Source organism: Acanthopleuribacter pedis, assembly GCF_017377855.1.
In the GTDB taxonomy this organism is placed as follows: domain Bacteria; phylum Acidobacteriota; class Holophagae; order Acanthopleuribacterales; family Acanthopleuribacteraceae; genus Acanthopleuribacter; species Acanthopleuribacter pedis.
In genome coordinates this window covers 115,343-173,013 of the sequence record NZ_JAFREP010000022.1, presented here as the reverse complement: position 1 = coordinate 173,013, position 57,671 = coordinate 115,343, and the positions used below count along the sequence as shown (strand labels likewise).

Here is a 57,671-nt window from a genome sequence, read left to right as displayed (position 1 = left end):
GCCGCCCACTGGTGTGGCGGTCTCGGGGCCGCGCCCTCCATTAACCTGGGTGACGTGCATGCATTAGCTGAGCCGGTGCATGGTTCGGCGCCTGATATCGCGGGGCGGGGGCGCGCCAATCCCGCCGCGGCCATGTTGAGTTTGGCCCTGTTGCTGCGCGGTCATTGGGGGATGCGCGAGGAAGCCGACTTGTTGGAAGACGCCGTGGCGTTCGCCTTGCGCAGCGTTGGGGGTGACGCCGGCACCGAGGTGATTACCACCGCGGTAATTGAGGCCCTGGGTCGGGTGACGAGCAGCGTGTAAGCCAAAATCGGCGATTCCCACCATTTATAGATAGGGAAACCGCCGATATGCCCGCATTTCTCACAAGGGTTACAGCTTTTCGCGACGAATCCTCGTGAGCAATGCGGGCTTGGTTTTTTTGATCGGCTTACCGCAGGGTGCGTTCGAACAGTTCCCAAATGCGGCGGTATTCGTCGTACCAACCGCCCGAGGTATGAAACGCGTGGGCTTCCACTGGGTAAGAGCTGAGCTCCCAGTTGTGTTTCTTGAGTTCGATCAGGCGCTGTGCCAAACGTACCGAATCCTGGTAGGGAACGTTGTTGTCTACCATGCCGTGGCAAATGAGTAAGGCGCCCTTGAGTCCTTCCGCGTGGTAGATCGGACTGCTGCGACGGTAGGCCTCGGGGTCCACTTCCGGCGTGTTCAAGATGCGGCTGGTGTACCAGTGGTTGTAATAGGACCAGTCGGTAACCGGGCGCAACGCCGCGCCGGCCTGGAAGATGTCGGGTGTGGTGAACATCGCCATCAGCGAAATGAAGCCGCCGTAGCTGCCCCCGTAGACGCCGATCTTTTGGGCATCGACACCTTTGTCTTTGGCCAAAAAGGCCGCGCCGTCGACCACGTCGTTTAAGTCGCGACCGCCCATGTGGCGGTAAATGCCCGTGCGCCAGTCTTCACCGTAACCCGAGGAGGCCGTGAAATCGGGGTCGAGGACCGTGTACCCCGCGCGTGCCAGCAGGTTATGGAACATATTTTCACGGAAATAACCGCTCCATCCCTTGTGGGCGTTTTGCAGGTAACCCGCGCCGTGGACAAAGATCACCCCCGCGCCGTTTGATTGTTTCGGGGTGAACAGGCGGGCGTGAACGGGTTTGCCGTCGCGGTTGGTGTAGGTAATGAATTCGGGTTGTTGCCATTTGATGCTTTTAAAGGCCTCGGAACGGCCGTCATACAGCGTTTTCCACTTCTTTTTCTTTTTGTGTTGGATGACCGCGGGGATGGTGGCCCGTTCGAAAAGACTGACCATCGCTTTGCCGTCGGCGCTGAGGGCGACCGTGTGACGGCCTTCGCCTTGGGTGAGCTGTTCGATGTCGCCGCCCGCCAACGGCATGCGGTAGAAATGACGTTCTCCCGGATGTTCGCGATTGGCGTGGAAGTACCAATACTTGCCCTCGGGTCCGGCAGTCGGGCTGTAGACTTCCCACGTGCCTTTCGTTAGGGCCGTCACTGCTTTGGTGCCGGGATCGTACTGGTAAAAATGTTGGTAACCCTCGTGGTCCGAAAGGAAGACCACCTTTTTTCGGTCGGGGTGCCATTGGGCACTGCCGCCAAACCAAGGTGCCGTGGGTACGTTGGTCATGAAGTTTTGAACCCAGGCAGGATTGTGATGGTGCATCACCAACTCGTGTTCGCCCGTGCCCGCGTCGATCAACAGCAGCCAGCGATCTTTCCAATCGCGGCTGAACACCGTGACCAAATAAGTGTGTCCGTCTCCGCTGAATCCAGCCGCTTCCATGTAAACGGAACGTGGCGCGTCGTGTTCGTCGCTGATTTTTTCCGCGCCGGCTTCGGTTTTTTCGTTTTGGATCGCGGCGTGGCGGTTATGTTTGATTTCCGGCAGCGATGAGACGTCGAAGTTGGTCAATTTTTGGGTTTCGTGGTTGTAAAAAACCAGTTTCCAGGTTGGTGTCGTGTGACCGGTGCGGGCGTAGCCGTTTTTGAGTACCACCGCACCGTCGCGGTTAATGAATTCCGCGTATTTGGGTGGGGTCGGCTGATCGCTCGGCGCCAGGACAACCGCGAGATGACGGTTGTCGGCGCTGATATCGATGCTGAATTGGTCGAAGATGCTGTCGCCCAGTTCCCATTTGGCGCCAAGATAGACCGGTTCGGGTTGGCCTAAGGCGCGGCGCAAGCGGGCTTGCTGTTCCTTGCGGTGTTCTTCGCCTTCGTAACCTTGGGCTACTTCTTGAATCAGTGCCCGTTCTTCCTGCTGATGCCAACCCTCCTTGGGCGTGGGTTCATCGCGAAAGCGGACCGCCGTAATTTGTCGGTCGGTTCCTTTGTTTAAATCATAGCGAAACAGTTGGTTGTCGGCGCGGTACACAAAAACGCCGTCTTCTTTAAAGGCGACGGGCCGCAGCCGTTCCTCGCGTGTAACCACCGGTTGCCAAGAACCCAGGTTGCGACGGGCATAAAGGTCGCCCGAAAGGGCGGCGACTTGCCATTCACCGCGCGTAATGGGGTTGCGTGCGAGGGCGTCCGCCATTTGGGCGTCGCTGATTGGGGTGACCCGGCCGCTCGCCAGATCCAGCGCCATCAGGCGTTGGGGCTTGGGGGCTTCCTGGCGAACCCGAAAAAAAGCGGTGGTGCCTTTGGCGTCGAGAGCCAAGTCTTGGGGGATCTCGCCGATCCATGCGGGATCCTGCATGATGGTTTTTAAATCAAGGGTGGGGGACGTGGCCCAGAGGGGGAGCAACAACAGCAAGCCGACCAAAAGTCGACAGGGGTGGGTGTTGGCGGACATCAGGGTTCCTCATAAAAAAAATAACCCGAATCAATCGCCAAACATGATGGGGCAACCTGGCCGGCCCGCGAGGCGGGTGCAAAAAGGTTCCGTCACAGGCAAGAGATCAGGTGGAGGTACCGGCGCGACACCCCATATGAAGACGAAATCGCACAAGCGGTCGTCACGGGTCGAAAATGGGCCGATAGGAACTCCGGGCGCATTCTACCACAGCTTTTAAGCGCGCCAGGCGACCGGACATGCCGCCTGGGGGGACGCAAATCGAACCAAAAATCGGTTAGTTGCTAACGTTGATCAGTTCTTTAAGCTGCTTGCCTACTTTGAAATAAGGCACCTTTTTGGGAGCGACTTCGACGCTTTCGCCCGTGCGGGGATTGCGTCCGGTACGGGGACCGCGCTCGCGAATACGGAAACTGCCAAATCCTCGCAATTCCACGCCTTCTCCGCGGTTTAGAGCGCCGACCACACATTCCAAGAAGGTGTTTACCACGACTTCGGCTTCTCTTTTACTGACGTTAATGGATTGTGAGACGGCCTCAACTAGGTCTGCTTTCGTCATTGACACGGCTATCCGGCTCCTCTTCTTTTAATGGTGCACTTGATGCATGAGTGAATTCTCTAGGTTGCTCTCATCAAAATAGTTACCAAGTTTAGAATTGTCAACACTTCAAGGGCTTGGGAGGCACTTTTTAATAAAAAAAGTGCGGTGCTGTAGCTGCTTGCACAATCTCTTATGTGCAGGCTTGTTTAACACCACAGCTTTTTAATGGGGAATTTTTGCGACTAACCACCTTATCGGCCCATGCGCGGCAAAATTAAATAAAAAGTGGTGAGATCGGACAAAAAGCCTTTGTTTCCGCACATTTGACGCGTTTGACTCATTTTTGACGTTGTTCGGCCTAGTTTTCGATTTTTATCCCTACGATTTTTGGGTCAAAAATGCGCGCTTTCTGCAGTAATTCACTTCTTTGGCTCATTAATTGTTTTTGCCACAGCCTGTCTTTCACGTGCAGCACCAGGATGTCTCCTTCGCGGTGCATGCCGTCCACATAGGTACCGACCATGGCGCCGAACATCACTTTGGGTTGGATCAGGCTTTGTTTTTTGAGACCTGGTAGCCGGTTTTGTTTCACCAGCTGTTCGGTGATCTCCCCGATGGATGTCATTTTCTTCAGTCGTCTGTAGCGCATGGGATGATCCTGGGAGGGGTGGTTGGGTGATCGGCCTTGGCCGGGGTTGGTTTCGGCGGGCCTGTTCCAGCCATCCTAGCACGGCTGTCTCTTGGAGAGACTACAAACATCCGAGGTCCGAAGACAGGGCCTGTTTACCGGTAGCGATCAGGCGTTAAGCGGCTTGAAATCAGGGTTTTGTTAGGTTGGCAAGAGGTTTGCTATTAGTGCTGCCGAGATGCCTATCTGGAGTCGTTCCTATGATCCCACGCTCACGTACCCGTTCCAACAAAACCCTTTTATTATGTTTATCCGTATGGTTTTTTACCCTTTCTCTTCCGGCGATCGATATCTCGACCCAAATTTCTTTGGTTAGTCACGAGCAAGATCACCAATTGCTGGGTTCTTTTTCCCTCAAGCTCAGCAACGATGCTTTTTCCGATGCATCGCCCAACGAACCTTTGTACGTTCGTTTTCGCACCCTTCATTCTCAGGGATGGAGCCATACCCTGGTGGACATGCGTCCCGAAACCGGTGACGCCCCGATCAATCTTGCTGTTTTTCCCGTGAACCAAAGTACCCAAATTAATCCGAACCTCAATCCCGACGCCGTGCAGTTGGTGCGCTTGATTAAAGGTGAGCGCGAGGGGTGGATTCGCATCAATCGCTCTTCTTCCACCTGGGTCGCCGCCGACGTGATCGGCGTAGCGCCTTCGCCGGATCGCCCGGTGGCTTTTTCATTGGGCCTGCGTGGTAGCCAGTCGGTTCGCAATAATGCCAACACGGTTACCCGCGGCAACGAGCGTGCGGACCTACATTATTTGGCCGATACCTCCCTGTTTGCCAACTACCGTGATACCTCCTCCTTTCGCGTTGGAACCCTGGAGCGTCTTGACTTTATTGCGGTTGATAGCCGTACCTTCGGTGTTGAGATCGGGCAAGGGGTGTTGCTGGGGGGTTCGCTAAGCGTCAGTTTTTCCGACGATGTGGTGGTGGCGCGCGGTGCCGCTTATGTTCCTTGTTTCGAATTCCACAATGTTGAGGATTCCTTCGATACCACCGTGGTGGAGCGGACCGTGAACCGGTTTGACTTGATTCGTGCCCGGACTTTTGGGTTGCAGGTTCCCGCGCTCTACCTCACCAACAGTTCTGATTTTGTTTGGGAGGAAGGCACCCGTTTGTTTGTGACCTTGCCCGAATTTAGCGGACGGGCCTATGCCGATGGGGATCCGCAATCGATCACCCGGCTCGACACAACCCGTGAGTTTGTTTGGCAAGCCACCGATCTTCAGGTTACTTCCTCCGGGTCTTCTCAGTGGCGGGTTGAAAAAATTATGTGGAACGAGAACGTGTTTGCCGGTTACGAATTGATTTTGGAATCGGGTGAATACGACGTGTTCGAGACGCTGACCTTGACCGGTATGATCATGGAGTTGGACGACGATTTTCGCAATGAGTCCATTCGGCTCGCGGCCCACGCCGTGTACACCAACCAAATCGTGACCCAGGGCGAGCTTGCTCATCTTGGTCCATTGACCCACACCTTGTTTGAATTAGCGCCGGGCGAAGACAACTTCCACCGCCAGGTGTTGAGTTACACCGCCTACGACGAGCCGGAGTGGCTGTTTGAAGGCCATGTGGTGAATCCCCATGATCAAAGCGTGGATGTCACCATGTTGTTTTACAACCGCCACGGTATCCTGTTGGGCGTTTTGCCCGCGCAACCTTTGGCGGCCCATGCCAAGAACGTGTTTGACGTGGCTTCGTTGTTCGGTGACGCCGCCGCCGATGTTTTGTCATGGGTCGAGGTGTTATCTCGCGAGCGGGTTGGTGTCGCCGCGGTGATTGAGAACACCGATGGGACGACCCTCGATGTGTATCCCGGTGTTTCTGATTCCCGCGATACCTTGTACGGCGCGCACCTGCCGGCCAACCTCGAGAGCTGGCGCACCAAGGCGGCGGTTGTCGCCAACAACCTAGCCGAGGAGAGCAGTTTCTTCTTGGAATTGCCGGGCCAAGGCGAAACCCGTTTGCCGGGCTTCTTTTTCCCCGGCGGTACCGCCATTCTCGACGACCAATACTTTGTGAACAACGAGGTGCGCAGCCCTTGGTTTCGGCTTAACGCCGTTTCGGCCGAGGGTGGCAACGGTTTGTTGTTTTTCTCGCGTTCCGATCATTTGGCCCAACTGGTGTCGACCCCGCTTGATTTACAGCCGACACGCGAATGGCGCTTCGATCATTTGGGGCAGTGGCAGAATGCCTGGTGGAACGGCTTGGTGGTGACCAATCCTGGCGAAAATTCGGTTCCCATATTGGTGAACCTGTACAACGCGGAAGGGGACAAGATTGAGGATTTCCCATTGGTGCTGGCGCCGGGCGAAAAGTCGGCGGAATTACTGGCCAACCATTTGAATGGGGTTCTGCTTGAGCCTTACCATCGCATGGACGTTATTGCCGATGAACCCATTTTGTCCTTTCTGCTGATGGGTCAGGACGGGAAGCCCGTGGCGACGCGGGTGCGTGGAAACCTCGAAGGTTCTCGAGGGAAGTTGTTGCCGATTGCCTTTGGAGCGGATCGTGCGAAACCGGGTTACACGGGTTTGGCGTTGATCAACCCCTTCGCTTTGGAAACCGAGATTGAGATTACGCCCTACACCGCTGCCGGCGAGGCGCGTCCCACGGTTTCGGTCAGCATTCCTCGATTCAGCAAGTCCATTAATTTGTTGGAGACCTTGCTTGGCGATGATCGCGAGGTGACCCACCTTCACATGAAAGGAACCCGCAGTTTCACCGCATTTGGTTTGGTGGGCTCCCGCGACAACCAACAACTGGCCACGGTTGACGTCATCAATCTCGATTGAGGCGTAGGGGATAGCGGGCTGCATCGATTGTTTTCGGTGCGGCCATGGTTTCCTGGAAAACAAGACGGTCCCTTTCCCAAAAACCCTTCTCCGCCCAGCCTCCGGCTGGGTTTTTCTTTGTGCGCCCGACGGGGCACGCCCACCTGAGCAACGTTTACGGGTGACAACGTTTACGGGTGACAGGCACGTGCAAGCGGCTTGAAATAATTTCGTTACAAGCGCTGGGTAGCTGTAAGTGTATCGGGACAACCCACCTGTTTGGTTAAGCGGCATTTTCGGGTGACCCTTTGCGGGTGACAGGCATGGTTAAGGGGCTTGAAGCATTTGCGGGTGACAGGCATGTTCAAGGGGTTTGAAGGAAACATGTTGTGAGCGTGGTGCGGCTGTAAGTGCACCGGGGCAACCCGTCTGTGTGGTTGAACGGGGACATGATGAAAACGTGGCTTTGTGAACCGGTGGTTTACCGTTTATGAGCCGTGGCCGCTTACAGTCGTTTGCTTTGGGTCGGCGCCGGCGGGGGCGTAACCCAACGCGGGATGGGCCGGATCCGCGGCCTGTCAGGGTGCCTGTCTGGAGCGGGATGGCTTTTAACGTTTTTGCTTCATCTGGACGATCACGACGGTCATGTCATCGTCGTGCGTTCGCCCGTCCGCGAACGCGTCGCAGGCCGCAAAAAATTGGGAAGCCACGCTTTCGGGATGACCGCCGCGCTTGCAAATTCGGTCCAGCGTTTCCTCCAGGCGATCTTGGCCCCACAAGCTGTTGTGGCGGTCGAAACGCTCGGGGAACCCGTCGCTGTAACTGATGAGGTAATCGCCCGGTTCTAGTGCCAGGTCTAAGGTTTGTACGGGGATTTTTTCCAAAAATCCCAGCGGGGGACCCTTCATGACCAAGGGTTTGAGCGTGCCACTTTTGGCGCAGAAGTGGTAAGGGAAGGGCATACCGGCGAAGGCGGCTTCCGTCCGGCCACTCTCTTCATCTAGCAGAATCAGCCCCAGACTCATGCCCATGGTTTTCTCCGTAAGCGAGCGTTTAAGGCCGATGTTTAATTCGAGCATGGCTTCTTTTAAGTTGTGGGTTTGCGGGGTTTGCGCCCAGACGGTGGCCCCCAGTTTGGTCATGCCGACGACCAAACCCGCCGCAAAACCGTGCCCGGTGGCGTCGCCGACGGCGATGCAGTGGCGGTTGTCCGGTAAGCGCTGAAAATCGTAATAATCGCCGCCTACCTCGGTCGCGGTGCGCATGGCGCCGACCGCGGTCAGTCGCGGCGTGTCGAGGTTGCCGCCGGGTAGCATCGACAGCTGAATTTTGCGGGCGTAATCCAGCTCCTCCGTTTTGCGCTTTAGGTCCAATTCCAGCAAAGCTTCTTGCTGCTTGCCCTCGAGGCGCTGCTTTTGCCAAATAAATGCCGAATAAATCATCGAGGCGGCGATGACAATCAGGAGCCCGTGGAACCACCAGCTTTGCCACCAAGGCGCTCGGATGGTGATGGACACGGCGGTACCTGCCTCGTTCCAAACGCCGTCGTTGTTGGAACCGATCACGCGGAACAGGTAGTGGCCGGGGCCGAGGTTTGAGTAGTTTGCCTCGCGGTTCTTTTCGGCGGGCACCCAATTTTTTTCAAGACCTTCCAAGCGGTAAAAGTATTGATTCTTGGCGGGATACGTGAAGTCCAGGGCCGAAAACTGGAAACGCAGGTAGTTTTGGTGGTAGTCGAGTTCCCAGGTTTGTTGTAAATGAGCGGCATCTACCGATTGGCCCATCACCTGGAGGTCGGTGATGACCAGCGGTGGGGCGTGCGGGTTGGTGTTGAGATGTTTGGGGTTAAAATAGTTGAAGCCGGAGGTGGTACCGAAGTAAAGGGTGTTGGCCGTGTCGTAATGAAAGCCATGGGCCAAAATGGAATTGGCGCGCAGACCGTCGCCGACGTCGTAGTTCTTGGCTGAATTCCGGCGAGGATCAAAAGAACTCAGACCTCGGTTGCTGCACAACCACAGTTGGCCGTCGGCGTCCTCGGCCACGGCGTAAAGAATGTTACCTGCCAACCCATCTTTCACGGTGAAATGCTCAAAGGTGGCCGTTTCATAATGGTAGCGGTTGAGCCCCCCGCCGCGCGTTGCCACCCATAAATTGCCCAGTGTATCCACATGGACGTCTGAGACATCGTTGTGGCTAAGGGAATCTGATTGGCCGGGGTCGTGCTGGAACCCGCGTTGTCGCTCATCCTCGGGGTTAAAACGAACCAAACCCGATCCCAAATTGGCGATCCACAGATGGGAGAATTGGTCCTCGGTAATGGCGACCAGCGCGCCACGCTCGACGGTGCTAAAGCCCCCTTCGCCCAAATGAAACATATCGAAGCGATCTATTTCTTCATCAAGTAGGTGCAGGTTCGGCCCCCGGGTTCCAACCCAGAGCCGCCCCGCGCGGTCGCGGAACAAACTGCGGACATCCTCGGAGGACAAGCCGGCGTTTTCAAAATACTGCTTGAACGTGCCCTCCCAAGGGTCGAGCAGGGCCAGCCCCCGACGGGTCCCAATCCATAGCGCGCCGTCATCCTGTCGCAACAGCGTTTGAATTCGGTTGGAAGGCAGGCCTTGTTCCCGCTCCTCATATCGCTCCATCACGGTGCCCAGCCTGCGGTCAAAGCGAATGAGACCGGATTGACTGGTGCCGATCCACAGTTCGTGTTCGTTGCGGCTCTCAATGGCGGTGACGGCGTCGTTGGGAAGGCTGTCGAATAGATTGGGGTTGTGCCAATGACCCCTAAACTTTTGAAGGTAACGGCTGTATTTGTGCAAACCGTTGTTTTTGGTACCGACCCAAAGCGCCTCGGCTCGATCCACGAGAAGCGTGGTGATATGGTTGGTGGGATTGCCGTCGGCGCGGAGTGGGAGTTTTCGAAAATAATCGCGGTCGGCATCGTAATGGAGCAAGCCTTGTCTGGCGGTACCAACCCAGGTTTGCCCTTGACGATCACTGATAAACACGGCGTCTTTGAGTTCGCCGGGTGGTAGGGAGTACGGGTTATAGGGGTCATGGCGGTAGTGGGTGAATCCGCCGGATCGTGGATCAAAGCGGTCCAGTCCCCCCGCGGCGGTTGCCAGCCACAAACCGCCGCCGCCGTCGGGAAAGATACCGTACACCAAGTTGTTGCTGAGGCTGCGCGGTTCGTCCGGGATGTGGCGGTACTGGATAAAGGTTTCGTTTTCGGTGTTAAATCGCAGCAAACCGCCGCCGTGGGTGATGATAAACAGAAAACCGTTGCGGTCCTCGTGGATGGGGGGTTGACCGCCTGTATTGGGGATTTTGTGGTAGCCGACGACCGATAAAACATCAAAAGTCGGATCGTCGAAAAACCGGGTAAACCCACCCGTTACCGGGTCGAACTTGTTGAGGCCGCCGCCATAGGTGGCGATCCACAAACGGCCGCCGCGGTCGCGGTGCAAATGGGTCACCAAGTTACTGCTTAAGCTGTTTGGTTCCCCCGGCAGGTTTTGATAAGGCGTGAAGCTGTCGGCTGTTTCGTCCCAGCGAAAAACCCCTTGGCTACGCGTGCCGACCCATACTTCACGGTGTTCTTTGGACTTGGGCCCGTCTGCCAAAAGCGTGACGACCTCAACGGCATCCCCGCTTGAGGCTGCAAGTGGGTAGTGGTAAAAGCGGTCCTCACGGCGGGCATAGCGATTGAGCATGCCACTCGCGATAACCCACAAATCGCCCTGGTGGTCCTCGGCAAGGTGGGTCACATTGTTGCCCGAGAGGGAGTGGGCATCGAAAGGTTCGTGTTTGTACGGTGTGAGTTCGTAACCGTCAAAGCGTTGCAGGCCCTCCTGGGTGGCAATCCACAAAAAGCCGAACGAATCTTGGTACAACTCTTGGATGCCGACCTGGGCCAACCCCTGTAGGTTGCCGACCTGCTCAAAATAAAAAGGTAAGCCGCGGAAGTTGGTGCGGCCCCAGGCGCCGACAGCGGCGAGCCACAAGCAAAGCGCTACCATCCACCACCGACGCGGGCTTGCGGCGTTTTTCGGGCTTTGACGGCTTGGGCCGTCGCCCTTTGAATGAGCGCTAGGGTGAAGGGTCTTCAAGAGAATTGCTTCCAGGGTGTGGGTGACGTTTTGGGGGGTAAAATCTTCAAATACTACTTTGAACCATTACGTAATGTCAAAGTGTTAGGTTTTCGTCGGCACCGCATAAAATGAAGCATTTCCATTCACGAAAAAGCGCGGAGAAGCCCGACAAGAGAAGGTCTCCGCGCAATCATCGCATATATTCTTGGCCCGCTTTTCTTACGAGGATTCGTCGCGAGAAGCTGAAAGCCCTGTGCGTACGAAGATGACGACCAAGCGCAAACGGTGCGGGACCGACCTTTCGGCGCAGCAGCGCTTCGTTGCGTATGGCTCGACTGAGTAAGGCGGCCGGCCGCCCCGTGGACGGCCGTCCCGCGGATGGCCGCCCCCTGGTAATCGCATGGGCTGCCCCGCGGCAGAAAGCATTGTGAGAAAAGAGGGTTAGGGGAGGGCGGCCGCGGGCTTTGCTGAGCCCTGCCGGTTTAGGGAGGACAGCTATTTTCACCACGACCCAGGTCAATGAGCGGGTTAACCGCGCCGCTAAAATCCGTGTCCGTGATCTGTACTTCAACGGTGCATGTTTCATCTAGTTCGCAGGCAATGCACCAGCGGCCGGAGCATGGCAGACAGATGTCGTTGTCAAAATCAAAATTGATGACGAAGATGCTGAGTGTATCGGTTCCCGTTGTTTCGACGGTCCATTCGAGGCCGCGTTGGCTGGGAAGGTTGGTGCCGATATTAATTTGTGCGCCCTCAAGGGTTCGCATGCGAATGCTGTTGTCCGCGGGCGAAAAACTAAGGTTGGCAAAGCTGTTGTGTTCATCGTGCCACGCCATTAAGGGGCCACGGAATCCTTGGGCTGCGCCAATCGCCGATTGTGTTTTGGCTTTCTTTACCGCGATATTGTACATAGGGAGGGCGATCGCGGTCAGAATACCGATAATGGCCACAACCACCATAAGTTCTACTAAACTAAAACCTTTCTTCACGTTTTTCATTTCCTGAGTTCCTGTAAATTAAAAAATGCGAGCACTTAGATGTGGGGTAGCGAGGGGTTATGTGCTTAGGGTCACAGAAAGCATGTCGCGCTTGGCCTTAACCCACCCTCACACCCTTAAGCGCAACCGGCTGAGAAATCCGTCAAAAAAAAATAAAAAAATTTGGGCCCTGCCGGGGGAATCCCCCCCAAGGAGACACTGGGTGAAAGAAAAGACGCTTGTTTTCATGGTTTTATCGATGGGTATCGCCTGGGGCGTTTTTTTTGGCGGGCGTTATTGGGCATTCCATTCTCGCCAAAACCCGATTCGCGATGCGGCTTTGGTGGGTCCTCGTGCCGCCGGTGATCGCTTGATGTTGGAACTGACTGAATTTGTTGAGCGGAAAAGTCGTGGTTTACCAAGCGCGCATCGCGAGGTATTTCGTGATGATCCTGAATCCGTTTCGGGGTACCTCGAATTTTTTGAGACATTCGAGCGGCGGTTTGGGGCGCGTCTCGCCGAGGTTACCGTGGAAGCCAGGGTGACGCGCCAGCCGGGGCTATTAGCAGAGTATGAGATGGAGGCGCCCTACGGACATTTCCTCGAAGAACTGGGGTTGGTGGTGTTGTACCTGGCTCACCAGGCAACCCTTCACGATCAGCCCGACTTGCGGGTGCGTTGTCTCAACGCTGCCGAGGATTTGATGCGGTTAACCCTTTCATGGCCGGGGTTGGATTTGCTCAGCGGCACCTGGTTTTGGCGTACCAAGTACTATGAGTTCCGGGTTTTCTATGCACGCGAGGGCGATCCCGACGGCAAGCTCCCTTCCCCCAAACAATTGCGGGCGTTGTTTGAGGGCGCGGTGTTTCTCCATTGCGCGACCCTGGAACAACGCTTGCTCGAAGAACATCACGTATGGCCGCCGCGTTTGTTTACCGACGAGCCTTCAATTGGCGAGATGTTGTTTGACCTGCGTTCTTTGTACGGCGACCTCCAATTTGATCACCCGGACCGGCCCTTTTCGGCGCGTTACCCGCTCGCACCAAAATGGCAAATTCGCACACGCCATCGGCCGGGAGATGTGCGTTACCTGGCGGTTCGTTTTGAGAATTTGGCAGCTTACATCGGGTTAGAGACGTCCTTGCTCGATGCGGCCCGGCTGTACAGGAACCTGGGTCCCGAACCCGATCCCGCAACTGTTCGTGCCGCGATTAACCGCCTTCAATTGCGCAATCCTTTTGACGGTGACCTGTACCGGGTGGACGCGCGCGGGCGTTTGGTCGTGTTGCCGCCGCGTTCTCCTTTGGTACGGGTGTTGGGCGCTCGTGGTGACCTGGCCGAGGCCTGGTACCGCTGGGTTGCCGTACCCAACGGTTGATGCTCATGGATTTGGTTATTCATCCCTTGCGCTATTGAAAAACGGCTTAGGGTTGCTTGGCTCTTGACGGGCGGCGGTCCTCGGCGATAGGTTTGTAACCAAGCAGCGCGATAAGCCAGGGTGATTTTAGCGAAACATCCAGACTAAATATGTCCGTGGGGAATGCTTGTCGGCCCAAGGCGGATTTGTTCCCCTTCCCGACTCGGATTGATTGTGTCAAGCGGTTGTGTTCTAGGTTCTTAGCCGGGATGCCTCGCGCTTTTTGAGTTGCTTGTGAAAAGCGTTTCCCTCAATGAAATGCCGTTTTGGGGTTTGGCCGACGGATGGTTACTGTGTCACCTTTTCACGATACAAGGAGGTGTGGTGATGAACAAAAAGGCGTGCCTGTTTTCTTGTTTGGGTTGTGGCGGGATTTTGAGCGTGGTGCTTGTTGCGATGGGTATCCTTACCTATCAGACATTCCAACAAATGAGCGAAGGCTTCACCAGTCCGGGAACGGTTGCATCCAGTGTCTTGGCCGATGGTGAAACCTATCCGCCGGGTTATGCGGCGGTTGTTGGTTTCGGGATTCCTTTCTCCTTTGATTTCATCATGATGGGCGAGGTGCAAACCGAAATCCAGACCGAAGATCCCTTTGAAAAGCTCGCCGTATCACTCGAAAATACCGATCCCTCGTTGACACTTCTTAAGATGAAAGGGGCTTATAACGACCCGCAACTCGAGTCGTTTCTCAAGGATGGTTCGCAATCGAGTTTCCACTACGCCCAGTTTAATGTCCTTTTCCACGCCGATGATCAGGCCCAACGGGGGTTTTTCGGACACGGTTCCGGCGAGATTCTGTACCTGTCCACGAACGGACGCGTGGTGCTTTCCGGTGAACAGGGTTCGACCTTACAGGGTGCCTATACCTTGTTTTACAGCAAGTGTAGCGACGGCCGCGCTGTGCTGGGCTTGTGGTTTGACCAACGAGCACCCGATGAAGTGGTTGAAGGTGGGCCGGTGGATCCCAATGCATTCCGCGAAATGGTCGCTTACTTCTCGTTCTGTCCCTAAATTCCTTTTGGCGTTTCCGTGGACGCCTCGCGGCGTCGCTTCCCTTTGACGATGTTGAGTTCAATGTGAATCAGTTGGTTTTCGCGTCTTAAATCCGCGTTGCCCCGTTCGAGATCCCGCAGGCGGTTGTGGTAGTTTTGGGTCAAATGATCAAAAACCTCCAGAAATTCCAGACGCTTGTCTTCCGGGACGAGTTCCAAAAGCTGTGCTTCCATTTCGGTAAGGTTGCCGAGTGCCGGGGTTCGTGCATCCATGCGTTGCACCTTGAGGGTGTGTAGTAGGCGCTTGTGTTTTTCAAGTTCTTGAAAACAGTAGTCTTGTTCGCTTTTGCTAAGGGGCTTGGTTGGCCGCTCATCGGTGCACTGTGTCAAGGCCGCTGCTACCAAAACCAGTGCCGGCAAACACATGCCGAGGAACCGTCGTAGGGCGGGCGGTTTCTCCGATGTCGAGGGGCGGGTAGAGGCAGTCATGGCGATTCCTTGGTTGGCGGCGGCAAGGTCTGTTGGGCGGGGCGAGTAACGCCGATGCATGGGTGAGCACAACACGGGTCTAGATCGGAGATCCGGTCGCAACGCGGGTTAAACGAAAGCGTTCCATCGTTTGCGTTGAAGGTGAAGGGCGGTATTTGGCCTATAGAAATGGGCGGTTACCCGACGGGCTTGGATGATCGTTTTTAGAAGATCCTCGGAAGCGGTGTCCCGTCTTAGGGGAAAAGTCCTCTAGGGAATGAACCCATGGCTTGCGTCAATTCCTGGAAGGCCGGCTCTTTCGGTTGCCGGCGAGAAGAGTCGGGTACATTCCTTGTATTGCAAGCTATTTCCGCATCGGAGAGGTTGGCTCTCGCTGGAAATACAGGGTTCGCGCACGTTTTTTCCGCGGTTGACGAAACGGGAGCCTAAGGGTTTCGCCCTCTATCTAAACCAACGAAAAAGCGGTATCAAGGGGCTCATATCTCACGCGGTTTCCTTGTGTCCCCGTGTGATTTTTCGAGAGGCGGTAAAAAACATAAAAAAAGGTGGAACTTTTTCGTTCCACCTTTGGGTGCGTTCATTAAGTGAAATTGGGATTTGACCGCAATGCGAATATGATTCTAAGTCGGGTGGGTGAAAGCCTCCCGCGGCGCATGGCATCTGACCACGCGCAAGCGGAGCGGGGCCGACCTTTCGGTGTCCCAGCGCACCGTCGTGAATTGCTCGGCGGTGTCAAGAGAGAGGCGAACCCTTGTAATCGTATGGGTTGCCCCGCTGCAGAACGCCTTGTGAGAACGGCGAACTTGGGCTAACCCTCTACCGGGGTGGAGTTGGTTTTGATGGTGGCGCCGTCGGAAAGGTCTTCCAATGCCAATACCGTCACTTCTGTTTCGTTGTCGCCCTGGGCGGATTGATTAACCCAGGTAAGAATGACAGTGACACGCCCGTTTGCGTTTTGGTGCAAGCTAACACCGGTATTGGCGGGGTAGTTGGTTAGCAGGCGGAGCCATTGGAGGTTGCCGGCGGCGTCATAGGCGGCCACAAAGCAGCCCGAACCTTCGCCTGCTTCGACGATTTTTTCGCCTTCCAAACGCAGGCCGTTCTGGTAATTACCCGCGACGACTAGGTTTTGATCGGGGGTCATGAGGGACTGGTGACGGCCCGGTGCCGCGGCCGAAAGGTTCGCCATGGCCAACAGCAGTAGGCAAGCGGTAAAACGCGTTTTACCGGCGGCTTGTGATGGTTCCTGACGGGTAGAAAATGGACGGGTTGGGTAAGTGTTTAGTAACCGGATTTTCACGTGGGATCGCTCCTCTCAAATGGGATGTATTTTGAGGGTGCGTTGAGACTTAAGCAGGAGATAAACGAGGCAATAACGGCGGTTTAAAAATAGTATTTTTGCCAACCGTATCCGACGCCGGCATGGATCACATCAGGTGTCGGCGTTCCTTGAAAACGTGGCACCGACGCAACGCAAACCGGCGTGAAGCTGGGGATTGCTTGGCGGAATAGATGGACGAACGTGGTGAACCCACGTGTGAGGAGATGGGTTGGACTGCGCGGGTGCATTCCGAGCGGTAAGCACCGTATCGAGAAATAAAAATGGGGACACCTTTTGGCTTTAAGCTTCTGAAACTTAAGGTGTTCACTTCTGGCTCACGGCGTTAGGCCGATAAGAACCACGGTTTTTATTTCTGGTCGGAAGGCAAAAGGCTTTGGCAATGATTGATTCGCGCGTGTCGGGTGATGAACGCGTGGTTCGCCGGCTTCAAGGGACCGGCGAGGTGAAAGGATGGTGCTCGAAATCCCGCTCAAGCTTCAACTGTCTCATAAGCACCATGTGCGAAAGTGATTGAAAACGGCTCAAAAAAATTTTAAAAAAATAGAGCCCCTTTTGAAACCCCTCTAACGAAAGGACCTGGATTCGACTTTCCCTCGCCGGCCGCGCGACTTTTTCCTGGTGAGCGAAGGTTTTTTGGCGGGGTGTGGCTGAATCGGGTTGGTATTTAATCGGTCGTAAAATATGATTCTTTTTTGGAATATCAATTCTTTTGGTAGATTAGCAAACAAGATTCTTGGCGTGGTTGGCGTGATCGGGGATTTTTTCTTAACTAAGGATGATTTTCATGGTGAACGATGGGATGGGCGAAATCACGCGCTGTTTGGTTCTTTTGGAACATCCCGAACCGACAGGTGCTGATCGTGACCAAGTCATGGACCGCTTGTTGGGTTTGGTCTATCAGGAGCTGCATCAAATCGCACGTTCCTTTGTTCGCGGAGATCGCGCCGCGCAGACCCTGTCGCCGACGGTTCTGGTTCACGAATTTTTTCTTCGTTTGATGAAAGGAGCCAAACCTTTTTCCAATCGCCAGGCTTTTTTTGCCTTTGCCCATATGGTTATGAAAAACATTCTCATTGATCGGCGTCGCTACGAACAGGCGGTCAAGCGGGAGGGGGTTGGTGTTCCCATCAGTGAATTTCCAGGTGGCGACATCATCGACAGGCGAACCTTGGTCGACCACACGTTTTCTGTGATGGAAGCCCTGGCTAAGCTTAAGGCCCATTCTCGCCGCGCGGCACGGGTCGCGGAGTACCGGATTCTGCTGGGTTTAAACAATGAGGAAATTGTGTCGATGTTAAAAGAAGGTTTTGAATCTGTATCCCTATCAACCGTGAAGCGTGACTGGAACTTAGCGAAAGCCTGGATTTATCGTCATCTGGATGAACGCTGACGGGTCGGTGGTTTTTTTGTCCGCCGACCGCATCGGTTTTGGGACCGCTTGTGGCCTAGGTCGCGAAAGTGAGGAGCCATGACACCGCCGACTCAAGAAATTACCCAATTGTTGCGCGACTGGCGCGACAGCGTTCCGGGCAGTGAGTCCCATCTCATGGAACTGGTGTACCCGGAATTAAAGCAAATAGCGGCCGCCTATTTGAAACAAGAGAGCCGCAATAATCTACCGACGACCTCGAGCTTGGTCCACGAGGCTTACCTGCGGCTGGTTTCTACGCGGACCGAGGACTGGCAGTCGCGGGTCCACTTTTTTGGTTTTGCCGCGCGCTGTATGCGTCAAATTCTCATTGCTTGGGCCCGTCAAAAATTGACCAAAAAACGGGGGGCCGGTCAGGATTGGGAAACCTATGATGACTTTGAACTGGTAAGTTGTAGCCGCCCACGGGCCTGGTTGCAGCTCGACGACGCGATGAACGCATTGGAAGATTACAATCAGCGGATGGGGCGAATTGCCGAACTGCGTTATTTTGGCGGCTTGACCTTGGACGAGATTGCGGAACACCTCGACGTCTCACCCGCGACCATCAAACGGGATTGGAAGTTTGCCAAAGCCTGGTTGTACCAACGGCTCAAGTGCTGATCCTTGGTGAAGCAAGTGCCTACTGGTGAAGAAATTATCGCGAGATTGTTATGGAATGGGAGCGTTTTCCGAAATAAGGATTAAAGACGGCCTTTTACCCTGACCTTCTCCCTTGTCCGAAATTTGTCTTGGAAAGCGTGGTGATGATTGGTTGCCGAAAAGGATCGTTTGGCGGTCGAACTGTCGCCGTGGCACGCGACGGACGTTAGGGAGTAACAGATTGACACATTTGCGTTGGGATCGGGGCGGTCACCGGCTTTCCCGCCAGTTGTGGACAGAAGGCGGTAACCGTGGGACCTGAGGTTCAGCGTATTTTCGCGACGGCGGTCGAGCAACCGCCGGGGCGACGCGAGGCGGTGGCACGTGCCGAATGCGGCGACAACCTGGCATTGTTCCGGGATGTCATGAGTCTGCTGACGGCTTATGAAGATCATCAGGAGGATGACTTTCTCGAGAAACCTTTCTTCGAGGTCGGCAAGCTTTTGGAAGATGTCCGCGATGAATCCCTGCGGCTCAAGGCGCGTGAAGAGGTTCCGCCGCAAATCCCCGGATATACCATTCAAAAAAGTCTGGGCAGCGGTGCCATGGGCCAGGTATTTCTCGCTACCCAGGAGCAGTTGGCGCGTCCCGTGGCCGTGAAGGTCTTGCGCCCGCGTTCCCTCGAGCATCATTACGAGGAGTTTGTTGTTCGCTTCCGCAATGAATGCAAGGTATTGGCGATGTTGCCCCACGAGAACATTGCCAAAATCTACGAGGTGGGCCGGCTAGAGGACGAGCGGCCGTTTTTTACGCTGGAATACTTAGAGGGTGCCCAAACCGTCCAGCAGTTTTGCGATCAAATTGGGGCCGACATTCATCAGCGGTTGCGGCTGTTCCTCAAAATTTGCGACGGCGTGGCTTTTGCCCATCGCAATGCGATTGTGCATCGTGACCTCAAGCCTTCCAACATCCTGATCGATCCAGAGAGCCGCCAACCCAAGATTATCGACTTTGGTATCGCCAAATCCATTCAGCCCCACGCGGCGATTGACTTTACCGAAACACCGGATTGGCGACCCATGGGCACGCCGCCGTTTATTAGTCCCGAGCAATTGCGGCGTTCCGAGGGGGTTGTGGCCGACACCCGTTCCGATGTTTACGCGCTGGGTATGCTGTTGTACGTGCTCTTGACCGATACCCGGCCCTTTTTACCGGACGAGGAGGCGGCTTTTGATTTTGATCTATGGAAGAAAATTGTGGAGGAACCGGCTTCCGCGCCTTCCCATGCTTATCTCCAATGCGATCCGGCACGGCGCCGCGCGGTAGCTGAGAGGCGGGCCGTCACACCCGTGCAGCTTGTGGCGCAACTGAAACGGGATCTCGATTGGATTGTGCTCAAAGCGGTCCGAAAGAATCCCGACGACCGCTACCAAAGCGTGTTGGCCTTGGCCGATGATATCGAACGCTATTTGACCCATCAGCCGGTTAAGGCGCGCCCCGACTCCTGGTTCTACCATGTTTCCAAGTTCGTAAGAAGGCACTGGTTGTCGGTCACGGTCGGTTGCCTGTTTGGTACGTCACTCCTTACCCTGGCGACCATTGCCTTTTTTAACAACCAAAAAGCGATTCGCGAGGCAGAGCGGGTCGAGGTTCTTTTAGAACATTTAAAGGGCGTGGTTGATCTAAGCGATCCGTTGTTTCCTGATTTGTTTCGCGATGTGACCAGGCGGAAGGTGGCCAATGAGCTGCAAACCGCGATTGAAGTAAGCCGCGATGCGGATTTGCGCATGACGTTGATGGAAATTCAAGGGACCCTGCTCTACGGATTGGGTGATTACCGGCAGGCGGGAGATCGGTATACCGGGTTGGTTCGCCTAGCCGAGCGCCGTCTTGGGCCCCGGCATGAGCGAACCTTGCGTGCCGCTTACTGGGCCGGGGTGTGCAGCATGGCCTTGGAAGAGGCCGACCGCGCCTTGATGTTCTTCGATCGCGTTTTACCTGATGTGGCCGTGCTTGCCCCCCACTTACAGATGAGATTGCGGCGGGCCAGGGTGGAGGCCCTGCGTCAGTTGGGACAGACGAAGAGTGATCGGTTAATTGAACTTTTGGAGGTGATGGAAGCGGATGTGGGGGTTTTGGTGGAACCGCGCTCTTTCGAGGCATCGCAGATCGCCGTGACCAAGGGTCACGTCCATCGCGATGTTTCTCAGTTCAAGCTTGCTGAAACGGCTTATCACCGCGCCTTGAATTTGCGTTTGAACGACGGTCGGGTCAGTGACCCGATTCGAGGCATAACCTATAACTACCTGGCCGTGAACGCGCGGATGGCGGGTCGCTTGGACGACGCCCTGGAATATGCGCTCCATGGGCGCGGTTTACTCGAGGGCGCATTAAGAAGAGATCATCCCTACTTGCTCCAGTTGTACAACAACCTCGGTAATATTTATTCGGATTTGGGCCGCCTCGCCGAAGCCGAACCCCTGCTTCGCAAAGCGCTTTTGTTACGGTCCGATGCGGACGTGACGGTGCGGCCGTTCCAGACCAATATGCTCAACAATCTCGCCGATCTCTACTTGGGTTGGGGGTGTGCGGAAGATGCTGAGGCGGTCAAACTGTTCGAACTGACCGTGCGTGGTGAGGGGCGAGGTACGCGCGATCTCAACCACTGGGCTTCGCTGTTAACCTTGGCCGAGATTTACCAAGCGCAAGGGCGTCACGGCGAGGCCGCGATGTTTTTGGAAACCGTGCTCACCGAATGGCCGCTTGAAAGCCATGTGCCGTACTATGCCGTGGGCATGAGTCTGCTGGCCCGCTCGGAAGCGGAGCAAGGGCGTTACGAGCATGGGTTTGCGCTTTTTCGGCAAGCGCGGTTGTTGTCGTCCAATGGGGAAAAATGGTTCCCCGGCTACTTCTGTGAAGCAGCCGTCGTCTTGGCGGAGGGCGAGCTGGAAGAAGCCGAGCGTGCCGAGCTGCGTGCTTTTCTGGCAGAAACCTGTCCCTGAGCTCGAGCAGTTACCTTTCGCTGTCCTTCATGTCCAACGTATTGCCGTTGCTTCTGTATTGGCCGACGAGGCTTTCAATGTGGGCTAAGCCGAACGTAATCTTTTTAAAAAAGGAAGCCGCGTGCTGGACCAGGTGGAAATGGGGATGTTGCGACCACAAGCGGCGCAGTCGTCCGTCTAGCTCGACCGCTTCCGCGAGGCTCTCGGTGCGGGTGGGATTGCCGCCTTCAATGGAGATATCACCGGCGGCCGCCGTTTCGAAGAAGATGACCGCATCGTAGCGGGCCAGTTCCTGAGCGAGGGTGGTGCCGACCGCCGCGAAAAAGTCGTCCGCGCCGCCCGGCCAATAGGCCGCGCCGTCGATGGTACCGCGATCACATAACAAAATGCGTTCCGGGAATTCGGCGCTCTGGATGTCCTCCAAGTTACGTTGCACGTGAAAAATGGCTTTTTGAATGGAACGCGTCGCGAGGTCATGGTCGCTGCGTGGGAATCCGCCGGAAAACAAAAGGGTTGCCGCCTCGGGGACGATGACGACGCGTTCGCCGATTTCGCGGCGAAACAAATCCGCGGCCGTGGTTTTTCCCCCACCGGGTCCGCCGGTGAGTACGATGCGCAAGGGGGCTTTGGCCGATGTTTGTGGTTGCGTCACGAGACCTCCAGAGGACCATAGGGGAACAAAGCCGGCGGCAAAGGCCTGTCCCAACTTTGTGCCGCGTATCTAGTGTTGTTTTTGTAATCGTTTCAAAAGGCGACGGCCGCTGCGCCAGTCAGGCTTTACCTTGAGGCCCGCTTCCATCGCTTTGATCGCCGCCGGAATATTGCCGGTCACCACGAAGGCCTCGGCCAATGCTTTGTAGGAGCCGGGATATTCAGGGAACAACTGGATGTTGAATTCCAGGATTTTCACCGCTTCATCCGCCCGGTTTTTCTCCATTAATTCATAACCGAGCCGTTCCAGCGCAAAGGCGCCAAAGGTGAGGTTGGCTTGTTCGGTTGCTTGCAGTTCGTAGTATTTGGCGATGGCCGCCTCGGCACCTTGTTCGACCGCGATGGTTTGAAGCAAATCGGTGACAAGCCGTTTTTGCGTTCCTTGGCTGATGGACATGCTGCCCATGGTGACCTTGCCCTCCAAGTTCAGGGCGTATTTGCCTTGACGGGGTGGTGGTGCTTCCATTTCACCCATGACTACCTTTACCGTGCGGTTGAGCCGGGTATCGTCGGGAACTTTTAAAACCACTTCACCCATGCGAATGGACAGGTCGAGATGGGTGTCTTGCTGGAATTGACCACTGTTTAAAATCACCCCTTCGCCCATGCGCATGGCGATTTTACCGTCTTTGAAGTTGTAGTTCTGAAGGTCCTCAATGACCATTTCGCCCATGGAACCTTCTACCTCAAACTTTTCGGCGGTAATCGGGTTGCGCTCCTTGTTTTTCATGTGGAACTCGCCCATTTTCACTTCCATCTGAACGCTGGACAGGGGAACGCCCGACAGGTCAAAGTCACCCGATCCAATGGCCATGTCCAGGTCCAAATCGACCGGGGCGTTTTTGGGGAGGTACAAGGTGATGTGGTTGTTGTTGTCGTCATCTGAGAAGCCAAACATTAAGGAGGCACGGGGGCGGAAGTCCAAGGTGTATTCAATATGGTCGTCGTGTTCGGTAACTTCCGTTTCTAGTTTGAAATTGGCCTTGTCGTAGTCGCCGTCCAAATCAATTTGGCCGGGATTGCTGGTTGGCTTGATATGGAATTCCAATGCGCGGGCACGAATCTTGACCTTGATCGGTTTGGGTACCGGTTGGCCCTCTTCATTAATAAAGACCAGCGGTTTGTCCTCGCTGATACCCAGTTGGTTTTCTTGCTCAAGGGGCACCACCACGGCTTCTTTGGTTCCCTGTATCTGAGAAAAGGTGAGCAAGCCGACCGCGACCGAACACAGCACCATTAAAAATATTACGGTGCTGCAGGTCCAAAAGAGTCTGGACAAACACGATGAAGAATTCTTTTTACTCAAACGCGTCTCCGTAATAAGTTAAGCACCTTTTGCCGGACGCAACCTTGTCCCGAGCCCGTGGACGATTTTTGTCCGATGACATGAATAGCATTCAAACTGATCATGTTATCACACGAAAACCAGGCGGGGGCTTCCACGTTTGGGAACAGGGCTCGAACTTCGTTGCAGGGGCGCGGTGAAGCTGGGTTTCGTTCGCCCATTGCGTGATGTTGGACGTCGTCCGAGGCGTGGGTTGGATGATCGGTGCGGGTTGATCATGAGGGTGGTGGGTTGAGGGATGGCTTGGGTTGGTCGTGTGGGTTTTTTGTGAATCATGCGCGCCCCGCGGCAGCCTCGAGGTTCATGCGGCTAACGGCCGGGTTGGTGTTTGGCCGTGGGTGTTTTCGCGCATGGCATCGATCCGAGTGCGTTCGGTTTGCATGGGTCCTACGTGAACGAAACGGATGGGGCGAGGATTAACCGGGACCGAGTGGGTTCCTTCGCCTGGCCCGCGCCGCGAGGTGGGGTTAACCGTGAACGACGATACGTCGCGGTTTGGGAAGCGGCGGGGTCGCTTGGGCAATGTGTCCGGTAAGGTTTGGGAGACCTTTGCCGGCTGGTCGGGGAGGATTGGGATTGCCTGTCATGGGCGCCTGAAAGAGGAAATGCGGTAAAAAACCGTGACTTTCCAGACGTTTTAGGTTACGTGAAAAAGAGGCCTTGGGTTTGGTATAAATTGAAATTTCTTGAGAAAAGCAGTGTTTGTTATGGGTTTAAGTGTTTGTTTTTAAATAGTTTGTTGTGCTTGTTTAAGAGCCGGTTATGCCGGCTTGTAGCCCTGGTCTCGTGGGTGGGTGGTCGGCATGCATGATGCCCGTCAAGATGACAATGCCCGATTGAAATGATAAACTAGCGGCATTTGCTTAATGTTGTCCCCGCGTTATGCGGGATATCCGGAGGTAGTCTTTTCATGAAAACTACAATCAAACCCTTAATCTTGTTCGCCGTGAGTCTGATGGTCTCCGTGGCTTTGGCTGGTCCAAAGCTCGAAATGGAAAAAATGCAGCACGATTTCGGTGACATCGATAAAGGTGAGAAAGTATCCACCGTTTTCAAATTCAAAAACATCGGTGATGCGCCACTCGAAATCAAAGATGTTAAAACGTCTTGCGGTTGTACGTCCGCCAAGCCTAAAAAAGCGATCTACGAGCCCGGCGAGTCCGGTGAGATTCCCGTGACCTTTAACTCAGAACGTTTTTCCGGCAAGATCAACAAAACCGTAACCATTGACACCAACATGGTTGATGACAACGGTGTTTCCGCCAAAACCATTGTGAAAATTTCCGCCAATGTCGTAGCCGACATCGTCGCCAAGCCCGTTAGCCTCTTTTTCCCACGCGCTAAGTTGGGCGAGATCTCCACGCAAAACATCGTGGTTAGCAGCAACAAAATGGACAAGCTTGAAGTTACCGGCGTGAAAGCGCAGCCCGAGTTTCTTAAAGCGGAAGCCATTCGCAAAGACGACAAGACCTTTGAAATCAAAGTCACTGTCGACGGCAACAAGTTTCCCGAGGGCAAAAATCGCTTGACCGGTTTCATCAACTACGAAACCAACAGCAAAACCCAGGGCAACATGCGTTCCACCGTGACCGTGAACATCGAAAAGCCGCTGCGTGTTACGCCCGGTTCTGTTTTCCTGTTTGCATCTCCCAAGGGCAAAACCCGTCAGATTTCCCTGCGTGTTGAGTCCAGCAAGGGCGACAGCTTCGAAGTCAGTGATATCGAATCTTCCCTCGAGTATTTGGACGTCTCCTTGGCTGAAAACCTCGGCCACGAGAAACGCCTTCAAATCGTTTTGAAAGAAGATGCTCCGGTTGGTAAGTTCGATGGTTCCATCACCTTGAACACCAACGTGAAAGAGCAAGGAACGCTGCGCATTCCTGTTCGTGGCAGTGTGGTTGAACCGCCCAGCAAGTAATTGATTTCAAGCGTTTACGACGCGATCTGAATGATAAAAGGCCGGCGGAATCCGAGAGGGTTTCGCCGGCTTTTCCTATTAGGTCGACGTCTGCTTGAGATTTGGTATTGCTCTGGAGTCAACAAGGATGACAGAAGACGGGCGAGGTGCCGTTTGCTTGAACGCACGCGGGCCGCACCTGGGCCGCCTGGGTTGAAAGCAGTTCGTGGCGTATCCGTTTCACTGGAACCTACTGAAGCGCACGCTTAGGCGGGTATCAGCGTCGGCGCGAGCCTAGCCCGCATCGCTCACAAGGCATGCTGCTACGGGGCAACCCGTGCGATTACCAGGGTTTGTCTCCCGCGTTACCAGTCGAGCCGCCTTCGCCTCAGCTGCTACGCTGAAAGGTCGGCCCGGCGAAAGGTTGGCCCGGCGAAAGGTCGGCTGTCTCTCGGTCGTCATCTTCGCACGCACAAGGCTTTCAGCTTCTCGCGACGAACCCTTGCCGGCAATGCGGGCTAGCCCGCGTTTTTTTGGTAGTACTCGATGAGCAGTGCGCCCAGGGTCTTTTTGAATAAACCGAGGAACAGCCAGAAATAAAGAAAGGTGAAACTCAGCAAGACAAACAGAATCGGAAGCAGGCTAAAGGTGACAAGGTCTTGCAGTCCTCGGTGGGAGAACCACAAAATAATTTGCAGGATGACCCCGTTAAATAGCGAGACCAATGCAACGTCGGCGAGATGGGCCGGGGCGCGTTGGGTGATGGGGAGGGCGATGACATCCTCGCCGGTTTTTTCTTCTTCGATGATGGGGTCCCTGTTGCGGATCAGATCGAGCGCATCGATCTGCGTTTCCGCGACAAAAGGTTTGGCGACCTTGGGTTTCTTGGCCGGCGCCGCGGGGGGTGGTTGGCTCGGGGTTGCGCCCACGCTCGTGGGAAGGCCGGCTTGTTTGCGTGAACCAAATAAAAATCGGGATTTTTGTGAAACCCGCAGCATCATGCCGAGTTCTTGGACGGGCGTGGCGCATTGAGGACATTCGGTTTTTTCAGGGTCAAGGCTTGCGCCACACACAAAACAGACGTTCACGCGTTCCTCGGCGGTAGGCGAAACCTTCCGCGGCCGCCAGGCATGCCGGAAGGTTCACATAATTCAGAAAAAAACCGCGCGGTTTTTAGAGGCGGAAGTAGAACCACTGGTCCTTTTCTTGTTCGCTGATCTTACCGTTAAAGAAGCGTTCGATCACCTCCATATTGCGGCGAGGCATCACATAAGCGGTTTTCAGCACGGCCGCGCTACGGAAATGGTTAACGGCTTCCGGTAAGGCTTTTTCCTTTAGCTTTTCGAAGGCCAGCGATTCGTGGGCGCCGCCCAAGAGGTTTTGGAGTTCGATGTTGTCGAGATTGTTTGCCAATAGCGGCCCGAGACGGTCGACAGCTTCCTGGAAGCGTTTTTTCTGGATGTCGGTTTGGGCGAGTCGGATGGTTTTTTCCTGGTCCTCGGGGGGGGCGGTCTGGCCCAGCTTGGCTTCCTCGGCGGCAATGTTGGTTTGGGCTTCGGACGTCAGCTTGGTCAAACGTTTGAGTTCTTCACTGTCCTCGAAGGTTCGTTTGGCGATGGCGATTTCGTTGAGGTGGGCGGCTCGCTTGGTCGCGATCTCACGTACGCGACGGTAGCTAAGCACGGCCATCGCGGGTTTCTGAGAAATCGTATATTCCTCCGCAAACGCCATGAAATCGGAAACGATTTGCTGGTCGCTGTTCCAGTCGACCTGGGTTGCGGTGGGGATAATTTCTTCCTCGGGTTCGTTGAGCTTTTGCTCCTGCAACCGTTCCCAATAAAGGAAACCAAAGTATCCGCCGCCGGCGAGCACGGCCGCTACCACGGGTAAAATGAACCAAAGCTTGTTGATGGGTTTCTTTTCGTTGCGGACCTTAATGATTTTGGTGACCTGGCGGGTCTCGGTCGCGCCTTCGTCTGCATCGGGCGTGAAGAACTTGGTGATTTCCTCGTCCGAGGGGCCCGATTTTGCTTTGGTCTTGGCGGCGTCTTCCTCGAGTTCGAGACTGCGGATCTCGTTGATTTGTTTTTTGCGGTTTTCGATGGAGTTTTTAAGGGCGCTGAGTCCGTCGAGGTCGGGCGCCTTGGCGGTGAGTTCTTTGACCAGGCGTTCGGCTTCCTCGTGATCGCCGCCCAGGAGTGCTTTTTTGGCGTTTTCCAGATCGCTTTTGTACTGGTGCTGTTGCTCAATGGCGACCTTGGTTTTTTCCAAGCACTGTTGGGTTTCTTTGTGGTTCGGGTGAAACTCGAGAATGTAGTGCCATTTTTCCATGGCGGCGGCGTATTGGCCGGATTCGTAAAGTTGCAGGCCTTCATTGTATGCGTTGAGGAGTGCTTCCTTGGAGGGGCCGCCTTTATCGCCGCCGGGGGCGCTTGTCGCGGGGGCGCTTGTCGCGGGGGCGCTTGTCGCGGGGGCGCTTGTCGCGGGAGTGGGGTCCGCGGGGACGCTTGTCGCTGGGGCGCTTGACGCGGGGGCGCTTGACGCGGAGGCGCTTGTCGCGGGGGCGGCCGGCACGGATTCCGCCGCTTGGGCCTGCTCTTCCGCCATCATGGCGCTGACGTTGTTCACGTAATCCTGGACGATTCGGTTGGATGGATCCAGTTCGAGCGCTTTTCGCCAGGCGGCCAGCGCGCGGTCGTAATCCTGGACCTCGTAGAGCTGCACCCCTTGCTGGGTGAGGCGTTCTACCTCGGCGGCGGTATGATCCTCGTCTTTTGCCTCGGCGCTTTCTCCTTCGACAAAGGCCTCGGCCTTGGAGGTGTAGTACATGGTGGATTCCAGGTCGGGCGAGCTTTTGTCGCTGGGGGCCCGTTGGCCCGACTGGGATTGGGTTGCTTTAAAACGTGCGTCGATTTTCTTAAAGAGGCCTTTGAGGTCGTTGTTGTTCGGGTGTTTTTTGAGGAGGTATTCGCACAAGCGACGCGCTTCTTGGTACTGTTTGGCGCTGTACAGGCGTTTGATTTCCTGGAGAATCTCCTTGGAGCTGCGTTTCTTGGTGCCGCTCGAGGATTTTTGGCCGGCGCCGGCCGATCCGGCCTGGGATGCCTGCATGATGTCCTGTAGGCCTTTACGGGCCTCTTGGTGATCGGGCGCGACTTGGAGAACTTTCTCCCAGTAAGACTTTGCTTCGGCGTAATTTTTTGCACTAAACGCCATAAAACCTTTGAGGTAGAGATCCTCAACGTTTTCGCTCATAAACCCATCCAGCCTAGTGATTCATGTACCTAAAACTCCGTTCCACAGTTTAGGAAACCCCCCGTATGATGTCAAGGCGGCCAACGCCTAAAACCATCAATCCCAGTGGTTCATTGATGGGGGGAGCGGCACTTTTGCGCCTGGTAGCGAAAGGTCGTGGGTTTCCATTGGGTGACCCGCGTCTTTGTGCTAGAATGCTCGGCGGGGATGTAAGACCGCCTTTACTTGTCCCACCTTTTTTTGTCCCACCAAACACAATCCCTCCAAACAATGTCCCACCCTTTATTTCCTTCCATTCACGATTACATCCCCACCTTCCGCTCCAGATGAACCCGCCGCCCGGCGGGTTTTCTGCTTTTAGGGCCTTTTTTGAGGGCGGCATGCGGACTAGCGGAACTCAGACAAAAAGATGCGGCGCATGACAACCTTGTGGAAACACTCCGGCTCAATGACCCCGACGACCTCGGTCCCATTGGTTAGGATCAGATGGCGCGCGTCGCTACCGGCAAAGGTGGTAAACGCAATGGTCCAGTCCACGTCGTGCTGCAAGCTCAGGAAATGTTGATTGAGATAGTTGCGCAAGGGACGACCGGTATCGGTGGTTTGGTTGAGTGCACGCAAGTGGTCGCGCATGGTGTGGATCGAAAGTTCGCCGTTGTAATTGGTAAGTACGTATGTCGCCCCCTTGCGTATCAGAAAATCGCGCACCTCGTGGAGTGGTGTTTCCGGGTCCAAGAAGTGAGGTTTGCCGCGCAGCAAATGGTAGGCCTTGACCTTGGCCGGTAAGGGGTTTTCCAATAGGTCGCTCTGATCCTCCCGTCGGCTGCACTTATCGAGGTAATTGTTGATGAGGGTGGCAAGCCGGCCTTTGGGCGCGGGGATTTGGATGAATCCCACGTGTAACTTGGTTAAAAAACGCTCTATTTCGTTTTCGCTGATGGAGCGGCTGACAAAAAAGACGGGGACTTGGTGCCATTCGGGGGAGGCGTGCAGTTCGTCTAAGAGGCTGATGGCGATTAAGGGGTCGCTGTCAAAGTCCATGACCAGAAACTCGCCGGGTGCCGGGTGCCGTCCCTGGAAGACCGCTTGCCAGCCGCTGGGATCATCGACGATTTGATCGATAAGAAAACCTTCATCACGAAGTTTGGTTGCGATGATGCGGGCTTGAATTTCGGATCGAGAAAAGAGTAATCCTTGTCGCTCGGCCACGGCGGTTCCTTCTGGATTAGGCGCGCCGGGTCCAGCCGTGAAAGCTGATGAAGAGCAAGATGGACCAGAGGATAACCGCGCCTGCTTGGTGGAGCGAGCCCAGGCTTACGGGCACGCGTGTTAAGAGAGTTAGTACGCCCAGAGTAACTTGTAAACCCAGACATGCCAAGAGCAAAATGAAGCTGACACGCAGGCGGCGAGAGTGAAGGCGACGGCCGAAGGCGACAAAAAGCGCAACGACCGCGGCGGCGACAACCCAGGCGAACCAGCGGTGAACAAATTGGACCATGACCGGGTTTTCCAGGAAATTGCTGATCCAGGGTGTGTAGCTCCAGGCGGCGCTCGGCAAAAAACTGCCGTGCATCATGGGAAAGGTGTTGTAGGCGTGGCCCGCGCGCAGGCCGGCCACAAAGGCGCCGCTGACGATTTGGAGGCCGACCAAGGTGAGCGCCGTCAAAGAGGGAAGGGTGAGCCGCGGCAGGAGGTCTCCGTCCTGGTGGTCGCGGTGCGGCAGGAATACCGCAAAGGCGAGGCATAGGACGTAACTAAAAAGCGCAATGCCGAGTGAGAGGTGGATCGCAAGGCGGAAATGGCTGACGCGAGGGACGTCGACCAGGCCTGATTGAACCATGTACCAGCCGATCACACCCTGGGCGCCCCCGAGAACCAGGATCGCCAGGCCATGCCGGATCATCGGCCGTTTGACCCAGCCGCGGATCGCAAAAAACAGCCAGGGCAGCGCGAACACACTGCCGATAAAACGGCCGAGTAGGCGGTGGAAGTATTCCATATAAAAGATGAACTTGAAGTCTTCGAGGGGCATGCCTTTGTTTTCTTTGAGGTATTGCGGGGATTGGCGGTATTGGTCGAATACCTCGGCCCAATCCTGTTCGTTAAGGGGTGGGACGGCGCCCATGATGGGGTCCCAATCAACCATGGACAGACCCGAATCGGTCAGTCGGGTTAAGCCGCCTAGGATGATCATGCCGAAGGTTAGGGTGCAAACGACGGCGAGCCACGCAGCGACCGGTTTCCGGTGTTGGGGATCGATCAGGGTCATTCGGGTCCTCTTTGAAGCGGGGGTCGGTCGCGCCGCGAGGCGCGGGTGACCGAGGTTGGGTGACGCGCCGCGGATTGGGGCGCGTGGTTGTCCACGGGAGGCGGTATTTAGGTGTGGCCGTGGAGTGCCGGGAAGCTTTGGACGGCGTGACGTTCCAAAAGCAAGCCGTATTCAGTCGGACTGAAGCGGGCTGTCCAGGAGAGGTGCAGGCGTGTCACCTTGACGTCGACGCGGACTTGATTGCGTTCGCGGACGGCGGCCACCTCGAGTTCCCGGGCGGGGTGCTGCTCGAGCAGTTGCGTCAGGGATTGAAGGCGTCTGTGGATGGTCCGTGCTTCTTGGACAAGTGGATCCTTAAACGCCTCGAAGTGGCGGTTACGACTTAATTTACCTTGTTGTATCGCGCGGACAAGCTCCGCCAATCGTGCCTCTTTCATGGCCGCGATCATAACAAAAAAGGGCGGTGTCGGGGAGAAATCCAGACCAGAAAAACGGGTGTCGAAAATGGGGGGAACCGCGCCGCCCCATTACTTGGCGGACGGGGCGCTTTTGCGAATTTACGCTTGCACATGATTGAAACCATCTCCTAAAATGAGCAGCGGCTTGGTGCGGAAAAACGGAATTCCGTTTCTATTTGCTCTTCGAAATAACGGGTACACCGCTGTGCAGCGTTTATTTCCACCAGGCCGTCGAGATGGATTGATTTATTTCCAGAAGGAGTGAGGCGTGGATCAAGCAGAAATTTCCTACGGGGATTCCAAGATTTCACTCCCGGTTGTTGAAGGCACTGAAGGCGAGCGAGCGATTGATATCTCTAAGCTGCGCGCTCAGACGGGTTTAATTACATTAGACCCTGGTTACGTCAATACCGGGTCATGTGAAAGCAGTATTACGTTCATTGACGGCGAGAAAGGCATTCTCCGCCACCGGGGTTACCCCATTGAGGACTTGTGCGAGAAAACTGATTTCCTCGAAACCGCTTACTTGGTGATTTACGGCCGTCTGCCTTCTCAGGCCGAATACGACCGCTTCCGCGATGATATCGCCGAACACTCGTTGCCGCACAACGGCTTGTCACGGATGTTCGAAGCGTTTCCTAAAGATTCTCACCCCATGGCGCTGTTGGCCAGCGTGTTGCCAAGCATGTACGCCTACTATCCCTACGATGAGAATGATCCGGCCCAGGTCGACAAAGCCATCCTGCGCCTGCTCGGAAAAATCCCCGTGCTGGCTTCTTGGGTTTACCGCAAACTGCGTGGTTGGCCGCTCAACTACTCCAATCCCGACCAAAGCTACGCCGCCAACTTCCTGGACCTGACCTTTAACACCCCGGCCAACCGTTTCAAGTTGGATCCCGATATCGTCAAGGCGCTGGATCTTTTGTTGATCCTCCACGCCGACCACGAACAAAACTGCTCCGCCGCCACCGTGCGCATGATCGGCAGCAGCCAGGTGAACTTGTACGCCGCCATCGCAGGCGGGATGTGTTCCCTGTGGGGTCCGTTACACGGCGGTGCCAACCAAAAAGTTTTGGAAATGCTGGAAGTGATCAAGAACGACGGCGGCGACATTCAGAAATACCTGGATCTCGCCAAGGACAAAGAGTCCGGCTTCCGTCTGATGGGTTTTGGGCACCGTGTCTACAAGAACTTCGACCCGCGCGCCCGCATTATCAAAAAACACGCCGACCGTGTTTTGTCCAAACTCGGTATCAACGATCCATTGCTGAAACTGGCCAAAGAGCTGGAAGAAGCCGCGCTTAACGATTCCTACTTTGTGGATCGCAAACTCTATCCCAACGTCGACTTCTACAGCGGCATCATCTACAAAGCGATGGGCATTCCTACCGAAATGTTCACCGTCATGTTTGCCGTTGGTCGTCTGCCGGGCTGGATTGCTCAATGGCGTGAAATGCAATCCGGTTCGACCCGCATTAGTCGTCCCCGTCAGGTCTACCAAGGGGAAACCCGCCGTGACCTGATGAGTATGGTTAAGAACCACCACTAATTCTCTTAGCCGGGGGCTTCACGGCGCCCGGTTTCTCATCCATACACCGCGTCGCTTTTATGTGCTCTTTATAAATGTCCTATTCCGGTAAGCTTATGCATGCGGGTCTTCCCGCCGCGGGTATGCGTTGAAGGTCTCTCGCTATGAGGACCTGATAAGTTACATCAAGAGTCGAAAACTTGGAGGCTCTGATTATGTTCGGTCCTGTATCCGAAGGTATGCGTCTGTTCCACGGCAAATCATCTGTTGCCGTGGTGGGCTACAGCGAAAATCCGGCCCGTATTGTCGGAAAAGTGACGGAGTTTCTCATTGAAGAGGGGAACCGTGTTACCGGGATTAACCCCACCATCAACGGCACCACCGTTGCCAAGATTCCCGTCAAGGCGACCTTGGCCGATTTGGACGCGCCGGTTGACATCATTCAAGTCTTCCGCAACGCCGACCATCTGCCCGCGCTCGCCGATGAAATCCTTGCGCTTAAGTGGCGCCCGAAAATGGTTTGGTGCCAACAGGGCGTTTTTGATTTCCTTTTTCAAGAACGACTGGAACACGAGGGCATTCAGGTGGTTATGGACGCCTGTCCCTACGCGTTGCGCAGTTATCTCTAAACACGTCTGGTGTGGTTTTGCACGGACTTGATGGAGCGACCTCTTGCCGGGTCGCTCCTTTTCATTTCTCCGCAAGCCGGGGAAGTTATGAGGTTGGAGGTCTGGCTTGAAACCGTTTCGCATGGAGACCCAATACGAGCCGCGTGGCGATCAGCCCGAGGCGATTAAAAACATCACCGCCTCCATTGAGCGGGGTGAGGTGTACACCACCTTGTTGGGGGTCACCGGATCCGGTAAAACCTTTACCATGGCAAAGGTGATCGAAACCCTGAACCGGCCGACCCTCATCATGGCGCCAAACAAAACCCTGGCCGCCCAGTTGTACCAAGAATTCAAAAAGTTCTTTCCCGACAATGCGGTTGAGTACTTCGTCAGTTATTACGACTATTACCAGCCCGAGGCCTATGTCGCCGCGACCGACACCTTTATCCAAAAAGAAGCGACCATTAACAAAGACATTGAAAAGTTACGCCTCAGCGCCACGCGTTCCCTGTTGGAGCGTCGCGATGTGGTCATTGTCGCCTCGGTGTCCTGTATTTACGGCCTGGGTTCGCCCCAGTTTTATGACGAACTCACCGTGAACCTAAAGGTCGATGAAGAATACGACCGCCAAAACCTGCTGCGTGATTTGGTGGGGATTCAGTATTTGCGCAACAACAGCGCTTTTTATCCCGGCACCTTCCGGGTTCGCGGGGACACGATTGAGGTCTACTTGGCCTACGAGGATTTGGGGATTCGCATCGAATTCTTCGGCGATGATGTTGAATTAATCCAGGCCTTTGATCCGTTGACCGGCAAGGCCGAGGCCGACTTGGATCAGGTTCGCATCTTCCCGACCACCCACTTTGTGACCCCGACGGAACGCTTGCAGACCGCGATTGAACAAATCCGTATTGAGATGGACCAGCGCGTGTTGGAACTCAACAATGAGAAGCGTTTGCTGGAGGCGCAACGCCTCAGCCAACGCACCCAATTCGACCTGGAAATGCTGGGCGAAACGGGTTTTTGCCACGGCATTGAAAACTATTCGCGTTATTTGGATGGTCGCCCGGAGGGTTCGCCGCCTTCAACCCTAATGGATTATTTCCCCGAGGATTACCTGCTTTTCCTGGACGAAAGCCACATTACCGTGCCGCAAATCGGCGGTATGTATCGCGGCGACCGGGCCCGTAAGGAGAATCTGGTTTCCTATGGTTTTCGTTTACCCTCCGCGCTCGATAACCGACCCCTCAAGGCCGAGGAATTTCACGCCCGCACCGGTCAGGTCTTGTTTGTGTCGGCAACGCCCGGTCCCTTTGAGATTGAACGGACCGAGGGCGCGATGATCGAGCAAATTATTCGCCCCACCGGTTTGTGCGATCCCGAGATCGAGGTTCGCCCGATCAAAAATCAGATCGACAATTTGCTGGAAGAGATCCGCCAATCCGTCGCCCGCAATCAGCGTACCCTGGTGACCACCTTGACCAAACGCATGGCCGAGGATCTGAGCGAATATTTCCAGTCCCACGGTGTGAAGGTTGCCTACTTACACAGTGAAATCGATACCTTGGAACGCTTGGAAATTTTGCACCAATTGCGTCTGGGTGTGTTCGACGTGGTGGTGGGGATCAACTTGTTGCGCGAGGGGTTGGATTTGCCCGAGGTGGCCTTGGTCGCCATTTTGGACGCCGACAAGCAGGGTTTCCTGCGTTCAACCCGTTCCCTGATTCAGACCGTGGGGCGGGCAGCGCGGAACGTGGCCGGTCGGGTCATTATGTACGCGGATTTTGTGTCGGACGCCATGAAGGAAACCATCGGCGAAACCAAGCGGCGGCGCGCCATCCAGTTGGCGTTTAACGAAAAACACGGGATTACCCCGCAAACCGTGGTGCGCTCGCTGAACGATCCGTTGTCGGAGCTCTACGAAAGCGATTACGCGACCCAGCGCAAGCTTAAAGGCAGCGAGGCCGCGCCCAAAACCAAGGAAGAAGCGTACAAGGAAGTGGCCAAGCTCGAAAAAGAGATGTTGGCCTTTGCGGAGGCGCTTGAGTTCGAAAAAGCAGCCGAAATCCGCGACAGGATTAAGGAGATCAAAAGCCAGGCGTTGGAATTGCGTTGAGGATGGGTTTTGGTTCCTTTTTGGCTGGGGTTGGTATTCGTTATGGCTCAGGAGCTTAGGATGAAAGGAGGATGGGCGGCCGGATCTTGAGCGCTTTTTTTCCTGATTGTGCATGTGGATGAGGCTGTCACTTCGTTTTTCAAGACCGGTGTTTCTGTTCTTTGTTCGTGGGGTCCTTGACAGGCGAGCCTTGCGCAACTTGATATGCCATCGATCCCGCGCACCATCACTCGGGTCTTGGGAATTCGAACCTTTTCTCCCTCTGGAACCTTGGTTATCCGCTGTTAGCTGTGTTAAATTTTTGTAAACCTTTGGGGCTGAGAGGGCCGTTTCGATCCCAAAACCGTTAAATTGTTAACAGCACATTCATGTTTCTGTGCGCTTCGGGTTTGATTCCCGGTGAGTAAAGCGCCTTTCAACTTTAGATTCACCTTGCCGTTGTGACGACGGCAGTTTTGGAAATTTGGATTGAGCCCTTTTTGGCCGATCCGGTGAACACCAGGGTTCCTTCTTTTTTTTGAAAAAGATGCGGGAGCCCAGACAAAATCCGGCGTTATAACGTAGAAATACCTGTTTGATACATGGTCTGCCATAAATTGGCGTGAGTTGTTGGTTGTAGGACAAAGGAGGGCTTGTGGTCTCAACATTATTTTTGGTATGTGTGTTGCAAAGCTATCAACCGGAACCCCAATCGATTGAGGTTCCCGACATGATTGTGGTTCCTGAGATTGATGTGCTGGAACTAACGCCGGAAATGAAACAATTTCTCGATGAGCATGTCGGTCATGTGAAAAATCCGGGGGCGCGTCTAAATCGTTTGATTTGGGTTGTTTTTAACAATGAGTTCCTTAATTTAACCTACGAGAACACCAACACCAAAACCGCCGCCGAAACCTTTGAAGAGCGCAGCGGTAACTGCCTTTCTTTTACCAATATGTTCGTGGCGATGTCCCGTTATTTGGGTTTTAAGGTCGCCTTTCAAGAAGTGAGCAATGTGCCGACCTGGGACAAACACGGCAATGTGGTGGTCCTGAACCGTCACATGAATGCCATTGTGTTTCTCGGCGGTCGCCAATTCCCTGTTGATTTCAATCCCGACGCCGTGGTCGACGACCGTACCTCGCGCATTGTGTCGGACCGACGCGCCTTGGCTCAGTACTACAACAACATTGCCGCCGAAAAGTTTGGCCAGGGCAAGCGTCACGAGGCCTTGGCTTGGTTTAAGAAGGCCGTCGAGATTGATGGGAAAATTAGTTTTGCCTGGTCGAACCTGGGTGTTGCCCACCAGTACACCGGTAACCCCGACAAAGCCGAGGCGTGTTACAAAAAAGCGTTGCGGGTGAGTCGCATGGAGATGACCGCGATGAACAACTTGGAGCGTCTGTATTCCAAGACGGGTCGGGAAGAACTGGCTGAAAAGTACCGTCACAAGGTAATGCGTTTCCGCGAAAAGAATCCTTTTTATCAGTACGATCAGGGGCGTAAGGCCTTCGACCGGGGTGCCTATCAAGAAGCGGTGACGCGCTTCCGCAAAGCCATTTATCGCAAACCCAAAACCCATGAGTTCCACCACATGTTGGCCGCCGCCTACCATAAGCTTGGAAAGGACGCCAAAGCGGCCCGTTCCTTGCGCGAGGCGCGCGGCCTAGCCCCTGATGTGTTTAACAAGGATCGATACTCGCAAAAACTGGAAACACTCGCCAAAAAATAGACGGTGGTTTTATTAACAAAAAAGGCGCGTCGCCCCTCGGGGTGCCGCGCCTTTTTTGTTTTTCGTTTGGCTTGCCCGCCCTACTCCTCGAAGTAAGTGTAGCCGTAGAACCCTTCCTCGTAGAGGCCCATCAGTTTGGCCGATTCTTCGAGGTCGAGACGGCCGTCGTCGACTGCCTGTTCAATTTGATCGCGCATCTTGTGCAGCAACTCGCCCCGGTTAAACGAAACGTAGTTAAGCACTTGGTGAATGGTATCGCCTTTGATTAAGTTCTCTATTTTGTATTGGTTATCGCCCTGGATGCGGATTTGAACCGCGTGGGTGTCGCCGAAGAGGTTGTGCAGTTCGCCAAGGGTTTCCTGGTAGGCGCCGATCATGAAAATGCCGATGTAGTAATGGTCACCGTTGTTGATCGAGTGCAGCATCATCGAGGGCCGCGGGCCGTCTTCGCCAATGTACTGGTCGATGACCCCGTCGGAATCGCAGGTTAGATCAACCACGGTGCCAAGCCGGTCCGGTTCCTCATTGAGGCGGTGGATCGGCATGATGGGGAACAGTTGGTCGATGGCCCAGGAGTCGGGCAAGGATTGGAACAACGAGAAGTTGGCAAAATAGGTATCCGACAATTCGCTTTCGAGGTCTTCGATTTCCGGGGTTTGGATGCCGGTTTGCCGTGAAATTTCGTGAACACGACGCATGATCTGCCAATAAACCTCTTCCATGTAGGCCCGTTCCGGCAGGGTTAAGTAACCCAGATTGAACAAGCTTAATGCCTCGGAGCGGTATTGAACCGCATCGTGATAACACTCGCTAAAGTTGTCTTTACTGATGGTTGGCAAAATATCGAACATCTCTTTGACCGGACCGTACCCTTTTTCCGGTTTGGGGAAGTCTAGCCCGCAAGGCCGGATCGAGCTGATCGCCGGCACGTTGGTGACCATCAGCGAGTAGTGGGCCGCGAGGAACCGGCCTGATTCCGACAAGAGGTTGGGAACCGGGATGCCGTTTTCTTGGCAAATTTGTTTGACTCGGTAGACGATGTCGCCCGCGTATTCGCGTAAGGAATAGTTAATCGTTGAGTGGGATTCGCGCGAGCTGCCGTCGTAATCCACGCCCAAACCGCCCCCGATATCCAGGTAGTCGAGCTTGGCGCCGAGCCGCACAACTTCGACGAACACGCGCATGGTCTCGACAATGGCCTGCTTCACGACTTTGATTTTGGTGACTTGGCTGCCGATGTGGAAATGCAGCAGATTCAGCGCATGCAGCAGGTTTTCTTCTTTGAGGCGTTCGATGGCGCGCAATACCTCGGGGACGCGCAATCCGAACTTGGATGCATCGCCGCCGGTTTTGGCCCATTTCCCCACGCCGCGGGTGGACAGTTTGATGCGGAGTCCCAGGCGCGGCATGATGCCGGTTTCCTTGTAATAGGCAATAAAGGTTTCCAGCTCCTCGTAGTTCTCAATCACCGGAAAAATGGTTTTACCCATTTGGTGGGCCATGCCGACCAGACTCACAAATTCACGGTCTTTGTAGCCGTTGCAGACAATCGGTGTTTTCAAATCGGTGGTCATCGCCAGAACAATCAGCAACTCGGCTTTGGAGCCTGCTTCTAAACCGAGGCCGAATTCCTTGCCGTGTTCCAGCATGGAGGTGACCACGTCCCGTTCCTGATTGACCTTGATGGGAAAAAGCGGTAAATACTTGCCCTCGTATTCGTTGTCTTCAATCGCGTGGTTGAAGGCGTTCGAGAGTTGCGCGATCCGGTCACGCAAAATATCCATAAACCGAATCAAAACCGGCATGTGGATTTTGCGTTTATTCAGTTCGTCGATCAACTTTTTTAGATCGATTTTATGGGGCGAATCGCTCGCGGCCTGCACGCAAATATTGCCGTGTTCATTAATAGAAAAATAACCCAGTCCCCACTGGTCAACCTTGTAAAGCTCGCGTGCGCGATCTACCGACCATTGCGCGGCGGTTTGTTCCATAAATCCCCCTCCCAAGACGTATGCGGCCCGAACCGTTTGCGCCCCCGATACATCCTGGCGGGCGGGTGAGGAGACGGTTGTTAGGGTTCCCCAAGGGGCGTTCGGGGCATACAGGCGTTTCCGTGTGGCTGGGCCGTCACGGGTTGCTCAATGCAAACCTACCCTTATATCACAAGAAAGCGGCGCCCAAAAGGTTCGGTGTGCGTGGGACGGGATGAGGGTTCACAGGCTGTAAAAATTTCATGAAGCTCTTGTAAGCGGGGCGTTTAGAAGGGGGCGGGCCCCCTCGGATGTGGCCGCGGTAGGAAAGGCCGCAATTAGGCCAATTTGTACAGGCCGCTCATGTGGTGAACCGCCTGACGACGCCACCATTCCCAGTCGTGGCGTACGTCCTGACCCCAAATATCGAGGTAGTTGGGGATGTGTTTGCTTTGTAACAAGCGGCCGAGGGCGATGGTTTCTTCAATACAACCTTCTTCCCACAATCCTTGTCCACAAACCAGCGTTAGATGGGTTTGGCGTACCCGCTGGAGCGCCTGCCCTTCCAGACCGGGGACAAACGAGAGCGGGCTGTTGAAGTAGATGTCGCTGTTGCAAAAACCCTCGGTGAACTCGGTCAAATCATAGCGACCGCTCATGCACAGCGCGTACGCAAAAACCTCGGGGTACTTGAGGGCGAAAAGGCCCGCGAAAAACCCGCCCAGGCTGGTGCCGCTGGTGTGGAGACGGATCGAATCGGAGCCGCAATCGGCGCGAATCCAGGGCACCAGGGTTTGCATGATAAAGGCTTCATACCTTTTGTGACTCTCAATGCGCACCGCCATCGGCGCCTCTTTGTTGGTCCAACTGCGGCTGATGTTGCTTTCCGGACAGTACAGCTTTATTTTGCCTTGGTTAATAAAAGGCGCGAGTGCATCGACCATTCCCTGGGCGTCCCATTCGTGGGCAAAACCGGCCGCCGAGGGGAAAACCAGCACCGGCTGACCCCAGTGCCCGTAGCACCAAAGGTGTACGGCGCTACCCATTTGTGGACTGTGAATGCGTTCGTGACGTTTTCTCATGGTTGCGTCCTTCGCGTTTTGAGGTGAGTTCCAGGTAATCTATCAGTGTCAGGCGCAATACACCAACGGTTTTCGCCGCCGCCTTTTGGCAAGGGCGGCGCGGCGGCAAACCGGCTTGTGGTAACCGCTTGAATTGCCGCTTCTTTTCCGTTTCTCGGCGTCGCTTATCGCTGATTGAGGTGCTACAATATGGTCTCTAGCCTCATTCCGTTATGACAACAACCTGTTTCGGGAGCGAACCTTGTCCCGTCGAAGGGTTTCGGAAGCGCGGGGCCTGTGTCGTTCGCGACGTTCTCCCTCAAGGTCCTTATTGCTCCGGTCCTCGCATTGGTCCCTGTGGATGGGGAACGTCCCTCGGTATTTGAAACGGTCGGCTTCCATCACCTCATGGGATCTCGAAGGGAAAATCCACTCGATGCAAAAGAAAATTACCATCGATCAATTGCGGCCCGGCATGTATGTTGTCTCGACCAACCGCAGTTGGATTAGTTTGCCGTTTTTTCGAAAAAATATCCCCAACCAGCGAACCATTGATAAGTTGCGCAAAGCCAAGGTGACCGACCTCGTCATTGACCTCAACAAGGGCGTTGACGTCGAGGTTGCGATTGGCAATACCGAGCCCTTACCCGAGCCGGGTTCACCCGCCGCCGTGCAAAAGCAGGCCGAGCAGGCCGCTCAGATTCAAACCATGGTTTTTCAGCAGACCGCTGAGTTGATGGAAGAAATTCGCGCCGGTAAGGTGATCACCGAGGAGCAAGCCGATCAGCAGGTGGGCCTGCTAATGGACCAAATTTTTGAGGATCCCCAATCCATGTTGTGCGTGTCGGTGTTGCGTAATTCCGACGAGGTTGTGTTCGACCATTGTGTCAACCTCTCCATTTTGGCCTTGTTTGTCGGCAAATCGATGCGGCTTGACGAGGAAGCGCTTTTGAATTTGGGCAAAGCCGCCTTGTTGCACGATATCGGCAAGTGCATGTTGCCCAAGGAGATTATTAACAAAAAAGGGCGCTTGACCCAATCCGAACAAGAACACCTGCGACAACATGTGGATCGCGGCCTTGCCTATCTTGGCAAAATGAAAAACGTGCCTGCCGTGATTCGCGATTTTGTCGGCCAACACCACGAGTTCCTTGACGGCTCCGGCTACCCGGGTGGTTTGCGCGGCCCTCAAATTTCCGATTACGGCAAACTGGCCTGCGTGCTTAACGCCTACGATGAGAAGATCCATCGCGATAGCGACGGCGCGGCCGTGGACCCCCGCGGCGCATTGGAAGAAATGCAGGAGCAGGCTGGGCGTTTGTACGACCCCGAAGCACTTAAACTTCTGGTGGACTGTCTGGGGCCTTACCCGCCCGGCACCATTTTGATGTTGGACTCCGGCGAGATGGCCGTCGCTTATGAACCCAACCCCAATCAACCCGAGGCGCCCAAGGTCTTGATCCTCACCCACCTCGACGGTACCTTCCGCGACCAGCCCCTGCCCGCGCAGATTGGTCAAGCCGCCGGTGAGGAAAACCTTGTGCGCGAAATTGTGACCCCGATGACCCTTGAAGACACCAACTTTAACCCCTTGGACATCCTGGCCAAGTACGGCCCTCAATCCGCTTGATCAAGCGTGGCGATCAATCCTTGAATGCGTGTGATGGACTATGAAAATTGGCTTGTACCCGCGAATCCTCCTGGGTTCTCTAACCTTTCTGCTATTTTTGCTGATTCTGCTAACCTGGTTTATGCAGCACCGCCAACAACAACAGTTGGAAAACTGGCGCGGCCAGTGGCAAGAAGATGAAAAAGTGATGCTGCACGGCAACGACTTTTTGCTGCAGCTTAACTACTGGGTGCTCCATGTACCGTCGCTTAACGCCGGCGATCAGGCGCTTCGTTACAAGCGCACCTATGACGCCTATGTCGCTTGGCGCGCCGTGGTTGGCGAACATGGCAACGACGACGCCAAGGCCGCCGTCAGCCTGATCGGCCAAGAGCTCACCGACCTCAAGACCTTGGTCGATAAGCCGCGTGACTCCGCCAAGTACCGCGAGGAATTGGCCGAGATGGTCAACGAAATCAACCTCGACGTGTACAAGGCTGTGCTCAGCAATACCCGCCAACAGGTCGGCGTGGTCGGCGATCTCAAGGCTCAGCTGGTGCCGCTGATGGCCATGATCGGTTTTTTTGCCCTGTTGATGTTGGTCGGCGGTTTTGTGTTGCTGCGGTTTTTTGAGGACCGTGTGCTGATGGAGTTTGCGCGGGTGCGGCAGCAATTGCCCGTTTCCAGTGCCGGCGAATTGGCTGATTTGCGGCCGATTGAGCAGGTTCATGAACTACCGCGCATCACCCAGTCCGTGTCCCAACTCAGTGCCCGCGTGCGGGAAGCGGTTGACGCGCTGAACATCGTTAACAGCCTGGGCGAGGGTTTGCTGATTGTCTCACCGGACGGCTACATTCGCTGGGTCAACGATTCAATCTGTACCATGCTCGGCTACAACGAATCGGAACTCATTGGCCGTGCCGTAACCGACATCTACACCAAAATGAAAACCCCCAAGGTGCAGGGGTTCTTCCGGCGCAATGAGGACGCCGCCGAGGAAAACCTCTTTAAAACCAAAGACGGCAATATTATTCCCGTGCGGTTTTCCAGCTCGTTTTTGTCCGACGATCAAATGGATATCCAGGGGTTTGTCTGTCTTGCTAAGGACATCACCAAGGAACGCGAGGCCCAGGAAGAGTTACAGAAACAATCCCAATGGTTGAGCGTCACCCTCGCCAGTATCGGCGACGCCGTCATCACGACCGATACCAATGGGACCATTTCTTTTATGAACACCCAGGCCGAAACCTTGATTGGGGTGCCCGGTGACGAGGCCGTGGACCGCCCACTTGAGAAGGTGCTGCGCTTAATCGATGAACGCACCCAGGAACCGATTCTTTTGAGTGGTGGTGGGCGTACTTCCGAATCGGGTCACCGCGAGGCCTTGTTGCTGCATTCCGGGGATCGCTGGACCTTCGTTGAGGAAAACGCCTCGCAAATTCGAACCGGCGAAGAACAAGTGCTCGGCTGGGTCGTTGTCATTCGCGACATTACCGAACGCCGCCTACACGCCAAGGAATTGGAGCGGGAGAAAGAAAAAGCCCTTGCCGCGGCCACCGCGAAAAGCCAGTTTCTCGCCAACATGAGCCACGAAATCCGCACGCCGATGAACGGCATTATCGGTATGTCCGGCCTGTTGTTGGATACGCGGTTGACGCGGGAGCAACGGGAGTCGGCGCAAATCGTACGTCGCTCGGCCGAGGCCCTGCTCACGCTGATTAACGATTTGCTCGACTTCTCCAAAATTGAGTCCGGCAAATTGGAGCTGGAAATCATTGAGTTTGATGTGCGCTCCTGTGTCGAGGAGATCGGCGATCTCTTGGGGCGCAACGCGCAGGAGAAAGGGCTTGAGATGGTGATGATGGTCAGCCACAACGTGCCGCGGCGCGTAATGGGTGATCCCGGCCGCCTGCGCCAAATTCTGCTGAACCTGGTCAACAACGCCATCAAGTTCACCCTGCAAGGCGAAGTCTTTGTTAAGGTTTACCTCCGTCACGAACGGGGCGGCCACTACACCCTGCAATTCGATGTAACTGACACCGGGATCGGGATTCCCAAGGATCGGGTCAACCGTTTGTTCCGTCCCTTCTCTCAGGTCGACGCCTCCACCACCCGTAAGTACGGCGGGACCGGTTTGGGGCTGGCCATTTGCAAACAGCTTACCGAGGCCATGGGCGGTCAGATCTGGGTGAATTCCGAGGACGGCAAAGGGGCGACCTTCTCCTTTACCGCTGAATTCGGTCGTCCGGCCGGCGCTGTTCAGCAACACTTCCTTCCGTCGAGCGATCTCAAGGGGCTCAATATCTTGGTGGTGGATACCAATGCCACCAACCGCCTCATTTTGCGGGATCAGCTGGAGCACAGTGGGTGCGTGGTCGAGGAAGCTGATTGTGCCAAGCAGGCTTTTTCCGTTCTGGCGGGCGCGGTCGACGGGCGGCAATCCTTCGATATGGTGATTATTGACTTCTTCCTCGCGGACGACGACGGCGGCCGCTTGGCCCACGAAATCAAAAAACAACCCAAACTTGCCAAGTTACCGATCTTGCTTTTGACCTCCGTGCCCCGTCGCGGGGATGCCGCCAAGATGTTGGAAATCGGTGTCAGCGGTTACCTCACCAAACCGGTCAAATTGAGCCGGCTCTATGACGCCATTGGTACCATTATGGGTCTTGAAAAAGAAGGCCGCGGCGAGGGCAACGAGCTTGTGACCCAACATACCCTGCGCGAAATCAGCCGCAACAAACACCGCGTTCTGGTGGTTGAGGACAACATCGTTAACCAGAAGGTTGCCGTGCGCCTGATGGAAAAGTTGGGCTACTTCTGCGATGTGGCCGCCAACGGCAAGGAAGCCGTGGAGGCCGTCGAGCAAATGCCTTATGACGTGATTCTGATGGATTGCCAAATGCCGGAAATGGACGGCTTTGAGGCGACCCGCGAAATTCGTCACCGCGAACAAACCGAGGGGCTGGGTCAGCACCGCGCCATCATTGCCATGACCGCCAATGCCATGGCGGGTGACCGCGAGCGCTGCCTCGAGGCGGGCATGGATTATTACCTGAGTAAACCCATTCAAACCGCTGAACTGGTTGAGGCGCTCAAGCAGTTTGTCGGGGACTAACCCGCCTGCCGCCGGGGCGACAGGCGGATCTAATTGGGTGGGTTAACCCAGGTTGCTGTCGCCGGTGACGCGTTGCCCGCCGACCCAGGTTCCGATTTGTTGTCGTTGCTGGGCGTTGGTTGTATCCAACGGTGGGCGCGGGACCGGGGGATTGCCGACACCGCGGCGGTAGCCCGTGTAGGCACCTGCAACAGCGCGGTCACGGTTGTCCGCGTTGGTCATGGTTGCCGCCTGAGGTCCATTATCAAAGTTGGCGTTGTAAAGGCCGAGAACGGTGAGTTGGCCCGTTTCGATTTGATTGGTCAGGTGGTTGCCCGCCGCGTTGCTTAAGTCGGCAAGGCTCACGTTTGCCAGCGGGTTTTGCCCGTTTGCCAGGGGTGGCGGGTCAAGCGTAATGATCGGGACGCCGCCGGGGCCGGCTTGTTGGTTTATGTTCACCGTATAGCCGTGGGCCAGCAACGCGCGAACCTCACGTAACAAGGCCGAGGCTTCATTGGGGTTAGAACCACGCACCATGCTGTTTTGGGTCAGTGGCCCCAGCAATTCGAACGATTCGCGATTGTGCATGGCGCCCAGCAACCAAGAAAAGTTGGATTGCATGTCGTGTCCCGCGTTGGCGACCGCGCCCGGAGCCGCGCCCGGAGCCGCGCCCGGAGCAGCGCCCGGAGCCGCGCCCGGAGCAGCGCCCGGAGCCGCGCCCGGAGCAGCGCCCGGAGCCGCGCCCGGAGCCGCGCCCGGAGCCGCGCCCGGAGCAGCGCCCGGAGCAGCGCCCGGAGCCGCGCCCGGAGCAGCACCCGGTGCCGCGCCCGGAGCAGCGCCCGGAGCCGCGCCCGGAGCAGCACCCGGTGCCGCGCCCGGAGCAGCGCCCGGAGCCGCGCCCGGAGCCGCGCCCGGATCCCATGGACGGAATTGCGCTTGGACTTGGGTTGGGGCGTAAATGAAACCCATTGCTTCTTGCTGCTGGTAATGGGCATTCATCTTTTCGCGTGCATACATGATCGGAACTTGGTTGAGCTGGGGGCGACCCGCTTGTTCTCCGCGCTCCCAAGCATGGAAGTTTGAGACCAAGCTGCGGTAGCGTTCCGCCGGGTTCTGGCCGCGACGGTGGAGGATTCGGGTGCCGGCGATATCGCTGCCCATCCGGTAATGGGTGAAAAGTACCTCGGCGCGGGCTAAATTGCGAACCGCTGCATCGCGGCGCGGATTACCGGCCGGCAAGTTTGCGGTGGCGTTGACCTCGGCTTGCAGGGTTGCCTGAAAGGCGGCGAAGTCTCGGTAAACGGGCGGGTTGGTTGAGGCGCGGATCTGGACCGCGCCCGGCGGTATTGCCAGCCCGCGGGTTCCATTGGGTGCCCGTGGGACTTGCGCCGCCAAAACGGCCGCGCCGGGCTGGTTGTTGCGTGCTTGAAGATGGTTGTTGAGTGCATTGCGGGCAGCATTTAATTGGGGGTTGTTGGCGATACGGCCGGGGTTTGCGGGAAACATGGTTCAATCCTCCAGGAAAAATTTTAGAATGGGTTGGCTGTTGGGGGAGACGTTAAGCAAAACCCGCGTGTCTGCTGTGCGATGCGAAAGGCGTGACCTCGCTGTTCGCTGCCATTCTCGCCGTTTGCCGCGGCGCTTGTTCGGCCGGTTCGTTTCGTTGTTCAAATTTGGGCCGAATCGTGCCAATCAGGTCGACCATGTTGTGAAACACGTTTTCTAATTGGCGGGCGTCCAGATCCTTGACCGGCAGAGAGGCGTGGACATTCAAAATATCGCTGTCCGGGTCCAGGGATAAGGTCGTTAGTTCCGTACCACGACCGAAGAAGTTGAGGCGCATCGCCTGGGTCAGGATTTGGTTGCGTGCCTCACCGTCCATGGGTACGAAGGTCACCGGGGCGGCGATAAAACAGTGCTCGCTGATCGGCGGGACCTCGATGTGAACGCGGCCGGTGCCTTCCACGTCGAGGACGCACAATCCATGGTCATCCAAGCTGAGGTCGGCAATCCCCAAGGTGTAGCCAAGTGGTTTTAAAAAGCCTGAAACGGTGCTTTGTTCTTTCGAGGGTTGGGTCATCTATGGGCTCCTTGTTTAGCAATATGCGAATTTGAGGACAGGCGTGGCCGGCGTGTTGCCATGGCGTAGCTATACCCGCGACCGTCGGGGATCGGCGACAGTGGGGTTTTGCCCCATGGGCCTCAGGCCGATGCGTCGCGTTGCGCGAACAGGGTCGTGAGGGATGTGGGTTCGATACGTTCTCGGCCGGCCTTTTCCCGGCCGAGGTAGATGAGGGGCGTCAACCGGATACGGGCGCCTCAAAAGGACCTTGTCACGGGACTTCCGCCGTGCGCGCCGCGGGTCGGGGGCGCTGAACAGGTCTCTTTGCTACCCTTCACGCGCCGATAGCCCGCGGTGATCGAAAAAAAAATAAATTTTGTTGACAAAACGCCGGTCATTTACGGCTACAAGCAGGCCGTTACCCCATTTCGGTCAGGTTTTTGACCAACGGCAAACGGCGCACCCGTTTGCCCGTGGCCGCGAAGACCGCGTTGCAAAGGGCCGGGGCGACCGGGGGTAGGGCCGGCTCGCCCGCGCCGCCCGGGGGATCCGTTGAAGGGACGATGTGGGTTTCCACCACCGGCATGTCGCTGAAGCGCATGACCGGATAGTCGTCAAAATTGCCTTCTTGGATTTGGCCGTCTTTCAGCGTGATTTCTCCGTACAGTGCCGCCGAGAGACCGAAGGAGATACTGCCTTCCACCTGGGCGCGCACATTGTCGGGATCAACCGCGATACCGCAATCAATCGCGGCCGTGACGCGGGGCACGCGCACCGAGCCGTCTTCGCCGACCATGACCTCGACCACCATGGCCACGTAGGTGTTGCTGGTGAAGTACCAGCAACCCGCGATGCCTTGCCCGCTTCCCGGCGGCATCGTTTTACCCCAGCCCGCTTTTTCGGCGGCCAGTTCGAGCACGTTTTTCAAACGCGCCGGTTCCACCTGGAAATCCGAATAGGTTTTGCCCGCGAAGGGTTTTTGGTCCGTTAGCAAGTTCTGACGGAAGCTGAGCGGGTCGACCCCGGCGGCGGCGGCCATTTCGTCGATAAAAGATTCCACCGCGAAGATGTTGTAGGCGTAAGCAACCGCGCGCCAAAAACCTTGGCGCACATCCGATTCGAGTTGGCTGAAAACCCAGCGGGTATTGGGGATGCCGTAGGGCAAATCCATCACGCTGCCGTGCGTTTCCGGGACGTGTGCGCCTTCTTTGCCAAAGCCGTGGTAGGTGCTGTGAATGGAGCTTGAGTAGAGGTGGTGTTGCAGCGCCGAGGCCCGTCCGTTTTCGTCGAAGGCGGCTTTGAGGCGATGGAAGTTTGCCGGGCGGAAAAAACCAAAGCGCATGTCGTCCTCGCGGGTCCACAACAGGGTCACCGGGGCGTGGATTTGGCGTGCGATTTGGGCTGCTTCCAGCACGAAATCGGCATTCACCCGTCGTCCGAACGAACCGCCCATTCGCGTAACCGTGAGGTTGATGTTCTCAGCCGGGATTTCCAGGGCCTCGGACACCGCTTTGATCGCCAGGGCCGGTGCCTGGGTAGGTGCGTGGATTTCAACCCGATCCTGTTGAAAGTGAACGCGGCACGTCATTGGCTCCAGTGGGGCTTGGGCCAAAAAGGGGAGGCGGTATTCCGCTTCAATCACCTTGGCCGACGCGTTGAGGGCGGTGACCGCATCGCCGCGAATATCAAAGGCCTTTGCGTCGGCTGTGCTCGCCACTTGCCGGTCAAAATCCTCGGTGCGCTCACTGCTCCCCTGGTTCCACGAAACACGCAATGCCTTCGCCGCCTTCATCGCCGTCCAGGTATCGTGGGCGACCACCGCAACGCCGGGGTAGGTCCGATCCGGTGCCGGTAGGCCGGGTAGCGGGATGATCTTATCCAGATCGGGAAACTGTTCTTGACTCAGGGGGACTGATTGCGCCAAATCGCCCTTGATGAACGGGCAGCGCACCACCACCGCCACCCGGTTATGGTGGTTGCTCGCGTCGGTGGTAAACGAGGGTAGGCCTGTGACCAGTGCCTGGTGATCGCGGTTGGATGGGCTGGTCCCGATCAAGCTAAAGGATTGCGGGTCCTTGAGCGGGGGGTTTTGGGGCACGGTCAATTGCAGGGTTTCCATCGCGATATCGCCGAACTCAAGCGAATCGGCCGCCTGGTCCTTGCGAAGAATGAGTCCGTTTTCGATGGTGACCATGTTGCGTTTCACGCCCCAGCGTTTGGCGGCGGCTTTGCACAGGAGTTCCCGCGCCGCCGCGCCCGCGCGCCGCATTGGTTCCCATAAGGCGATAATGCTGTAGCTGTTGGCCACCGTTTGGTCACCCAACCGCGGATCGACGCTTGCTTGGTGGACCGTGACTTTTTGCCAGTCCGCGTGCAGTTCTTCCGCCACCAACATCGCCAGGGCTTGGCGCACGCCCTGACCCATTTCCGGTTTGGGGATGGCGATATCGACCTTGTTGTCCAGGGTGAGGCGAATAAAGGCATTGACTTCAACTTGCTCGCGGTAATCGTCGAAAACCGGTTTGGGACCGCGATCACAACGCTGCAGAGAAACACTAAAAACCACACCGCCCGCCGCGGCGGCGCTGATGCGAAGGAAGTGGCGACGATCCATGAGGGGCCTCACTCAAAAAAGAAAATCGGATTTAAACCTAAGAAGATCGAAAGGCGGGACAAGGATGTTTTAACAGACTTTGCCGGTTTCGAGAATAGCGTGCAGGTTGTCTTAGAAGCGGTTGTTTTGGGGCACTTGGCGGGTCCGGTGCCGCTAGCCCGCGTTTCTCACCAAGATTCGTCGCGAGGAGCTGAAACCGTTGTGAGTACGAAGTTTGCGACCGAGGGAAAACGTATGCGTGGCAGCGCCACGTCGAGGCTTTCCCGACCAAGTAAGCGAAGTAATCGCAACGGTTTGAGTTCCGCAGCAGAACTGTTGGTGAGAAATGCGGGCTAGGTTTTGGTACAGACCAGGCCCCAGACTCGGTGGGGGATTTCGAGCATTTCGTCGTTGTATTTGATCTCCAGCAAGCCTTTGAGCGCTAGGTCGAAGCGGACGATTTGTTCCGATGTCATTTTGCCGCTAACCGCTTGGTGGGCGCGGACCCGACCTCGCCAGGCTTGCGGCGTGTAGGGGACCACCACATCAAACGAAAAGGTTTGGATGTATTCGAAACCGGCTTTGGCGACATCCAGGGTCCAGGCCGGGTAAATGCCCACCCCGTGGCCCAGCTTGAGGTGGGGCTTGGCGCTGAGTGGGTTGAAGGCGTCCATCAACTGTTCGCTGGCTTCCGCGATGCTGCCCGGTATGTTGAGCCAATCGAAGTGAATGATCGCCAACTGGCCGCCGGGCTTGAGGACGCGCGCGACTTCCGCCGCGACCTTCGGCCGGTCGAACCAATGCCAACACTGGCCCGCGGTAACCGAATCGTAGTGTTTGCTCGGCAGGCAGGTGTGTTCCGCCCGGCCCAAGACCCATTCGATTTGGAGACCCTCAAATTCGGCGATGTTTTTGGAGGCCGCGATTTGTTCCGGCGTTTGTTCCAGTGCCGTTACCGAGCAGCCGCGCACCGCGAAACCACGGGCCAGGGTGCCGGTTCCGAGACCGAAATCGAGAATGCGTTCCCCCTTGCGCCCAATCTCAAGACGGCGCAGTTCTTCAAAGGTTCGTTCGGGGAAACCAACCCGATAACAAGCATAGTCCGAGGCCGACAGCTCGTGACGGTTGTCGTCCAGGCCGTCTGGGGTGGTGGTGCGTTCCACGGTCGACTCCTTGCGGGGGCGATTCGCGCGGGTGGCGCGGCGTCTAAGGACGGTTAACGACCAAAGCGAGACGTGTCTGGTCGGGGTTTATGGCGAGGCGGGTGATTTCCGTAACCCCCTCTTTGGTTAGATCGGCGACTTGTCGCCACTGCTTGCTTTTTTTCAGCACGAATTGATAAATCACGCCGCCGCGCGCCATGAGCACACGGTCCTTGGCCAACCAAAGCATGTCGACGCTTTCTTTTGCCGTGGGTGTCACCATCACCCTGTCTTCTTTGCCCGGCGTGAGGGTGGCCAGCAAAACACCGCCTTCTTTTTCTCTTTGGATGTAGGCAATGCTTTGACTTCCTGGAATGCGACTCAGGCCGCGGTCGATGTTTTCCGCCAAGGTGATCGGCTTACCGTCCGGCAACTGAACCTGAACCAAACGGTGGGGTTCGCCAACCAAAAACAAAGCCAACGCTTTTTTGCCGAGCCAAGTATGGTAGCCCACCGTGCGCAGGTCGGCGTGGAGAAGTTGTGGGGCGCCCCCGTCAAGCGGGAACTGCCATAAACGTTGGGCGCCGCCCTCTTCCACGCGAATGCACGAAAGGTGTTTGCCGTCCGGGGTCAGGGTTGGGCTGAACTCGCTTTCCGGGGTGGCGCGCAGGGTTCGAGTCGAACCATCCGCGAAGTTGTGAATGCGAATATCCGTCGCGCCTTGGCCGTTATCGGCGCTGTAGGCCATTAAGTGGTTGTCGATAAAATAGGGCTGGTTGTCGTAGCTGTCGTTTTTGGTCACATTCATGACCTTGGTCAGGGTGATGCCGGTTTCGCCGATCTGGCTTTCGGCCACAAAAATCTCCGTGCTCGGCAATTGAAAACTCGTGGTCGTGCCGGCAACCATCAACCCGATGATCCATACAAATGGCGTCACAGTGTACTCCGTCCCGTACCGGTTTTTCGGAATTCTTCCGCGTGAAAACGCGCATCTAGAAGGCGCGATTCGCGCGGTTAGGCTCCCTTAAAATTCTGGAAAAAAAAGATTTGTGTGAAGCGAAGGTGTGTGGAGCAGTTACGCAACCCATGTTCACAAGCCCTTTTAGCCCAGAAATTTAACGGAAACTACCGCGAAGTATCGCCTCTTTTAGGTTTAACGCAGTTAACCATGTTGCGGGCATCTTAGCAATTTATTTCAGATTGACTGTAGCGGGAATTAGGGATCTGTTGTTAGGATCACCGGCGGTCGTTTACGCCGGGAATTCTGTCCTGAAGTGCGCGATTCGGGTGGATGCGATCACACAAATATCGGCGCAGGACGCGCCGAGGGTTGGAGCGAAACGTGTTGGGAAAAGCAAAGGCGTTCTTGTAAGGTACGTCGCGGATTTTCACGACATGTTGCGGCCCAACAGGTTGTGCGAGGGCGCGGCCAAGAATTGCTCAGTTTAGGTCTGTAGCTCAATGCGGTGTTCATGCCGCCTCAAGCCGGCGTCGTCGGTACCGCGACCGCCGATACCCCGTTGGGAGTGTTCTGATTCATGAAGGTTGTGTTAGCCGAGAAACCCAGTGTTGCGAGGGATATTGCGCGCAATCTCGGGGCCGGCCGACGCGGTGACGGTTACCTTAGCGGCAACGGTTGGGTCGTCACCTGGGCCCTCGGTCACCTCGTTCAATTTTCTGAACCCAACGATTACCACCAGCGTTGGGCCGGCCGCTGGAGCTTCGACCAACTCCCGATGGTGCCCGAGAAATGGGTGCTCAAAGACCAGGAACGCACCAAAAAACAACTCGCCGTGGTCCAGAAACTTTTTAACGATGCGGCCACCGAGGAAATCATCTGCGCGACCGACGCCGGCCGCGAGGGTGAAAACATTTTTCGCCTCATTTACGAGTACACCGGCTGTACCAAACCCTTCCGCCGTCTCTGGATCTCCAGTCTCACCGACGAGGCCATCCGCGAGGGTTTCGAAAAACTCCAGCCTGGCGCCGATTTCGACGATTTAGCCCACGCGGCGCTTGCCCGCACCAAAGCCGACTGGCTGGTCGGTATGAACATGACCCGCGCCTACACCGTCCATAACGGCATGCTCTGCACCATCGGCCGCGTGCAAACACCCACGTTGGCCATGATTGTTCGCCGTGATTGGGAAATCGAAAACTTCGAAAAAGCCTTTTATTACGAACTTGTTGCCGATATGCAACCAGGATTTAAAGCCAAGTTTTGGCATCCCGAGGACAAGTATCGCATTGATACCAAGGTGCGCGCTGAACGTTTGTTGCAACAACTCAAACCCCACGACACCGCCACCGTCACCAAGTTTGAAAAGAAAAAGAAACGCAAACGGCCGCCGCAACTCTACGATCTGATCACCTTGCAGAAAGAAGCCAACAAACGTTTTGGGTTCACCGCCAAACAGGTGCTCACCTACGCCCAGGAACTTTATGAAAAGTTCAAGCTGATCACCTATCCGCGAACCGAGTCGCGCCACATTTCCGAGGACATGGCGCCCATGTTACCGCGCATCCTCAAGGCCTTGGAGCATCCCCACGCGTCCGCCGCGTTGGCGCGTCTTCAAGGAGGCTTCAAGCTCAGCAAACACTACATGGACAAAACCAAACTTACCGACCACCACGGGATCTTGCCCACCGACCGGCGCCCGCCCAACGGTCTTAGCGGCCCGCTTGCCCTGATCTACAACCTGGTGGCCACCCGGTTTGTCGCCATCTTTTTGCCCGACCAAGTGTTGGAGGAAACCACCGTGACCCTTGATATCGGTGGGGAAACTTTTTTGGCGCGCGGGACCATCGAACTGGAGCAAGGGTGGCGCGTGGTTGAGCCGCCGCGCAAAAGCAAAAGTGACGAGGCCAAGGACAAGGACAAAAGCAAGGACGATGACGACGGCAAACAAGCCATTCCCACCTTTAAAAAAGGCGATACCGTCGGGGTGGCCGGTTTGGCGGTTCAGGAAAAAGAGACCTCGCCGCCCAAACCTTTCAACGATGCCACCCTGTTGAATGCCATGAAATACGCGGGTCGCGACATCGACGACGACGCCCTCGCCGAGGCGATGAAGGATTCCGGGTTGGGCACACCCGCCACCCGCGCCGAGATGATCGAAAAGCTGATTCGTTCCAAGTTCGTTGAGCGCAAGAAAAAGAACATCCACGCCTTGCCCAAGGGCAAAGCCTTGATCGGCATGGTACTTGATCCCTTGCGGAGCCCGGAACTAACCGGCGAATGGGAACGGCGGCTAAAAGAAATTGAAAACGGCCGCCTCGATCATCGCGCGTACATGACGTCCATCGAGAATTTTATTCGGGAAATGATTCCGGCCGTGCGCCAGACACGTGCCTTGCGGGCCCGGGATTTCGGTGAAGACCGACGTACCCGACAAAACCAACATGCGAAACCGGTGCAGCAAGCATCCGGCGCGGGGCCTGCCGCGGGGCCGCGTGACGAGCCACCCAAGGGCATGGCCAACTTTGGTTCCTGTCCCCGTTGCCGGCGCGGCTGGATTGTGGAGGGCAACAAGGCTTTCGGCTGTACGCGCTATCGGGGTGGCTGCCGGTTGCTGATTCCCAAGGAGATAGCGGGCAAAACGTTGACCAAAAAGCAGATCACCACCTTGGTGGAGAAAGGCCAATCCAACCTGATCAAAGGGTTTAAAGACAACGAGGGAAAAACCTTAAACGGCCGTTTAACCTTGGATCCGCAAAACGGCATTCAGTTGATCCCGGCCGAGCCAAGTAAATCCAAAAAGGTGACGGAAGAAGATATCGTTGCCTTGACCTGCCCCAAATGCAGCCAGGGCACCTTAATGGCCGGTAAACGTGGGTTTGGGTGTAGCCGATTCCGCGAGGGATGCCGCTTTGTGGTGTGGTATGAAACCGCTGGTAAGAAGTTGACCCCGGCTCAGGTCAAAAAGCTCGTCGAAAAGAAAAAAACCACCCTAATCAAAGGGTTCAAAAACAACAACGGCGATTCCTTCGACGGCTACCTCGTCATCGACGACCACGGCCAGGTCCAAATCGAAGCCAAAACCTAACCCGCTTTTCTTCCTAGCCGAAGCTGTTCGAGCTGGTTGCGAGTTATCGCGCTACTTAGGTTTTATTGTCTGGGTGGAGCGAGGCCTAATAATATCTCGGGGAGCGGCATTTTGAAACAATCGCCATAAAATGTGTTTGTTGGTTGGTGTCGCCTGAAGAGCTGGTGGTCTGGAAGTGTCACATTGTTATCCCATGCTAATTTGATGAACTTATTGATGTCTTTAAGTGATTCTATTGCCGGAGGCCTGATTCCTCCATATAGTTCGACTGTTGCTATATCAAAAATGATTTCAATAAGCGAAAGAATATAGGGTGGGGTTGTTCGGAAAAGAGACTGAAGGCGGTAGAATTCCTCAGATTCAACAGAGAGATCGTCATCCTTGTTTGGGCCTTCGTACTCCTTATATGTTGAGAATTCTAAAATTGAATCGGGCATTCTATCCGCGGCATGCTCGTGCCATATGTCGAGCCTATCTGTGAGGGTATAGCTGGACAGAAAGGCGATGAAGTCGAACCATTTTTTGCGCGCTTCTAAGGGGAAATCTTTTTTGATTGCCTCAGCCAAACAGGTTGTTGCATAGGCGACGCGCCCATAGATGGAAACGGTTTCAAAGAAAACAGACAGATTTCTGACCAGTTTAGGTTCCTTCTTCGGTCTCCTATTCGGAATGGCTGGGTGGACTGGTCCCGGTTTTTTCTGCGCCGAAAAATGCGATAAGTAACGCGATGACAAAGGGCAGAACCCGCTCGACGATGGTTCCCTTGGTTCCGGGAATCAGGTAAAACACCACGCCGAGCGAAAAGCCGACCACCATGGCGGCAAAGGCGAAAGCGGGCCTGACCTTGCCGCGGTGTAACCGCACGAGAAGGAGTGGGCCGAACGCGGCCCCGAGCGCGGACCAGGCAAACAGCACTTTTGAAAAAATGGCGCGATCTCCGAAAACAGCCAAACCCACCGCGGCTAAGCTGACCAGCGTCAGGGCGATACGCGGGGCATTTTTGCTTCGGCGTTCACCGGGTAAATCATGGGTTACCGAAGAAGCCGCCACCAGGAGCTGACTGTCGGCGGTGGACATGGTCGCGGATAAAACGGCCGCCAACACCACGCCTGCCAGGATGGGGGGCAGTAATTCACTCGCGAGGTGGAAAAGGATCGTTTCATTGTCGGCAAGTTGTGAGCCCAGTACGCGACCGCACCAGCCCAGCAGAATCATGCCGGCAAACACAAAACAGGCCCAGGTCAAAGCAATGCGACGCCCGATTCGAATGGTGTCTTCATCCCTGGCCGCCATGAAGCGGTTAACCACGTGCGGCTGACCCGGTCCTCCCAAACTAATCCCCACCAGTGAGCCGATGAAACCCACCGCCGCCATCAGTTCCATATCACGGGTGAAGCTGCCAAAGCTGGGCTCGGGGACGGCCGCGATGCCTTCCGCCAAGGCGCCGGGCCCGCCTACCGCGATCAGGGCGACAATGGGGAGCAGTAACGCGCAGGCCGCCATCACCAAACCTTGGAGCGTGTCCGTGGCGCTAACCGCGAGAAACCCGCCGGTGAGGGAATAAATCCAAATGATTAGGGCGCTGACCACAATGCTGAGGACGGGGTCCATCGCGAAAGTTGCTTCAAACAACTTGCCGGCACCTTGGTACTGTGAGGCCACGTACACCAGCAGCGAACAAAGCACGATCAGCGAAGCGGCGTAACGGCACGCCTTGTTCCAGGTTCCTGACGCTTGGCCGGCCAGGAAGTCGGTTAAGGTGAGTGCTTGTTCGCGGGTCGCCTCTTGCCGCAGTTTCGGGCCGACCAAATACCAGTTGATGAAAAAAGCGCCCACGCTACCAGGGATAATCCAGACGGCGGAGAGCCCGTGGGTATAGGCGAACCCGGAGACACCCAACAAGGTCCAGGCCGAGGAAGAACCCGCGGCCGAGGAAAGCGCGGTAAACCAGGGACCGAGACTTCTGTCGCCGAGAAAGAAGCCGGCGTCATCGCCGCCCTTGTCGCGGTAAGCGAAGCCGATGCTCAGCAGCACGATTTTGTAAACGAACAGGACGAGGACGACGACCCATAAAGTATTCATAAGTTAATCCATTGCTCGAAATGCGCACCCTCTTCGTTATAACCGGTTGATGGGGCGGTAAAACCTGAGTTACTTCGTTCATGTGAAAACATGTCGTGCCTTCATTATGGCACGACCGGTCTAAGCCCAATGGTAGGAAAGCGGTGCAGGATTAAACAGGCCCTTCGTTCAAAGTCTGAAGACACCGATGACGAAAACCGAAGGCCTTTTTGGTTGTCGGTCCTGCTGTTACCTGGCCCACTTCACCAGCGGAAAGGACAAGTCCAGACTCTCGTCGTTGGGACGCACGCGGATGCCGTACGCCTTGGGGCCGTTGCGCATGGGGACGTAGATTCCGCGCCAACGGCTTTCGGTGCCCTTGTCTTCAGCCTGTTGGAGCGGATACACGATCAGCTCGTGGAGGTGGTTATTGTGGTCGCGCACGCCGCTGACGAATTCGACGCGCAGCATCTCGGCAGGTAGGTTTTCATGGCGCAAATGCACTTCCACGTGGACATCCATGCCGTGACACACGGATTCCTCGCGCAGGCCCTCCACGTGGGTTTCCAAAATGGCCAAGCGCTGCCAGCCGGCGAGGAACAAGTCGTGACGGCGCGCCTTTTCGCCGCAGGCATCGTAGTGGTTGGCGAGGAAATGATCGCGGCGGTCCAGCATGGTTTGGTAGAAGCGCTGGTTGTATTCGCGTAACAGGCGGTGACTGCTGAAGTTGCCAATGACTTGAGCCATGGCGCGGCGACCGCGATCCAGCCAATCCTGACTGGGGCCGATCATGCACTCGTGGAAGTAAAGCGGGATGAGGTTCTGTTCTAGCAACAAATACAAATGCTGGCTGTCGAACTCGTCGCGGTAGTCTCGGTTGGCGACGGGCAGGTTTTTGCCGATGGTCCAGCCGTTTTTGCCGTTGTCTGCCTCGACCCACCAGCCGTCGGGCACGCTGAGGTTGAGCGCGCCGTTGGCGGCGGC

The 57,671-nt window shown here is 55.8% G+C and carries 39 protein-coding genes (2 of these 39 running past the window's edge); 15 read left to right on the top strand and 24 right to left on the bottom strand.

Features of this window, described 5'->3' with window-relative positions:
• On the top strand, positions 1-303 hold the 3' portion of the coding sequence (locus J3U88_RS22320; RefSeq protein WP_207861204.1) for an isocitrate/isopropylmalate dehydrogenase family protein. The gene continues 711 nt to the left of window position 1, outside the view; 303 of the gene's 1,014 nt are visible here — the last part of the coding sequence; its start codon lies beyond the left edge, outside the window; the stop codon is at positions 301-303.
• A gap of 127 nt (positions 304-430) precedes the next feature.
• On the opposite strand, the gene J3U88_RS22315 is transcribed toward J3U88_RS22320, so the two are convergent.
• The 3 genes from J3U88_RS22315 to J3U88_RS22305 form a co-directional block, all read right to left on the bottom strand.
• Positions 431-2,809 carry a S9 family peptidase gene (locus tag J3U88_RS22315; RefSeq protein ID WP_207861203.1) on the bottom strand — a complete coding sequence of 793 codons (2,379 nt, stop codon included), beginning with the start codon at positions 2,807-2,809 and terminating at the stop codon, positions 431-433.
• 277 nt (positions 2,810-3,086) lie between these two features.
• Positions 3,087-3,368 carry an HU family DNA-binding protein gene (locus J3U88_RS22310; RefSeq protein ID WP_243436090.1) on the bottom strand — a complete coding sequence of 94 codons (282 nt, stop codon included), beginning with the start codon at positions 3,366-3,368 and terminating at the stop codon, positions 3,087-3,089.
• A 340-nt stretch (positions 3,369-3,708) separates the two neighbouring features.
• Positions 3,709-3,999 carry a hypothetical protein gene (locus tag J3U88_RS22305; RefSeq protein WP_207861201.1) on the bottom strand — a complete coding sequence of 97 codons (291 nt, stop codon included), beginning with the start codon at positions 3,997-3,999 and terminating at the stop codon, positions 3,709-3,711.
• A 239-nt stretch (positions 4,000-4,238) separates the two neighbouring features.
• Here J3U88_RS22305 and J3U88_RS22300 point away from each other — a divergent pair, with 239 nt between their 5' ends.
• Positions 4,239-6,839, top strand: a complete 2,601-nt coding sequence (locus J3U88_RS22300) for a hypothetical protein (RefSeq protein ID WP_207861200.1) — start codon at positions 4,239-4,241, stop codon at positions 6,837-6,839.
• A 587-nt stretch (positions 6,840-7,426) separates the two neighbouring features.
• On the opposite strand, the gene J3U88_RS22295 is transcribed toward J3U88_RS22300, so the two are convergent.
• The gene (locus J3U88_RS22295) at positions 7,427-10,840 is read right to left on the bottom strand and encodes a two-component regulator propeller domain-containing protein (protein WP_207861199.1); all 3,414 of its coding nucleotides are present in this window, start codon (positions 10,838-10,840) and stop codon (positions 7,427-7,429) included.
• A gap of 554 nt (positions 10,841-11,394) precedes the next feature.
• Positions 11,395-11,910, bottom strand: a complete 516-nt coding sequence (locus tag J3U88_RS34745) for a pilin (protein WP_207861198.1) — start codon at positions 11,908-11,910, stop codon at positions 11,395-11,397.
• A gap of 202 nt (positions 11,911-12,112) precedes the next feature.
• Here J3U88_RS34745 and J3U88_RS22285 point away from each other — a divergent pair, with 202 nt between their 5' ends.
• Positions 12,113-13,267: a hypothetical protein gene (locus tag J3U88_RS22285; RefSeq protein WP_207861197.1), complete on the top strand. Its 1,155-nt coding sequence runs from the start codon at positions 12,113-12,115 to the stop codon at positions 13,265-13,267.
• Positions 13,268-13,633: 366 nt separating this feature from the next.
• Positions 13,634-14,320 (top strand): hypothetical protein, encoded by a 687-nt coding sequence (locus J3U88_RS22280; protein WP_207861196.1) that lies wholly within the window; start codon positions 13,634-13,636, stop codon positions 14,318-14,320.
• On the opposite strand, the gene J3U88_RS22275 is transcribed toward J3U88_RS22280, so the two are convergent.
• A complete protein-coding gene (locus tag J3U88_RS22275; RefSeq protein WP_207861195.1) occupies positions 14,317-14,790 on the bottom strand; it encodes a hypothetical protein in 474 nt (157 codons plus the stop codon). The genes J3U88_RS22280 and J3U88_RS22275 overlap by 4 nt on opposite strands.
• Positions 14,791-15,598: 808 nt before the next feature.
• Positions 15,599-16,090 (bottom strand): hypothetical protein, encoded by a 492-nt coding sequence (locus J3U88_RS22270; RefSeq protein ID WP_207861194.1) that lies wholly within the window; start codon positions 16,088-16,090, stop codon positions 15,599-15,601.
• Positions 16,091-16,961: 871 nt separating this feature from the next.
• Here J3U88_RS22270 and J3U88_RS22265 point away from each other — a divergent pair.
• The 3 genes from J3U88_RS22265 to J3U88_RS22255 all read left to right on the top strand — a co-directional run bounded on the left by J3U88_RS22265 (position 16,962) and on the right by J3U88_RS22255 (position 21,145).
• Positions 16,962-17,522 (top strand): ECF-type sigma factor, encoded by a 561-nt coding sequence (locus J3U88_RS22265; RefSeq protein ID WP_207861193.1) that lies wholly within the window; start codon positions 16,962-16,964, stop codon positions 17,520-17,522.
• 78 nt (positions 17,523-17,600) lie between these two features.
• Entirely contained in the window at positions 17,601-18,164 is a 564-nt protein-coding gene (locus J3U88_RS22260; protein ID WP_207861192.1) for an ECF-type sigma factor, read from the top strand.
• Between the two features lie 290 nt (positions 18,165-18,454).
• Complete coding sequence (locus J3U88_RS22255; RefSeq protein WP_207861191.1) at positions 18,455-21,145, top strand: protein kinase domain-containing protein; 2,691 nt, start codon at positions 18,455-18,457, stop codon at positions 21,143-21,145.
• A gap of 10 nt (positions 21,146-21,155) precedes the next feature.
• Here the strand turns inward: J3U88_RS22255 and J3U88_RS22250 are convergent, their stop codons facing one another.
• Positions 21,156-21,797: an AAA family ATPase gene (locus J3U88_RS22250; protein WP_207861190.1), complete on the bottom strand. Its 642-nt coding sequence runs from the start codon at positions 21,795-21,797 to the stop codon at positions 21,156-21,158.
• Positions 21,798-21,866: 69 nt separating this feature from the next.
• Positions 21,867-23,162, bottom strand: a complete 1,296-nt coding sequence (locus J3U88_RS22245; RefSeq protein WP_207861189.1) for a tetratricopeptide repeat protein — start codon at positions 23,160-23,162, stop codon at positions 21,867-21,869.
• A gap of 949 nt (positions 23,163-24,111) precedes the next feature.
• Here J3U88_RS22245 and J3U88_RS22240 point away from each other — a divergent pair.
• On the top strand, positions 24,112-25,119 hold the full coding sequence (locus tag J3U88_RS22240) for a DUF1573 domain-containing protein (protein WP_207861188.1): 1,008 nt from the start codon (positions 24,112-24,114) through the stop codon (positions 25,117-25,119).
• A 497-nt stretch (positions 25,120-25,616) separates the two neighbouring features.
• On the opposite strand, the gene J3U88_RS22235 is transcribed toward J3U88_RS22240, so the two are convergent.
• The 5 genes from J3U88_RS22235 to J3U88_RS22215 all read right to left on the bottom strand — a co-directional run bounded on the left by J3U88_RS22235 (position 25,617) and on the right by J3U88_RS22215 (position 31,044).
• Positions 25,617-26,186, bottom strand: coding sequence for an RDD family protein (locus tag J3U88_RS22235; RefSeq protein ID WP_207861187.1), 570 nt, complete (start codon positions 26,184-26,186; stop codon positions 25,617-25,619).
• Between the two features lie 85 nt (positions 26,187-26,271).
• Positions 26,272-28,353, bottom strand: coding sequence for a tetratricopeptide repeat protein (locus J3U88_RS22230; RefSeq protein ID WP_207861186.1), 2,082 nt, complete (start codon positions 28,351-28,353; stop codon positions 26,272-26,274).
• A 387-nt stretch (positions 28,354-28,740) separates the two neighbouring features.
• The gene (locus J3U88_RS22225; protein WP_207861185.1) at positions 28,741-29,562 is read right to left on the bottom strand and encodes a hypothetical protein; all 822 of its coding nucleotides are present in this window, start codon (positions 29,560-29,562) and stop codon (positions 28,741-28,743) included.
• A gap of 16 nt (positions 29,563-29,578) precedes the next feature.
• A complete protein-coding gene (locus J3U88_RS22220; RefSeq protein WP_207861184.1) occupies positions 29,579-30,622 on the bottom strand; it encodes a COX15/CtaA family protein in 1,044 nt (347 codons plus the stop codon).
• A gap of 107 nt (positions 30,623-30,729) precedes the next feature.
• A complete protein-coding gene (locus J3U88_RS22215; protein ID WP_207861183.1) occupies positions 30,730-31,044 on the bottom strand; it encodes a hypothetical protein in 315 nt (104 codons plus the stop codon).
• Positions 31,045-31,348: 304 nt separating this feature from the next.
• On the opposite strand from J3U88_RS22215, the gene J3U88_RS22210 reads away from it, so the two are divergent.
• The 4 genes from J3U88_RS22210 (at position 31,349) to J3U88_RS22195 (ending at position 37,046) form a co-directional block, all read left to right on the top strand.
• Positions 31,349-32,629, top strand: coding sequence for a citrate synthase (locus J3U88_RS22210; protein WP_207861182.1), 1,281 nt, complete (start codon positions 31,349-31,351; stop codon positions 32,627-32,629).
• 194 nt (positions 32,630-32,823) lie between these two features.
• Positions 32,824-33,237 carry a CoA-binding protein gene (locus J3U88_RS22205; RefSeq protein WP_207861181.1) on the top strand — a complete coding sequence of 138 codons (414 nt, stop codon included), beginning with the start codon at positions 32,824-32,826 and terminating at the stop codon, positions 33,235-33,237.
• Between the two features lie 106 nt (positions 33,238-33,343).
• Complete coding sequence (uvrB, locus tag J3U88_RS22200) at positions 33,344-35,335, top strand: excinuclease ABC subunit UvrB (RefSeq protein ID WP_279382595.1); 1,992 nt, start codon at positions 33,344-33,346, stop codon at positions 35,333-35,335.
• Positions 35,336-35,969: 634 nt separating this feature from the next.
• Positions 35,970-37,046, top strand: coding sequence for a tetratricopeptide repeat protein (locus J3U88_RS22195; protein WP_207861180.1), 1,077 nt, complete (start codon positions 35,970-35,972; stop codon positions 37,044-37,046).
• Positions 37,047-37,126: 80 nt separating this feature from the next.
• Here J3U88_RS22195 and speA read toward each other — a convergent pair whose 3' ends face one another.
• Positions 37,127-39,037 carry a biosynthetic arginine decarboxylase gene (speA, locus tag J3U88_RS22190; protein ID WP_207861179.1) on the bottom strand — a complete coding sequence of 637 codons (1,911 nt, stop codon included), beginning with the start codon at positions 39,035-39,037 and terminating at the stop codon, positions 37,127-37,129.
• Positions 39,038-39,354: 317 nt separating this feature from the next.
• Positions 39,355-40,098 carry an esterase family protein gene (locus J3U88_RS22185; RefSeq protein ID WP_207861178.1) on the bottom strand — a complete coding sequence of 248 codons (744 nt, stop codon included), beginning with the start codon at positions 40,096-40,098 and terminating at the stop codon, positions 39,355-39,357.
• 415 nt (positions 40,099-40,513) lie between these two features.
• On the opposite strand from J3U88_RS22185, the gene J3U88_RS22180 reads away from it, so the two are divergent.
• Together J3U88_RS22180 and J3U88_RS22175 are read left to right on the top strand one after the other, a co-directional pair.
• Positions 40,514-41,707 (top strand): cyclic di-GMP phosphodiesterase, encoded by a 1,194-nt coding sequence (locus tag J3U88_RS22180; RefSeq protein ID WP_207861177.1) that lies wholly within the window; start codon positions 40,514-40,516, stop codon positions 41,705-41,707.
• Between the two features lie 40 nt (positions 41,708-41,747).
• Complete coding sequence (locus tag J3U88_RS22175) at positions 41,748-44,804, top strand: response regulator (protein ID WP_207861176.1); 3,057 nt, start codon at positions 41,748-41,750, stop codon at positions 44,802-44,804.
• Positions 44,805-44,846: 42 nt separating this feature from the next.
• Here the strand turns inward: J3U88_RS22175 and J3U88_RS22170 are convergent, their stop codons facing one another.
• The 5 genes from J3U88_RS22170 to J3U88_RS22150 all read right to left on the bottom strand — a co-directional run bounded on the left by J3U88_RS22170 (position 44,847) and on the right by J3U88_RS22150 (position 51,517).
• Positions 44,847-46,289: a hypothetical protein gene (locus tag J3U88_RS22170; RefSeq protein ID WP_207861175.1), complete on the bottom strand. Its 1,443-nt coding sequence runs from the start codon at positions 46,287-46,289 to the stop codon at positions 44,847-44,849.
• A 52-nt stretch (positions 46,290-46,341) separates the two neighbouring features.
• Positions 46,342-46,863, bottom strand: a complete 522-nt coding sequence (locus J3U88_RS22165) for a type III secretion system chaperone (protein WP_207861174.1) — start codon at positions 46,861-46,863, stop codon at positions 46,342-46,344.
• A gap of 400 nt (positions 46,864-47,263) precedes the next feature.
• Positions 47,264-49,459, bottom strand: coding sequence for a xanthine dehydrogenase family protein molybdopterin-binding subunit (locus J3U88_RS22160; RefSeq protein ID WP_207861173.1), 2,196 nt, complete (start codon positions 49,457-49,459; stop codon positions 47,264-47,266).
• 332 nt (positions 49,460-49,791) lie between these two features.
• A complete protein-coding gene (locus J3U88_RS22155; RefSeq protein WP_207861172.1) occupies positions 49,792-50,601 on the bottom strand; it encodes a methyltransferase domain-containing protein in 810 nt (269 codons plus the stop codon).
• A gap of 43 nt (positions 50,602-50,644) precedes the next feature.
• Positions 50,645-51,517 carry a TolB family protein gene (locus J3U88_RS22150; protein WP_207861171.1) on the bottom strand — a complete coding sequence of 291 codons (873 nt, stop codon included), beginning with the start codon at positions 51,515-51,517 and terminating at the stop codon, positions 50,645-50,647.
• 601 nt (positions 51,518-52,118) lie between these two features.
• Here J3U88_RS22150 and J3U88_RS22145 point away from each other — a divergent pair.
• On the top strand, positions 52,119-54,626 hold the full coding sequence (locus tag J3U88_RS22145) for a type IA DNA topoisomerase (RefSeq protein ID WP_207861170.1): 2,508 nt from the start codon (positions 52,119-52,121) through the stop codon (positions 54,624-54,626).
• A 62-nt stretch (positions 54,627-54,688) separates the two neighbouring features.
• Here the strand turns inward: J3U88_RS22145 and J3U88_RS22140 are convergent, their stop codons facing one another.
• The 3 genes from J3U88_RS22140 to glgP all read right to left on the bottom strand — a co-directional run.
• On the bottom strand, positions 54,689-55,192 hold the full coding sequence (locus J3U88_RS22140) for a hypothetical protein (RefSeq protein WP_207861169.1): 504 nt from the start codon (positions 55,190-55,192) through the stop codon (positions 54,689-54,691).
• 94 nt (positions 55,193-55,286) lie between these two features.
• Positions 55,287-56,708, bottom strand: coding sequence for a sodium/proline symporter (locus J3U88_RS22135; RefSeq protein ID WP_207861168.1), 1,422 nt, complete (start codon positions 56,706-56,708; stop codon positions 55,287-55,289).
• A gap of 228 nt (positions 56,709-56,936) precedes the next feature.
• On the bottom strand, positions 56,937-57,671 hold the 3' end of the coding sequence (gene glgP, locus J3U88_RS35085; RefSeq protein ID WP_207861167.1) for an alpha-glucan family phosphorylase. It continues 3,561 nt past the right edge of the window; only the last 735 of its 4,296 coding nucleotides appear in the window; the start codon falls outside the window, past its right edge; it ends in the stop codon at positions 56,937-56,939.

Bases quoted from the DNA above. Each gene is read 5' to 3' on its own strand.
- J3U88_RS22315 (WP_207861203.1), bottom strand. From the start codon at position 2,809: ATGTCCGCCAACACCCACCCCTGTCGACTTTTGGTCGGCTTGCTGTTG.
- J3U88_RS22310 (WP_243436090.1), bottom strand. From the start codon at position 3,368: ATGACGAAAGCAGACCTAGTTGAGGCCGTCTCACAATCCATTAACGTC.
- J3U88_RS22305 (WP_207861201.1), bottom strand. From the start codon at position 3,999: ATGCGCTACAGACGACTGAAGAAAATGACATCCATCGGGGAGATCACC.
- J3U88_RS22300 (WP_207861200.1), top strand. From the start codon at position 4,239: ATGATCCCACGCTCACGTACCCGTTCCAACAAAACCCTTTTATTATGT.
- J3U88_RS22295 (WP_207861199.1), bottom strand. From the start codon at position 10,840: ATGGTAGCGCTTTGCTTGTGGCTCGCCGCTGTCGGCGCCTGGGGCCGC.
- J3U88_RS34745 (WP_207861198.1), bottom strand. From the start codon at position 11,910: ATGAAAAACGTGAAGAAAGGTTTTAGTTTAGTAGAACTTATGGTGGTT.
- J3U88_RS22280 (WP_207861196.1), top strand. From the start codon at position 13,634: ATGAACAAAAAGGCGTGCCTGTTTTCTTGTTTGGGTTGTGGCGGGATT.
- J3U88_RS22275 (WP_207861195.1), bottom strand. From the start codon at position 14,790: ATGACTGCCTCTACCCGCCCCTCGACATCGGAGAAACCGCCCGCCCTA.
- J3U88_RS22260 (WP_207861192.1), top strand. From the start codon at position 17,601: ATGACACCGCCGACTCAAGAAATTACCCAATTGTTGCGCGACTGGCGC.
- J3U88_RS22240 (WP_207861188.1), top strand. From the start codon at position 24,112: ATGAAAACTACAATCAAACCCTTAATCTTGTTCGCCGTGAGTCTGATG.
- J3U88_RS22230 (WP_207861186.1), bottom strand. From the start codon at position 28,353: ATGAGCGAAAACGTTGAGGATCTCTACCTCAAAGGTTTTATGGCGTTT.
- J3U88_RS22220 (WP_207861184.1), bottom strand. From the start codon at position 30,622: ATGACCCTGATCGATCCCCAACACCGGAAACCGGTCGCTGCGTGGCTC.
- J3U88_RS22205 (WP_207861181.1), top strand. From the start codon at position 32,824: ATGTTCGGTCCTGTATCCGAAGGTATGCGTCTGTTCCACGGCAAATCA.
- speA (WP_207861179.1), bottom strand. From the start codon at position 39,037: ATGGAACAAACCGCCGCGCAATGGTCGGTAGATCGCGCACGCGAGCTT.
- J3U88_RS22185 (WP_207861178.1), bottom strand. From the start codon at position 40,098: ATGAGAAAACGTCACGAACGCATTCACAGTCCACAAATGGGTAGCGCC.
- J3U88_RS22180 (WP_207861177.1), top strand. From the start codon at position 40,514: ATGCAAAAGAAAATTACCATCGATCAATTGCGGCCCGGCATGTATGTT.
- J3U88_RS22175 (WP_207861176.1), top strand. From the start codon at position 41,748: ATGAAAATTGGCTTGTACCCGCGAATCCTCCTGGGTTCTCTAACCTTT.
- J3U88_RS22170 (WP_207861175.1), bottom strand. From the start codon at position 46,289: ATGTTTCCCGCAAACCCCGGCCGTATCGCCAACAACCCCCAATTAAAT.
- J3U88_RS22165 (WP_207861174.1), bottom strand. From the start codon at position 46,863: ATGACCCAACCCTCGAAAGAACAAAGCACCGTTTCAGGCTTTTTAAAA.
- J3U88_RS22160 (WP_207861173.1), bottom strand. From the start codon at position 49,459: ATGGATCGTCGCCACTTCCTTCGCATCAGCGCCGCCGCGGCGGGCGGT.
- J3U88_RS22145 (WP_207861170.1), top strand. From the start codon at position 52,119: ATGAAGGTTGTGTTAGCCGAGAAACCCAGTGTTGCGAGGGATATTGCG.
- J3U88_RS22135 (WP_207861168.1), bottom strand. From the start codon at position 56,708: ATGAATACTTTATGGGTCGTCGTCCTCGTCCTGTTCGTTTACAAAATC.